This is a genomic window from Marinobacterium rhizophilum DSM 18822 (genome assembly GCF_000378045.1).
GTDB classification, from domain to species: domain Bacteria; phylum Pseudomonadota; class Gammaproteobacteria; order Pseudomonadales; family Balneatricaceae; genus Marinobacterium_A; species Marinobacterium_A rhizophilum.
The window spans coordinates 1-56,907 of sequence record NZ_KB899109.1 but is presented as its reverse complement, the minus strand read 5'-3'; the positions used below and the strand labels follow the sequence as shown (position 1 = coordinate 56,907).

Below are 56,907 nucleotides of genomic sequence, written 5' to 3'. Positions count from 1 at the left end.
GATCAGCGACATCCGCAACTTTATCGAAAAATGGCTGCCTCACTTCAAGAGCAACAACCGCAGCTATATCACCATTGGCATCGGCTGTACCGGCGGACAGCACCGCTCGGTCTTTATCGCAGAGCAACTCGCTGGCCATTTCCGGCGGTCTGTGGATAATGTGCATGTCCGTCATCGCGAACTGAATTAAACGCCGGACCCATGGATTTATTGATCGAGGATACGCCCCGGCATGATCGAAAAGCACATCACAATTATAAATAAGCTGGGACTTCACGCCCGCGCAGCTGCCAAACTGATCAGCACCACCGGAAAGTTTTCCAGCCAGATCCGCATCAACAAGGACGGGCGCGAAGTCGATGGCAAAAGCATCATGTCCGTCATGATGCTTGCCGCCAGCAAGGGTACCGAATTGCTGATTCGTGCCGAAGGCGAGGACGAACAGGCCGCCATGGACGCCATAACCGCGCTGATTGAAGACTATTTCGGCGAAGGCGAATAAAAAACCCGTTTTTGCCCCCTGCCCAACCCTTGACCCCGCTGATACCCGCTGGCCGATTCCGGTATACTGACCTCCCCGGCGCACCTGCCAAGCCAGAGCCGCCGAACCCGATATCAGGGGCAACCCAATTCAGTTCCCCCTGCCTCAGCAGCCGTTGGTCAGCACAAGGATTTCATGAGCAGTAAAGAGCCACTCTCTCCGATCGAACGACTGAACGCCGCCATGGACAGCGGTGAGCTACGTCAGGTGCGTCATACGCTGAACAACAGCATGCGCCCGGTGGAGATCGCACACCTGCTGGACAAGTCCCCGCCAAAGGAACGCCAGCTGCTCTGGGGACTGGTCAACAAGGATCTGGAAGGCGACGTTCTGCAGCACCTGGGCTATGACGTCCAGGCCGAGATTCTAAGCCGCATGGAAGCCCGGGAAGTCCTCGAGATCACCGAAGGCCTGGATATAGACGACATGGCCGACCTGCTGCAGCAGCTGCCTGAGCGCATCATGCGCGAACTGCTGCAGACCATGGACATCCAGAACCGCACCCGGGTAGAACAGGTCCTGTCCTATGACGAGGACACCGCCGGCGGCCTGATGAACACGGATACCGTGACGATCCGGCCGGACATCACGGTGGAAACGGCGCTGCGTTATATTCGCCGCCACAAGGAAATACCGGAGATGACGGACAGCCTGTTCGTGGTCAGCCGCCGGGACGTCTACATTGGCATTCTGCCCCTGACCAAACTGCTGGTATCAGACCCGGACATCATGGTGCGCGAAATCATGAGCACCGACATCGAGCCCATCGAGGCGACGATGACGGACAGCGAGGTCGCACAGCTGTTTGAGCAGCACGACCTGGTATCAGCTCCGGTGGTAGACGAGGATGGCAAACTGCTCGGGCGTATTACCATCGATGACGTGGTCGATGTCATCCGTGAAGATGCCGACCACTCTCTGATGAGCATGGCGGGCCTGGGAGAAGACGCCGACACCTTCGCACCCCTAATGAGAACGACGCGTAACCGGGCCATCTGGCTGGGCGTCAACCTGCTCACCGCCTTCATTGCCTCGGCGGTCATCGGCATGTTTGAAGAGACCATCGAAAAGGTCGTCGCACTCGCCGTGCTGATGCCCATTGTCGCTTCCATGGGCGGCATCGCCGGCAGCCAGACGCTGACGCTTGTCATTCGCGGCCAGGCACTCGGGCACCTGGAACGCTCCAACGTCGGCTGGCTGCTCAACCGCGAGCTGGCCGCAGGCGCACTGAACGGACTGCTCTGGGCGTCCGTGGTCGCCGCCGTGGCGATCATCTGGTTTCAGGATATCCATATTGGTGGCATTATCGCGGCGGCCATCGTTATCAACCTGATTGCCGGCGCCCTGGCCGGCACACTGTTGCCCATCGGCCTCAAGGCTGCCGGCATAGACCCGGCTCTGGCCGGTAGCGTTCTGCTCACCACCATTACCGACGTCGTTGGCTTCCTCGCCTTCCTCGGACTGGCCACCTATTTTTACAGTTAAAGAACCGAACTATGAATAACGAAGACGATTTCGAAAACATTGACCCCGCCGACCAGGAAGAAGAGTGGGTCAGTAAAAGCCAGATCAAGCGTGAGATGAATGCGCTGCAGGACCTCGGCAAAAAGCTGGTTGCCCTGAACAAGGATCAGCTGGCCAAGGTGCCAATGGACGAGACCCTGCGCGAAGCGATCGACGAGTGCCGCCGATTGAAAAAAGGCGAGGCCATCCGCCGCCAGTTGCAGTACATTGGCCGCCTGATGCGCCAGGCCGACAGCGAAGCCATCAGCCAGACCCTCGACAGTTTCGAGGCCGGCAAACAGGCCCACGACGCCCACTTTCACCGCCTGGAGCGCTGGCGCGATCGCCTGATCAACGGCACGCCGGACGACCTGACCGACTACGTCGCCGCCTTCCCCCACGCCGATATCCAGCACCTGCGCCAACTGATACGCAACGCACAGCGCGAGGCACAGCAACAGAAGCCACCGGCAAGTTCGCGCAAACTGTTCAAATACCTGCGCGAACTGGCAGAAGAGCCGAGCTGACCCCGGAGCCTGCATTGCTCCATACCTGCGTAAACGAAAAAGCCGGAGCTGCGGGCAGCAGTTCCGGCTTTAGTGCAAATGCCCGCTAAAGTGCTTATTCGATAGCCGCCCTGCGCCGATGCTCGCCGACTCGCATGTTCTGGCGTATGCGCTGCAATTCCTGCACGTCGATCTCACTCGCGCACCAGCCTTCACCAAACCCGAGCTGGGCGACAACCTTGCCCCAAGGATCGACGATCATGGAATGGCCCCAGGTCTCGCGGCCATTGCCGTGCAGCCCACCCTGATTAGCCCCCAGCACATAGCACTGGAACTCCACCGCCCGGGCGCGCAACAGCAACTCCCAGTGCGCGGCGCCGGTAACAGCGGTAAAAGCCGAAGGTACGCTAACAAGCTCTGCGCCGGCATCGCGCAAGCGCTGATAATGATCGGCAAAACGCAGGTCATAGCAGATACTCAGCCCAAGGCGCCCACAGGGCGTATCGACCAGCACGATCTGAGTGCCGGGTTCGATATAATCGGATTCGCGATAACACCCCTTCGTATCCGCCACATCGACATCAAACAGATGACGCTTGTCATAGCGCGCCCGCTGCCGACCCTGATCATCAAACACCAGACTGGCTGAACGCACCCGTCCCGCCGCGACTTCGCTGCCATTATCCAGCAGCATCAGCGGCACGGAACCTGCCACCAGCCAGACACCCGCGTCTGCGGCAAGTGCACCCAGGCGCTGCTGCAATTCCCCCCGCCCCTGCCCTTGCGCCAACGTGCGCAGGCCGGACGAGTCAAACAGGGCAAAATTTTCCGGCAACAGCACCAGCTGCGCACCGTCGGCCGCAGCTCCGCGCACCAGGCGCTCCGCCGTCCCCAGGTTGGCCGAAAAATCCGGCCCGGACACCATCTGTACCACTGCGCAACGCGACATTTCCACCTCTCACGTTTTGTGCCGTTCCGCCGCCGCCCCGGGGCCTGCCCAAAGGGCACGCCGGGCAAGCTTACTGCGGCGCCTCTGAACGCATAATCGACACCTCCGGATCATCCCATCCGCCGGACACGCGATAGCGAATCGAGGTGACCTTTTCCAGCTTGTCGCCGATCAGCTTGTCGATCAGAAACACCGCGCCAGCGACCTGGGGAGCTCCCAGCAAAACCGCGGCAAGCGGAATATTGCTGGTGAGCGGCAGAATCACCTCCATTTCCTGCTCGACCGTCTCGGCCTGCAGGTCAAGGCTGCCGGTCATGGTCATGTTGGCCGAAGGGCCTTGCAGCCTTAGCGGCTCAAGCGTTCGTGCCATGCCGCGCTCAAAGGCATAACGTCCCGACAGGCTATCGAAGGCCAGGCCACTTTTTAACAGGTCGGAGAAGTCCAGTTTGAGCCGCCGCGCCAGGCTGTTGAGATTCAGAATACCGAAAATACGCAGGATATTGCTCGCGCCGCCGCTTTCGATGATGCGCCCGTCCTTGAGCCTGAATGCCAGCTCACCCTGCGCGCTGGCCAGTGAAATATCCCAGGGCCGGCTCAACCACCCCAGCTGCAGGTAGGCATCGGTATGTTCGGAACTGAGCGCCCGACCACTGCCCAGGGCCTCGAGCACGGCGCCTATATCGCCCCCGTTAATCTTGAGCGTCAGCTCCGTACTGCTGGCGGGCAATTCGCGCCAACTCCCCTCGCCGAGCACATCCAGGCTGCCGATGCGTCCCTCGATTGCCTCAACAGCCAGCCACTCACCTTGCGGGCGCAGCGAAAACTGCCAGCGTCCGAGATCCCGCGCCCCCAGGCTCAAGCTACTGACGCTGACATCCACCGCAGGGACCCCACCAAGGTCAATCGGCTCAGGCGCACCAACCGTGTCGCGACTTTGCTGCGCTGGCGCAGTGTCGGGCTCAGGCAAGTGCAGCGTATCGATCTGCAGCCGGTAGGGTTGCCCCGGCTGTACAGGCCAGCTCAGGGTGGCATCCAGTGCTGCGGTCTCCAGCGTCAGCTGCCAGGGCGCCGTCGCCAAATGCACCTTGGCCTGGGCGAACTTCATGCCGCGCACATCCAGTTGCCCCACCTGGACGTTCACCGCACGCAGCACCAGGGTGCTGCCGGCCCCTGCTGCGCCGGCTCCCGCCCGGCTTTCGGTACCACTGCCAGAGCCGCCCTCAGCGCCGCCGAGCCAGCCCTGCGCTTGCAGAAACGCCTCCAGCTGGTCGGTATTCACAGACTCGATGCGCCCGTCGACCCAGAGCCCGGCCAGCAACGGCAACTCCGGTCGTGCGCCGCCGAACATGATGCGGCCGCGTCCCGCCACCGACGGTGCGATACCGAATATTGCCCTGAGTCGCTCATCATAATTCAGCCGCAGCGTCCCCTCATTCAGCCCCAGCACCACGGACAATGCGCGGGGTTCGGTCGCCGGTTTGCCCAAAAACCCGGGCCAGGGCACGGCCACACCGGCCAGGTCACTGGTAATCACCAGCCTGTTACAGTCCTCGGCACCGCTGCACAAATCCAGCCGGGCGTTATAGCCGGTCCTGCCCGTGAGATCTCGCAGAATATCCAGCTCGCTCCAGTCTGCCAGCTGCGCCATGGGCAGTTCACCGGCAAGACTGATCCGGGTACGCCAGGGTACCGTGCCCGGCGTGCTGATCTGAGCCCGCACCGGCTGACCCAGCATCTTGCCATCCAGCCGTTCACTGCGCAGCCCTTTTGCCGTGCTGTAATGCAGATCACCGCGCAGATCAGAAAATGCCAGTCGCAGTGATTCGGACGCCAGCGTGCCGCTGGCCAGGCGCGTTGCAACGGCAACACTGGGCTGACGCTTGCCGTCGAGCGGAATCGCCAGCCGCAGCGCACTCTGTACCTTGCCGCTCAGTGTCCACTGCGCCAGCTCATCACCGACAAGCGGGCGCAACGGGGATTCCATCAGCAGACGATGAATATCGCCGGCATCGCCGCTGAGCTGCCCGTCGATCTGCAGAGGTGCATCCGGCCCCTGCAGATAGACACGCGCATGCTCAACCCGCGAGTCCATCAGCTGACCGTCTTCGACCTCCACCAACAGGGCGCGATCACGCAGCATCACAAAGACCTGGCCATCCTTCACTGCGGGCCAACCCGACTGGTAGGCCATATCAGCCTGTTCCACGTCAAAGAACATCTGCACGGTGGGCGCTACGCGTGCTTCCAGCCTGCGGGTACCTCCATGCAACAGAAACCCGCCCTGGCGTACCCGGCCGGCGCGAATCGCACCGGCCAGCCAGTCGTAAAGGCCGCGCCCCACCGCCTCCGGCGGCACATAGTTGGCCGTTTGCAGCGCGTCACTGTCGGTCATGCCGATCATCAGGGTCAGCTCGGTCTGCTCTTCACTGGCATAGGGCAGTCGCATGCTGAAACGCCCTGCCGCCGATACCGACTCATTGGTCAGATGCAGCAGCTCGCTGCCGATGACAACGGCGTCCGGCTCCAGTGACCAGCGCACGACGCCACCGGCCTGGTCGTAGTGCCAGCCCTTGTCATAGAGATCGGGAAAGAACAGCTCGAAATCGGTGGTGGCCAGGTGAATACGCCCACCGCGCAGGTTCGCCTCCAGTCGGCCGCTGACACCACTGACTCGCGGAGCCCCCCAGGCCGCCTCGCTCGACAGGCGGTCGAGATCGGCCTGGAGCTCAAAAGCGCTCCAGTCATCATTTTCAGGCCAGTTTGCGCGAAAGCGTGTCAGCTGCCCCGTTGGCGCCAAGGGCTGCAATGCGTGCTTCAACCCCTGGGGCAGAAATGGCTGGCGCTGCAGCCAGTGCGCCAACGGTGCCATGTCGATCCCGGAACCGGCAATCTGGCCGGGCTTCAGCTCACCCTTGTTCCACACCGCCTCTAGCAGTATTTGCGGCACCACAAGCCCCGCTCCGGCACTGTTCAGTGCCAGCTGGTTCAGCTGTAACTGATAGCGGTCACCGCTGCGCAGTAACGCAAAGTCTGTAAGGGCGTCAGTAATATCGGGCAGATCGGGCGATGCGGCGGAGAACTCCGCCACCGCGAGGGAACCCTGCAGACGATCCAGCTGACCGTCTGAAATGCGCCCCCAAAACTCGGTGCTGGCGCGCAGCCGGTCGATCTTAAAGGGCAGCAGCTCCAGATTCAGTAGATCAGGGCCCAGGTCATCCAGCGACAGGTAAAAATCATACTGTGCCTGCAACAGGTCTTGGGCAGCACCGCGGGTTTCGATGGCAAAGCGCACGGCCCCCGCATCGCCGGCCGCCGGCAGCAACAGGGTACCGCCCAGCTGATGTTCCTGCAGGCTGTTTTGCAACGTCAGTTGCGGCACGCTGAGCACCCGAGGCACGCCCAGCTCCGGCACGAGGGTAAGCTGTACATCAGAAATGGACACCGCCGGCTGGATCATGGCCAGCCCGAGCATCCGGTTCCAGGCATCGGCCTTGAGGCCGCTCCCGCCTTCGCCCGCTCCGGGACGATGCATCCAGCGCCCGTCCCGCTCGCGCCAGGTCAGCTGCAGCCCGCTCAGCTCTACCTGACGAAACACCGGGACCCTGTTGACCAGGGTCGCCGGCAGGTCTAACTCGACACTGAGATGATGAATCCGGGCGCGCAGTTCGGGTCCCGAGTCCGTGCTGGCAAAAACACGCACCCCGCTCACCGAAAGCACCGGCCAACTGCCGCGCCACTGGGCATGCACAGCTTCAATATCCAGCGGCACGCCGAGCTGCTCACTGAGCATCGCGGTCAACTCTTCTCGATATTCGCTAACCGCAGGCAGGAACTGGCGCAAAAGCGTCACCAGCAGGGCGATGAGCAGCAGCAAGCCGGCGCAGAACCAGCCCAGTCCACCCAGCACCCGCCCCAGCCTGATGTTCATGCCGGGCTCCGGTTAGCGCAACACGACGTCGAACTGCTCAGGGCTGTAGAGCGTTTCGACCTGAAACCGAATGGTTTTGCCAATAAAGGCCTCAAGCTCAGCCAGGTGCTCGGACGCATCATCCAACAGATAGTCCACCACCGACTGGGCACCCAGCACCAGGTAGGAGTCGGTATCGTAGGCGCGGTGCTGGCGCAAAATCTCACGGAAAATTTCGTAGCAAACGGTCTCCGGCGTCTTTATTGTGCCGCGCCCCTCGCACTGGGAACAGGCATCGCACAAAACTTGCTCGAGGCTTTCCCGGGTACGCTTGCGGGTCATCTCCACCAGGCCGAGCTCCGATACACCGGTAACCTTGCACTTGGCATGATCCTTTTCCAGGACACGTTCCAGTGTACGCAGCACCTGGCGCTGATGATCGGGGTCTTCCATATCGATAAAGTCGATGATGATGATGCCGCCGAGGTTACGCAGACGCAGCTGGCGTCCGATGGCCGTGGCCGCCTCGAGGTTGGTCTTGAAGATCGTTTCTTCCAGGTTGCGATGACCGACAAAGGCACCGGTATTGATATCCACCGTGGTCATGGCCTCGGTCTGGTCAAAAATCAGGTAGCCACCGGATTTAAGCTCGACCTTGCGCCCAAGCCCACGCTTGATCTCCTCTTCCACATTGAACAGGTCAAAGATCGGCCGCTCGCCCGGGTAATATTCCAGCTTCTGCTGAATCTCCGGCACCAGCGCCTGCACAAACTCCTGCGCCTTCTGAAAGGTTTCGCGCGAGTCAATACGGATACGCTCAACACCGGCATGCGCCATGTCACGCAGCGCCCGCATGTTCAGCGGCAGGTCTTCGTAGACAATTTCCGGCAGACCGGCACCCTCGATCTTGCACTGAATGGCGCCCCACAACCGGTACAGGAACAGCAGGTCGGCGCGCAATTCGGTTTCGTTGGCACCTTCGGCGACCGTACGCAGAATGAATCCGCCGCGGTTTTCCTCACCCGCCTCTTCGGCCAGAGACTCAATCAGGCTGCGCAGACGGTCACGCTCATCACTGTCCTCGATACGCTGAGAGACACCGATGTGCTCATTGCCGGGCATATACACCAGGTAACGCGACGGAATGGAAAGGTGCGTAGTCAGGCGTGCGCCCTTGGTACCTATCGGGTCCTTGGTGACCTGCACCAGCAGCCCCTGACCTTCACGCAGCACCTGCGCGATGGAGGTAGTACTGCGCTCCTCCGCCGTGGCGGATTGCCCCAGCACTTCCTCAACATGTATGAAGGCGGCACGTTCGAGACCGATATCAACAAACGCCGCCTGCATGCCCGGCAATACGCGGACCACCTTGCCGTTATAAATGTTGCCCACGAGACCGCGGCGCTTGGCCCGCTCGATATAAATTTCCTGGGGTACACCGTTTTCGATCACCGCTACGCGGGTCTCCATCGGCGTAAAGTTGATCAGAATTTCTTCGCCCATCGCTTACCGCCTGCTCCTTCGACTCTCATTTAAGCTGACCGCCAAACCGATCTCCAGATCCGTTTAAATGCACGGCCGGGCCTTTGTGGCCCTTGTCGCGCACAGCCGCTAAAAGCTGCGCGAGCATATTAGTGTTATTCAGCACTGTACCAGAGCGGCACACCAAACTGTGTCAGCAACTGCGCCGTCTCGGCCAGGGGCAACCCCACCACGGACGAGTAACTGCCGCTAATCGAAGTAACAAAAACGGCGCCCAACCCCTGAATGGCGTAGGCACCGGCCTTATCCACGGGCTCACCGCTGGCCCAGTAGCGCCGGCAAAGCGCTTCGTCCAGCACGCGGAACTCCACCTCGGTGGTTACGACCCTTGCTTCGGCCCTCTGCGCATCCACCACCGCCACACCGGTCATGACCTGGTGCCGACGACCCGATAACAGCATCAGCATGCGTATCGCATCGTCTTCGTCACGGGGCTTGCCGAGGATTTCATCGCCGTAGATCACCGCCGTATCGGACCCAAGCGCAGGATATCGTGCTGCACCCTGTTCAAATCCCGCGCGCGCCTTTTCAAGCGCCAGCCGGCGCACGTAACTCTGGGCAGCTTCCCCCGGCAGACGCTGCTCGGGCAGATCCGGCGCGCAGGCCTCAAAGGCCACACCGATCTGAGTCAGCAGTTCACGCCTGCGGGGCGACGCAGAAGCCAGTATCAGGGTTGTCATCGTAAAGTCGAGTTCCTTTGAATGTCGTCCGGTGCGCGGTCATACCGGCCTGCCGTAATCAGGGCGCAGTGCCTACATCGCGAGATACTCACCGCAAATGGCACACAAAAAGGCACGAAAACCGCATCGAAAGCCGATCGGGGCAACACGGCTGCGCAACAGCAGTGCGGCGCCCGGCCCCGTGCGGTCAGGTTACCCGGAAGGTACGCCGAATGCTACGCAGCAGAACAAAGACGCATGGCCATAGCAACGCGCTCACCAGGGAAGGCAGCATGAACATCAGACTGTCGCGAACATTACCGGCAATGGATTGCATCCAGTGGAAGGTCAGCTGATTGATACCCACCAGCACCAGCACCATCAGGGCCTGCTTCCATAACGGAAACATGCGCAAACGCTGATGAATCAGCAATGTCAGAAAGGCAATCAGCGTCAGAGCCAGGGCATTGAGCCCCAGCGCACTGCCCTTGAGCAGATCCAGCGTCAGACCGAGCATCCAGGCCGTGCCGATACTGACCCGGTGCGGCAGCGCCAGCACCCAGTAAATCAGGATCATGGGAACCCACTCCGGGCGCACCCACTCGAACTGGACTGGCAGCGGCAGCTGGCTCAGGGTAAGCCCCACGAGGAAAGTTCCGATAATGATCAGGAACCCGCCCGGACGCACCTCACTCATTAACCACCTCGGCCACCGGGGGCGCAGCCGGCAGCTCACTTGCCCCGCGCACCAGCAACAGGTGACGGCTCTTGTCGAGTCTCGCGGTGGGCTTGGCAGTCACCAGCGAAAAGGGCCGGCCAGGATCGCGCACGACACCGGTAACAACAGCCACCGGGTAGCCACGGGGAAAACGCCCGCCCAGACCCGAGCTGATCAGAAGGTCGCCTTCACGCACATCGGCGGTGTCGGGCACATGCTCAAGTTCGATCTCGTCGTACACACCCTTGCCGAGCGCAATGGCACGCAAGCCGTTACGATTGATCTCCACCGGAATGGCGTGACGGGCATCGGTAATCATCATGACGCGACTGGTATAGTGGCTGGCCTCGACCACCTGGCCGATCACGCCGCCGGCATCCAGCACGGCCTGGCCGATATAGGCACTGTCCTCGGCACCGCGGTTGACGATCACCTGATGCAGGAAGGGGTCGGGATTGACGCCGATCAGCTCCGCCAGCATGACTTCGTCTTCGACCCGAGCCTTGCCATCGAGCAATTCACGCAGACGCAGGTTTTCAGCCGTCAGGGCAGCAATCTGCTGTACCTTGCGCTCCAGCAGCAGAGCCTCGGACTTGAGACGCTCGTTTTCCTTGAGCAGGGTCGTACGATCCACCAGCACGCCGGACAGATCATCCGCCACGCGCCCTGGCACGTCGACGAGCCATTGCAGAGGCGTAACCAGAAGCGAAAGGTAACCGCGCGTATCGCGCATCTTTGACCAGTTGAGATCGGCGATGATGAGCAACAGCGCCATCAGCACCAGCACAACAAAGAGCGCGCGGGGCGAACCGCCCTTGAAGATCAGTTTAATGGGACACCTCGCAGCTGGCGCCACCGTGTCCCGGTCGGGTTGAACAGGCTGGCAGCCTGTCGGACTTGGCCGATCGTAGCGAGGAAAGACCGATTTGCGGCAGTTTTTGAGCTCTCTTGAGGCGAATAGTGGTTCTATTTAACAATAAAGAGTGCATAAAGTGGCCAAACTCGGCTTTTCCGCAGTAGATCAGTGCTAAGTCTGACAGCCTGCCAGACAAACCATCAAACCACTATTCGTAGGAGAGTAACTCAAAGGCACGATTGTCGAGCATTTCCAGCGCCTTGCCACCACCACGGGCCACACAGGTCAGCGGATCCTCGGCAATAATCACGGGCAGGCCAGACTCTTCACTGATCAGTCGGTCGATATTACGCAGCAGCGCACCGCCACCGGTAATCACGATACCGAACTCGGCGATGTCGGCCGCCAGCTCCGGCGGGCACTGCTCAAGGGCGCTTTTAACCGCCTGCACGATCGCCGCCAGCGGCTCCTGCAGGGCTTCGAGAATTTCGTTGCTGTTGAGGGTGAATCGACGCGGAATGCCCTCTGCCAGGTTGCGGCCACGCACGTCAATCTCAAGCACCTCGGAGGTGGGGTACGCCGTACCGACTTCCTGCTTGATGCGCTCAGCCGTTGCATCACCGATGAGGGATCCGTAGTTGCGGCGCACATAGGTCACGATGGCCTCATCGAAACGGTCACCGCCAACCCGCACGGACTCGGCATAAACGATGCCGTTAAGCGAAATCACAGCGATTTCCGTGGTGCCGCCGCCGATATCCACCACCATGGAGCCCCGGGCTTCGTCCACCGGCAGACCGGCGCCGATGGCTGCGGCCATGGGTTCTTCGATCAGGTAGACTTCACGGGCACCGGCACCCAGTGCCGATTCCTTGATGGCGCGACGCTCGACCTGGGTCGACTTGCAGGGTACACAGACCAGCACGCGGGGGCTCGGCGTCAGGAAGTTGCCCTCGTGCACCTTGGCGATAAAGTACTGCAGCATTTTTTCGGTGACGTGAAAGTCGGCGATAACGCCGTCTTTCATCGGTCGAATCGCGGTGATGTTTCCGGGAGTCTTCCCGAGCATGCGCTTGGCATCCATCCCCACTGCGGCAACTGACTTGTGATTACCGTTATGCCGAATGGCGACAACAGAAGGTTCATTCAGCACTATATCTTTATCACGAACGTAAATAAGCGTGTTCGCCGTGCCCAGGTCTATGGACAGATCGCTGGAAAAAAGACCTCGGATTTTCTTGAACATGGGAGTGGGGTACCTAAACAGATGCCGCGCGACGCGCTGATTCTGAAAACACGTAACTCTAGCAATGGCAGGGATTTAGAGCAAGGAACAAATATGTTAACTTAGCCCTCTTCCCCAGCACCGCCGAGTGCCGAAAACCTTAAAAAAATCATTGAGAAATGCAACATGGCTCTAGAGCGTTCCGACGTGGAAAAAATCGCCCACCTGGCGCGGCTGCAACTCCGTGAAGACGAAGTTGAGGGCTACACCCAGACGCTATCCGACATTCTCGCGCTGGTCGATCAGCTGCAGGCCGCCGATACCGCCGATGTGGAGCCCATGGCCCACCCGCTGGATGCGGTCCAGCGCCTGCGTGCCGACGTCGTCAGCGAAGACAATCAGCGCGAACTGCTGCAGAGCGTCGCGCCAGCGGTGGAAAACGGCCTGTTCCTGGTCCCCAAGGTTATCGAGTAACTACCGCCACGTTCCGAATTTGTGAAGGATACCCAACCCATGTTTGACAAGACACTGGCCGAACTGGCCGGCGGACTGGCCGCAGGCGACTTCAGCAGCCTCGAGCTGACCGAATCCTGCCTGAACCGCATCAAGACCCAGGACGCAGCCTACAACAGCTTTATTACCGTTACCGAAGAGCTGGCCCTGAACCAGGCACGGGCGGCAGACAGCCTGCGCGCCTCCGGCAAGGCCGGCATCTTCACCGGCCTGCCCATGGCCCACAAGGATATCTTCTGCACCCAGGGCGTTCGTACCAGCTGCGCCTCGCGCATGCTCGACAATTTCATCGCACCCTATGACGCCACCCTGATACGTAAGTTCAACGAAGCGGGTGCGGTCACACTGGGCAAAACCAACATGGACGAATTCGCCATGGGCTCGTCCAACGAGTCGAGCTTCTATGGCCCGGCCCGCAACCCCTGGGATACCGAGCGTGTACCGGGAGGATCCTCCGGCGGTTCGGCCGCTGCCATCGCTGCCCGCCTGGTACCCGCCGCCACCGGCACCGACACCGGCGGCTCCATCCGCCAGCCCGCTGCACTGTGCGGCATCACCGGCCTCAAGCCCACCTATGGCCGGGTATCGCGCTACGGCATGATCGCGTTCGCCTCGTCACTGGACCAGGCAGGCCCCATGGCCCGCACCGCCGAAGATGCCGCCCTGATGCTGAATGTCATGGCCGGTTTTGATCCCCTGGACTCGACCTGTGTAGAGCGTGAAGTACCGGACTACAGCGCCAGCCTGAATGACAGCCTCGAAGGCCTGCGCATTGGCCTGCCCAAAGAGTACTTCGCAGACAACCTGAACCCGGCCATTGCCGAACAGGTACAGAACGCGATTCGTGAATTCGAAAAGCTCGGCGCCACGGTGAAGGAGATCAGCCTGCCCAATACCGCGCTGGCAGTACCCGCGTACTACATCATCGCGCCGGCCGAGGCGTCCACCAACCTGTCCCGCTTTGACGGTGTGCGCTACGGCTACCGCTGCGACAATCCGGTGGACCTGGAAGACCTGTACAAGCGTACCCGCGGCGAAGGCTTTGGGGACGAGGTCAAGCGCCGCATCATGGTGGGCACCTATGCCCTGTCCGCCGGCTACTACGACGCCTACTACCGCAAGGCGCAGCAGGCACGCCGCCTGATCCAGCAGGACTTCGTCAAGGCACTGGCCGAGGTCGATGTCATCATGGGCCCGACCACTCCGCAGCCTGCCTTCCGGATTGGCGAAAAGTCGTCGGATCCGGTGCAAATGTACATGGAAGATATCTACACACTGGCACTGAACCTGGCCGGTCTGCCCGGCATGTCCGTGCCCTGCGGCCAGGCCCAGGGTCTGCCGGTCGGACTGCAGATTATCGGCAACTACTTTGCCGAGGCGAAATTGCTTAATGTCGCGCACCGCTTCCAGCAGGCGACCGACTGGCACACACAGGCACCTGCGAGCATCAAGGGGTAAGGCACGATGGAATGGGAAACAGTAATCGGGCTGGAAATTCATGTTCAGCTCGCCACCAAGACCAAGATTTTTTCCGGCTCCAGCACCGCCTTTGGTGCCGAGCCCAACACCCAGGCCTGCGCCGTCGACCTGGCGCTGCCGGGCACTCTGCCGGTGTTCAATGAAAACGCCCTGCGCATGGCGGTGATGTTTGGCCTGGCCATCGACGCCGAGATCGGCAAGCGCTCGGTATTTGAGCGCAAGAACTACTTCTACCCCGACCTGCCCAAGGGCTACCAGACCACTCAGCTGGCCGAGCCTGTCGTGGGCCGCGGACATGTGGACATAGAGCGCGCCGATGGCAGTACCCACCGTGTACGCATCCACCACGCCCACCTGGAAGAAGACGCCGGCAAGTCGCTGCACGAAGACTTCCACGGCATGACCGGCATCGACCTTAACCGCGCCGGCACACCGCTGATCGAGATCGTCACCGAACCCGACATGCGCAGCGCCGACGAGGCCGTTGCCTTTGCCCGCACCCTGCACTCGCTGGTAACGTCGCTTGGCATCTGTGATGGCAACATGGCCGAAGGCTCTCTGCGTTTTGACGTCAACGTCTCCGTACGCCCCAAAGGCACCGAGACCCTGGGCACCCGCACCGAGACCAAGAACCTCAACTCCTTCCGCTTCATGGAAGAAGCCATTGAGCTCGAAGTCGAACGGCAGATCGATGTGCTGGAAAGCGGCGGCGAGATCCGCCAGGAAACCCGTCTTTACAACGGCGACACCAAGGTTGCCCGCGCCATGCGCAGCAAGGAAGAGGCGAACGACTACCGCTACTTCCCCTGCCCGGACCTGCTGCCAATCGTGATCGATGACGCCTATGTAGAGGCGGTGCGGGCCACCCTGCCGATCCTGCCGGCACAGTGGAAAGCGACGTTCGTTGAGCAATACGGCCTGTCGGACTACGACGCCAGCGTACTGTCATCCAACAACGTGCAGGCGGCCTATTTTGACCAGGTCGCCAAAGCCTGTGGCGATGGCAAGCTGGCGGCTAACTGGGTCATGGGCGAGCTTGCCAAACACCTGAACCAGCACGACACCGACATCCAGGCCTCGCCGGTCAGTGCCGAGCAGCTCGGCGGCCTGCTGGAGCGTATCAAGGACAACACCCTCTCGGGCAACATCGCCAAGAAGGTGTTTGAAATCATGTGGCAGGATGGCGGCAGTGCCGATGAGATCATCGAAGCCAAAGGTCTGAAGCAGGTCACCGACAGCGGCGCGATCGAACAGATCGTCGACCAGGTGATTGCCAATAACACCAAGCAGGTTGAGCAGTACCAGGCAGCCGAGCCCGACAAGCGCGGCAAGATGCTGGGCTTCTTTATGGGACAGGTGATGAAGGCCAGCGGCGGCAAAGCCAATCCGGGCGCCGTGACCGGCATCCTGAAACAGAAACTGGATGCGCTCTGCGACTGAGCCGAAGCTGTTTACCGTAGGGTGGCATTCGCTTCGCGAATTCCACCCTACAGCACGAGCATTGCCCAGCAATGGCAGACATCCAAAGCTTTGACTGTATCGCCGCACCCGACGCCCGAATCCTGATCCTGGGCTCGATCCCGGGTGTGAAGTCATTGCAGGAGGCGCAGTATTACGCGCACCCGCGCAACGGCTTCTGGCCGATCATGGCACAGCTGCTGGGTTTCGATCCGGCCCGACCCTACACCGAACGCCTGGAACACCTGAAACGGGCGGGCATTGCCCTCTGGGACGTGGTACACCGCTGCCACCGCCCCGGAAGCCTGGACCAGCACATCGCGGGTGACAGCGTCGAGGCCAATGATTTCGCAACGTTCTTTCGGGAACACCCGCAGGTACGGGCCGTATTCTTCAACGGCACCGCCGCCGAGACCCTGTTCAAACGCCACGTGATCCGTGGCGGCACCCCGCTGCCCGATAATCTCGCGATGAACCGCCTGCCCTCCACCAGCCCGGCCAATGCCGGACTGCCGCTGGAGCAAAAGCTCGAGCAGTGGCGTGTCATTCTGCACTGACGCAAGACACTGGTAACCAGCGCCTTGCTTAAGCCTGTGCAGCGGCGCCAGACCCAAGGCTGTCGACAGCCACATGCACAAGCTTTACGCCAGGATACAAAAAGAGGCTCTTAGGCCTTTTTGAGGAAGGCTGCCACCAGCACGATCTGCACGCCGTTGACCTTGCCCTCGATGTGCTTGGGGTTGGAGGTGAGGCGAATATCACGCACTGCAGTGCCGCGCTTGGCGGTAAAACCGGCGCCCTTCACATCCAGGTCCTTGATCAACGTGACCGAATCACCTTCCTGCAGACGGGTACCGTTGCTGTCCAGGGTCGGCTCGCGGTCGTCGTCTTCATCGGGAATCGCCGCCTGGGCCCAGCTTTCAAGCTCCGGCTCCAGGTAGAGCATGTCCAGCAGGTCCTGCGCCCAGGGCTCAACCGACAAGCGCTTAAGCTGACGCCAGGCCAGAACCTGAATTGCAGGCACCTGGCTCCACATGCTTTCACCCAGGCAGCGCCAGTGGTGAACATCCTGCGGGTTATCAATCTGCGCGCTGCAGGTATCACAGAGCACAGCCTGGCTATCCGCACCGGCGGGGGCGTAGGAAACGTCACTCACCGTCAGGTTCTGCTCACTGCCACACAGCTCGCATTTACCGCCGCTGCGCTCCAAAAGTTGCTGTTCAATAGTCATGCATTTTGTCCGGGTATAAAATTTTCCGGCGCACTATACCACGTGAAGCGCCGCCGCGTTATGCCAAGTCCCGATTAACCGGGTTGTGCACCGCGCAGCAACACGCGCACACTCACGCAGGCACCGGTTATTTGCGCAATCCCCATTCTCAGGCGCTATCGCGTGCCTGCAACCGAAAACCAAGATCCACTACCGGCTGCTGCAGCACCTCACCGGCGAGACGACGCATCATCATCTGCGCTGCGGTTTTGCCGATGTCGTACAGCGGCGTCTGGATCGAGGTCAGGGACGGGTTGATACAGGCCGACCCTTCGAGGTCGTTGAAGCCGGCGATGGCCAGCTGCTGCGGAACGCGTATATGCCGACGCTGGCACTCATAGATGGCGCCATACGCCAGGTCATCGTTGCAACAGAAGACAGCATCGAGATCCGGGTTACGCAGCAGCAAATCCGCCAGCAACTGCCCGCCCAGACACACCGTCGAGGGCTCGGATGTCGTCAGGACACGCTTGTCGTCGGCCCGTCCGGCCCCCATCAGCACATCGATGAAGCCCTGAATACGGCGCTGGGAACGATAGTCCATCTGGGCGCCAAGCACGCCGATACGCCGGTACCCCCGCTCAAGCATATAGCGCGCCATGGCCGCACCTGCCTCACTGTGGGAAATGCCGACATTCATGTCCAAAGGCGCCGAACCACCCACTTCCATGATCTGCACTACCGGAATCGCGGCAGCCTCAAGCTGGCGCCGGGTACTCTCGGCCATGTCCAGTCCGGTTACGATCATGCCATCGGGATGATGGGTCAGAAACTTGGAAATAAGACTGGATTCCTGCTGTACCGAGTAATAAGTATTACCCATCAGCATCTCGTAACCCGCCGGCGCACAAACATCATAAATACCGCGGATGACATTGTTGAACACCGCATTGGATACCGACGGAATCACCACGGCAATGGTATAACTGCGATTACCTGCCAGGGATCGCGCAGCCCGGTTGGGAACATAGCCCAGCGCATCGACGGCCTGCGCTACCCGCTCGCGCACCTGCTCCGAGACGCGCTGCGGCTCATTCAGCGCCCGCGATACTGTCATCGCACTGACACCCGACATCCGCGCCACATCACTCAGGGTTACGCGCCCCTTGCTACGACTGCCGGGCTGATTTTGCCTGGTGGTCATCATTACCGCTCCAGCACTCAAGAAGGCGCCATTCTAGCAGCATTTATCCAGCGAAAACACGGCGTAATGTTAGCGCTAAAATTTATATTGACCCGCTCTCACCGTCAGTGATAGTCTAATTTACCTCGCAAGTATCCGCATAAGTGCGGTTTTTTTAAGTCTTGCCATGTTAGCGCTAAAATCATTTTCACAACATGAATAAAAGAATATGAATCTAGTAATCATGGGCGTATGCGGCAGCGGAAAAAGCACCATCGGCAAACTGCTGGCCGATGAACTGGGCGCTCGCTTTATCGAAGGTGACAGCTTCCACAGCCCGGAAAGCGTAAAACGCATGTCCACCGGCATCCCCCTCACCGACGCCGACCGGCAGCCCTGGCTCGAACGCCTGCGTGACGAGCTGAGCGCCACCAGTGCTCAGGGCACGCGCGCCGTGCTGTCCTGCTCGGCACTGAAAAAAAGCTACCGCCAGACGCTGGCCAGCAGCGGCCCGCTCACGTTTGTCTACCTGCAGGCCGACCGCGCCGAAATCGAGCGACGTATGTCATTGCGCCAGGACCATTTCATGGTGGCAACCCTGGTGGCCAGCCAGTTCGAGACGCTGCAGGAACCCGGCGCAGATGAAACCTGCATCCGTGTGTCGGTACTGCAGAGCGTGCCGCAAATCGTGCAGGAAATTCTCGAAAAACTACCTGAATGATAACCCCAACCCTGTCATGGGCTACGCTTTCGCGAGTCGATGAACGGGCTTTCAACCTGAAAACCACTAATAAAGGTGAAGCATGAAAATAACAACACCACTCCTGACGTCCTCCAAACGCCTGCTGACCAGCGCCATTATCAGCGCGGGCCTACTGATGGGCAGCGCCCAGGCGGCCGAGTTCAACTGGACCTTCCAGACGTCGGAAAATACCGGTGAGCCGCAGTTTGAAATCAAGAAAAAGTGGGCTGAAAACGTCAAGACCATGTCCAGCGGTCGAATCGAAATCGAGATCCTGCCGGTAAACGCCGTGGTGCAGGCCAACCAGACTCTGGATGCCGTCAGCTCCGGCATTCTGCAGGGCCACATGACCGATCCGAGCTATTTTTCGGGCCGCGATCCGGCCTTCGGCATGCTGGGCAACCTGGTCGGCGCCTGGGGTGATCCACTGGAATTCCTCGAGTACATGAAATACAACGGCGGTGAAGAGATTTACAACGAGCTGGTTGAGCCCTACGGCGTGCATCTGATCGGCGCCGCAGCCACCGGCCTCGAAGCCTTCGTATCCAAGAAACCGATCCACACGGTGGCGGACATGAAGGGCCTGAAGCTGCGTGCGCCTGAAGGCATGGTGTACAACATCTTCGAGAAAGCCGGCGCAACCCCGGTGAACCTGCCGGGCTCCGAAGTCTATACCGCACTGGAAAAGGGTGTTATCGACGCGGCTGACTACACCGTATTCTCCACCAACCACGACCAGGGCCTGCACAGCTTCGCCAAATACCCCAACTACCCGGGATTCCATTCGCTGCCCATGGTATCGGTGTCGCTGAACAAGGACATCTGGGATGGCCTGCCGGCGGACCTGAAAGCCATTCTGGAAACCGCGGTGGATTCGATGGCCTACGAAATGGTCGCCACGCTCAAGGCACGCGATCTGGTCGCGGTGAAGAAGGCCCGCGATGATGCCTCCATTACCGTGATCGACATGGCACCGGAAGAACGCGCGAAGTTTCGCAACATCGCCAAGGAAGAGTGGAAAGTCTGGGCGACCAAAAGCGAGCTGAACCAGAAAATCTACGACTCCGTGGTTGCCTTCCTGTCTGACCGCAACCTGATGTAATCCCGCGGGCCTTAAAGCCCGTTTCGTTTTCAATCCGAATGACGGGCTGCCCTGCAGCCCGTGCGGAGGCTTCATGTCTACCCTTTCCAACACCCCGACACCCGCCGAGGACAGCCCCGCCCACGACTCCATGGTCGGTGGCGAGCGCAATGGCCTGGACCGGGTCATCTCGCGCTTCGGCGCCGCGGCAGCCTGGCTGGTCTTTCTCGCCATGGGCATCAGCGTATTCGAAGTTATCATGCGCTATGCCTTTGACTCCCCTACCTCCTGGGTACACGAAAGCGTGATCTTTCTGGTCGCCATGAGTTTTGCGCTGGGCGGCCCCGCCACCCTGGCCAAAAACCGCCATATCCGCGTACGGGTCCTGTACGACAGCGTCAAGCCGGGGTTTCGCATCTGGTTTGACCGTTTTAATGACCTGGTGACCCTGGGCTTTTGCATCGCCATGTCCTATGCGGCCTTCCACATGTTCTGGCGCGCATCTCACAACCCCATGGGCGAATGGCAGCTGGAGCGCTCGGGCACATCCTGGAACCCGCCGATGCCAGCCCTGACCAAGGGCATTATCCTGTTTGCCCTGGCCCTGATGACGCTGCAGGCACTGCTGCACCTGATCCAGTCCTGCCAGCGTGCGCCCGGTAACAAGGAGCTCCGCTAATGGATATCGCTAACGCCACCTTCCTGATGGTCGGGCTGATTTTCGCCCTGCTGGTGACCGGCCTGCCATTGGCCTTTATTACCGGCCTGATTGCCATGGCCTTTACCTTTGGCTGGTTCGGCAGCAATGCGCTGCCACTGGTCACCAGCCGGGTCTATGGTTTTGTCACCGAATACTCGCTGGTGGCCGTGCCGATGTTTGTCCTTATGGCATCGTTGCTGGACCGCTCCGGCATTGCCAAGGACCTGTTTAACGCCATGCGCCTCTTCGCCGGCCGGCTACCCGGCGGCGTCGCAGTACAGACCATCGTCGTGGCCTTTTTCCTGGCGGCGCTGTCCGGCATTATCGGCGGCGAAATCGTGCTACTGGGTATTCTCGCCCTGCCGCAGATGCTGCGCCTGGGCTACGACAAGCATCTGTCCATTGGTGTCGTCTGCGCCGGCGGTGCCCTGGGTACCATGATGCCGCCCTCAATCGTCCTGATCATCTACGGCATGATCGCCAGCGTGTCGATTGCCGATCTCTTTACCGCCGCGATTACACCGGCGGTTATTCTCATGGCGTCCTATATCGCCTATGTACTGGTGCGCTGCATACGCAACCCCAGCATGGGCCCGCCACTGCGCCCGGAAGACAACACGACCGGCTTCAACAACAAACGCGACGCCCTGAAAGCGATTATTGTCCCGGGCATGATTGCAGGCCTGGTACTGGGCACCATCTACGGCGGTATCGCCTCGGTCACCGAAGCGGCGGCCATGGGCGTGTTCGGCGTACTGCTGGCCATCGTGCTGCGCGGCGAGTTTTCCCTCAAGGTGATGCACATCAGCCTTGGGCAGACAATGATCACCTGCGGCATGATTATCTGGATCGGTATCGGCGCTGCCGCTCTGGTCGGGGTCTATAACCTGATGGGGGGCAACCGTTTCGTCTCGGGCATGATTCAGGGGCTGGATGTAGCGCCGATCATCATCATTCTGGTGATGATGGCGATCCTGCTGGTGCTGGGACTGTTCCTCGACTGGATCGGCATCGCTATGCTGGCCCTGCCGATCTTTGTACCCATCGTGGTTCAGCTGGGCTTTGATCCCGTATGGTTTGGCATCCTGTTCGCCGTAAACATGCAGGTGTCTTTCCTGTCGCCGCCCTTCGGTCCGGCCGCCTTCTACCTAAAAGGCGTGGCGCCGCCCGAAGTCAGCCTGAAGGATATCTTCATTGCCGTGCTGCCGTTTATCGCACTGCAGCTCTGTGTACTGGCCCTGTTGCTGGCCTGGCCACAAACCGCACTCTGGATGCTCAACTAGGTTAAAAATAGCCACGCATCCATGCCAAACGCCGGGAATATCCCCGGCGTTTGGCATTTTATTCAGCTGCAATCGGCAGAAACAACCAAGGCGGCTACTCAGCCTGGGTCTGCACTATCCTGACCATCAGTCCCCCTGCAACAGGGTACGGGCCTCGGCCAGTGCTTCAGGCGTATTGATGTTCATGAACTCCGCAGCATTATCACAGCGACACTCGACGTACCCCGCCTGCTCCAGCCAGCCACGTACCGCCCGGCGACCCGTGGCACGAAAACGATCCAGCGACGCGGCCGCCGCCACCGGCACGACCAGATGCAGCGTCTGCAGATAGTCACCATCATTCACCACAATGATCTGATCCGGCGCAGCGAGACTGTGATCAATCATTTTTTTGAAGCTGGCGGGCGAAACCAACGGCGTATCACAGGGTGTAACAAGCAGATGGCTGCACTCCAGCCCCTGCAGCGCCCGACTGATGCCACTGAGCGGACCGAGGCTATCGCCCTCGTCCAGCAAAAGACCATCGGCTGCACCTGTGTAGTCCACCGCCTGATCCGGGCGGCAACTGATCCAGACATGCTGCGCGCAGCCGCGCAGCCGCGCTGCAAGGTGGTCGATCATTGGACGCCCGGCAAGACTGAGCAGCCCCTTGTCCCTGCCCCCCATTCGTCGGCCTTCACCACCGGCCAGAATCAGCGCATCCAGTTTCACACCCCACCCCTGTCATCAGATAAAAAATGCCAGGCAACAGCCTTTGAAGAGACTGGTACCCGCGCAGATTCGCGACCTTATACCAGCAACCCGCATGACTCAAGCAGCCCGGACGGTTCGGCGACTCAACCGTCATCAGACACCGCGTACGGAGTGGCCAAACAGACGCTGTCGGACCCGCTTCAACTGCCGCGCTTCATAGGCCGAATGCGTCGCATCACCGCTGAAGGATGCTTCCCAGGCGTTGCAGTCGAGTAACTGAATCTCGTAGGGGTAAATACTGCGTCGGCCATCCGGCAGCTTTACGATGAGCCGCTCGACAAATTTGAACATGCGAAAGGCGCGGTCGCTGAAGGGGTTGTCGCCGGACAGATCCGGCGACGGCAGCATGGCCCCGGCTGGCTGCTCGACGATAAAGGGCGGTGCGCTGACACCATACAAGCGATGAATCTCATCCAGCTCGGCGAGCGAATTGCGGCTGCGTTCCGGCAGCTGGTTGGCAAACATGATGATGTTGCGACTGCGCAAAAACTGAATCAGCAGCACAGCCGAAAATATATCATGCGTGACCAGCCTCACTCCCAGACGATCAAACACATCTATCGCCATGTTGCCGGGCTTGTGCAGCAACTTGGTCATGATGCGCTCGAACGGCTTTTCCTCCTTGATACGAAAATTCACCAGCGGAATCTTGCAATGCTCATCGCCGATCCATTGCTGACCGGCCTGCTCAAACAAAAAAGGCAAAAACCGCGCCCGTACACTCTGCAAGGCGGCCTGGTGCACCGCGGTATCCTGGCTGAACAACGCATGGGTCGCACAATGCAGCACCTTGAGCAGCACACAGGGCCAGTTGGGCCATTCGCCGGTCGGAGGGCGTGCGGCGGCCGACAGCAGATCCTCGATTGGCATGCTGCGAAAGGGTTCCGGTACGGCATCAATCCCTTGCCAGGGCAATACCGTTTCATCCAGATAACGCAAGGCGCGGGCATGAATCAACTCCATGGCGCGACAATCGGCAGGGTCCGTGGGATCGAAGCCATAGGCCTGCAGGAAACGGGTAACGGATCTGTCATCAGCCATGGGTAGCTGCTGCAAATCCACCACAGAGCGCCCACCAATCAGGGTCTCGAGCGTGGACCAGGGAATATCAAGCTCTGCCGCATTGCTGAGTCGGGGAACCATAGCGGGCCCTTCTTCGCGTCTTGCCATTGCGTCTGTCCGTTTACAGCTGATAACTCACCTTGCGGCTGATAGCCAATGCTGTCAAGCATGCAGCAACACCACAAAAAGCAAACTTTACGTTAAGGTAAAGCTAAAGTATAAATAGGTATATTCCCTTACTTCTGGAACCCGCCGTGGATCTTTCACTGACCGAAGAACAACACCTGATTCAGGCAACGGCCCGCCGTTTTGCCGAAACTGAACTGGCGCCCGTCGCCGCCGAGCTAGACCGTAGCGCCAACCACGCGCTGCTTCAACAGCATTGCGCCAAGCTCGCAGAGCTGGGCTTCATGGGCCTTAACATCGACAGCCAGTACGGCGGCACCGAAGCCGGTGTGGTGGCATTCAGCCTGGCCATTACGGAAATCGCCAGGGCCTGCGCCGCCACGGCCGTCACCATGTCGGTCACCAACATGGTAGCGGAGGTGATTCAGGCCGTCGGTAACGAAACACAGAAAGCAGATTATCTGGCCAGGCTATGCAGTGGAGAATATCTCAGCGGCAGCTTTTGCCTGACTGAAGCCGGCGCAGGCTCCGACCCCGCCTCCATGCGCACTCGCGCCGAAAAAACGCCCAGTGGCTGGCGACTCACCGGCACCAAGCAGTGGATAACCAGTGCGGAGTTTGCCGGCATTTTTGTCGTCTGGGCCGTCACGGACCCACTTGCGCCAAAGGGCAAAGGCATCAGCTGCTTTCTAGTGGAAGCCGCCATACCGGGTATCAGCGTCGGGCCGGCCGAACACAAGATGGGACAGTGCGGCTCCCCGACCAATGAAGTGCACTTTGACCAGGTCGATATCCCGGACAGTGCACTACTGGGAAAACTCAACGACGGCTTTCGCATCGCCGTATCCGAACTCGCCGGCGGGCGCATCGGCATTGGCTCTCTGGCACTCGGTGTTGGCCTGGCCGCAATGGACTACGCCACCCGCTATGCCACCGAGCGCAAGCAGTTCGGCCACGCCATCGCTGACTTTCAGGGCCTGCAATGGATCATCGCCGACCGTGCGACAGAACTCGAAGCCGCACGACTGCTACTGATGAGTGCGGCCGACCGGAAGGACAAGGGACTGAGTTTCACCCGGGAAGCCTCCATGGCCAAGCTGTTTGCCAGCGAAAAAGCCAACCAGGCCTGCTACAGCGCGCTGCAACTGCTCGGCGGCTACGGTTACATGCGCGAGTATCCGCTTGAACGCCTGACCCGGGATGCCCGCATTACCACCATCTACGAGGGCACCAGCGAAGTGCAGCGCATCGTGATCGCCCGGGATATTCTCAAGCAGTACCAGTAATTCAAACAAAACGGGGGAGCCCCAGCTTCCCCACACTCGCGCCGCACGCCCCAACCTGAAACCCAACCTGAAAGGTAACAGCCGACCACGCAGCAATACCGCCGACATACCCAGTCCGGCCAGCGGCCCGGCTTTCTATTTCGCCAAGACCTGAAAGAGCCTGAGCTGGCGCAATCTTCCCGGTTTCGCGGATTATATACTTCTGCCTTATCTTCAACGCCGTGCAGGCCAGATCGATCTGGATATCTGGCACGGAGCACCCCAACAGTCCTGCTGCTCACTGCTCAGAAACGAAAAAAGCCTGACGCTTTTCAGCACCAGGCTTTCATCTTTAATAGGGTAGCGGGGACAGAATTGTAATCTGTGACCTTCGCTGCCGTTATGAACAGCGAGCCCGCCACTATGCCCTGTGCCGTTAGACGACTCAAAAACGAAAAAGGCCCGAAATCTTTCGACTTCAGGCCTCTTCCGCAGAGCCGGTAACTTTCGACTACCAATTCTTGAATATGGTAGCGGATACTGGTTATGAATCCATGACCTTCGCTGCCCGTATAAAGAGCGAGCCCGACGCTTTACGCTCTTGCTGCTCGCTGCTCAGAAACGAAAAAAAGCCTGACGCTTTTCAGTATCAGGCTTTCTTCTTAAATAGGGTAGCGGGGACAGAATTATAATCTGTGACCTTCGCTGCAGTTGTGAAGAGCGAGCCCGACGCTTTACGCTCTTGCTGCTCACTGCCCACTGCCCACTGCTCAGAAACGAAAAAAGCCTGGCGCTTTTCAGCACCAGGCTTTCATCTTTAATAGCGTAGCGGGGACAGAATTGTAATCTGTGACCTTCGCTGCCGTTATGAACAGCGAGCCCGCCACTATGCCCCGTGCCGTTAGACGACTCAAAAACGAAAAAGGCCCGAAATCTTTCGACTTCGGACCTTTTCCGCAGAACCGGTAACTTTCGATTACCAATTCTTGAATATGGTAGCGGATACTGGTTATGAATCCATGACCTTCGCTGCCCTTATGAAGAGCGAGCCCGACGCTTTATTCCCATGCCCATGCTACTAAGAAACGAAGAAGGCCCGAAATCTTTCGACTTCGGGCCTTTCCGCAGAACCGGTAACTTTCGATTACCAATTCTTGAATGTGGTAGCGGGGACAGGATTTGAACCTATGACCTTCGGGTTATGAGCCCGACGAGCTACCAGACTGCTCCACCCCGCATCAACGTGGAGCGAATATTACGCGCACTTTTCAGATTGCACAACCCCTTGAGCGCAAATACTTTTTATAAAACGCCGAAAGCCAAATGCGCGCACCAATCAACCGCGTATCAACGGTATACTTAAGCCTCGCAAGCCAGGCGGAACGACGGACTTTCAGGTGCCCAAACGCTACTACATCGGCCTCCCCCAGTGGAATCACCCCGACTGGGGCGCCAGCGCCCTGAGCGGCCCGCATGCGCAGTCTACGCTACAGCGCTATGCCTCCCACTTTTCATCGGTAGAAGGCAACTCAACCTTCTATGCATTGCCAAACGCCTACACGGTACAACGCTGGCGACAGGACACACCGGAGCATTTCCGGTTCTGCCTCAAGTTGCCACAACAGATCACCCACCGCCTGCAACTGCGTCATTGTCAGGCGGAACTGCACCACTTCATCGACTGCATCAGCCCGCTGCAGGACAAGCTTGGTCAGTTGTTCATTCAATTGCCGGCGCGCTTTGGTCCCGACTCACTGGATACCCTGGCGCAGTTTATCGCCCAGCTGCCGAACGCATTCAGCTATACGCTGGAAGTACGTCACCCCGAGTTCTTTGCCAAGGGCGATGGTGAGCGCGCACTCAACCGACTGCTCATGGAGCGGGGCATCAACCGCACTTTGTTCGATACCCGCGCCCTTTTTGCGCTGCCGGCGCAGGATCCAGCGACCCAGGATGCATGGCAGAAAAAGCCACGCGTGCCGCTGCATGTCATCGCCACCGGGCAGGCTCCGATGGTACGCTTCATCAGCCCGCTGAATTATCGCAGCGCAGACCCTTGGCTGGCCCCCTGGGTGGGCAAAGTTGCAAGCTGGCTGAATGAAGGGCGGCAGCCCTATCTGTTCTTTCATACACCGGATAACCGCGAATCACCCTTGCTGGCACAGCACTTTGCCCGGGAGTTGGTCACAGTGTGCCCCGCCGCTCAGGGACTGACGCCCTGGAACGAAACCGTGCGACAACAGGAGACGCTGTTCTGATGAATGCTCTGCTTTATATCATGGATCCCATGTGCAGCTGGTGCTGGGCTTTCGCCCCCGAACTGCAGACCGTGCGTGCCCGCTTTGCGAATATGCCGGTCAGCTTCATCATGGGCGGCCTTGCACCCGACAGTACAGAGCCCATGCCAGACGCCCTGGCGCAGCAGATTCAGTCGACCTGGCGACAGATAGAAGCCCGCACGGGCACCGCCTTCAACCACGACTTCTGGACCCTGAACAGCCCAAGGCGCGCAACGTACGATGCCTGTCGTGCCGTGATCGCCGCAACACGCATCCGCCCGGACGCCCAGGAACCCATGATCGATGCGATACAGCGGGCTTATTACCTGCAGGCCAAGAACCCGTCCGACAGGCAGGTGCTGATCGAGCTGGCGCAACAGATTGGCCTGGATGACGCACTGTTCAGCCAGTATCTGGGGGATGAAATGACCCAGGGCATGCTGCAACAGCACCTGGCTATCAAGGGGAGTCTGGGGGTACAGGGATTTCCGACACTGCTGCTGCAAAAAGGCGAGGAGTTGCACTGGCTCAGTACAGGTTACCGTCAGGCCGACGGCATTATTGCGCAGCTGGAGAAATTAACGGGGGAGCATTGAGCTCCCCCCAGGCGGTTAGCTACGGGAGACTGAAACGTCTTCCGCCTGCAACCCTTTGTCGCTTTCGCGTACATTGAAACGCACCTGCTGACCTTCTGTCAGCGAACGATGCCCGCGACCACGAATGTTGCGAAAATGCACAAATACATCATCGCCATTCTCACGGGTGATAAAACCAAACCCCTTGGATACATTAAACCACTTTACCTGACCGACTTCCCGGGCATCATTTTCGTCATCATACTCCTCTTCACCCATATCCATTTCGGCAGGTTGCGCCTGGGACTTGACTCCCCAGCCTGACGCAATTGAAGCCGCCAGAACAACCACAAACACTACCGCCAGTACCGGAACACTCAGCGCTACTTCTACCTTGGCAACAGCTGCCAACAAAATAGGAATCAAAACTGCAGCTAAAGCACTGACAACAAGAACGCGTATCAGTTGATTACCACTCATGTAATTATCTCTTGTATTGATTCATTTACATCAAAAAAAGCCCACCAGCACCAATGGAACAGTGGACGATCGCAACATATAGCGAATTTTGCGTATTTTTTCAACAGCTTAAGTCTTTTAATAAGCTATTCTCTGTAGAATTGCGGTTGTTTAGACTACAACTTTCAATCATGCACCGGACCCACTGCACATGAGCGACACTCAACGACTGGACGATCTGGAGTCCCGAATCGCCTTTCAGGAACACACCCTGGACACCCTGAACGCCATCGTGGCGCGCCAGGATATTGAGATTCAGCGCCTGACCAGCATGGTCAAGGCCCTCAACGGCCAGATCAAGCAACTGGCCCCGGGCGCCGGCGACGAACTGGCCGACGAGCCACCACCACCGCATTACTGATATGGGCCTGCTGGAGCTGATTAGCCGCCCGCTGCTGTCCTGGAGCATCTCCGCCACTGTGCTGGGCACCGAACACCTGCATGGCGGCCGGCAGATACGCTATGTCCTGGAAAGTGACCGCTGGAGCCATGTGCAGCTGCTGCTCGACCAGGCCCGCCGCGCAGGCGTGCATCTTAAACCCGAACAAATACTGTTTAGCCGCAGCAATGGCCAGCGGGTACTGCAACAGCACCTGGGCGAACTCTGCCAGCACTGCCTGCAGGACCCCCAATACAAGGTTGAACTGATCCCGGTGTCCATCTTTCATGGTCGCCTGCCCATTCGCGAAACCTCGTGGCTCAATCTGCTGTACGCCGAAGCCTGGGACCAGGGCGGCCGCATTGGCCGTCTGATGCAACTCCTGGTCAATGGCCGCCAGACCCTGATTCAGATTGACCCGCCCTTGAAGCTGCAGGACCTGGCCCGCTCTGCGCCGAATGCCACCGCCCTGACCCGCAGGGCAAGCCTGTTGCTGCTGCAGCACTTTCAGACCCGGCGCCGCGCTGTGGTAGGGCCCGACCTGTCCCACCGCCGCACCCTGATGTCGATGATCTTGCAGCACCCCAGCGTAGAACAGGCGATTGCTACGCGTGCGCGGGAAAAGCGCGAGAACCTTCACGCAGCGCGTCGCTATGCCAGGCGCGAACTGCACAAAATCGCCGCCAATTTCAGCCCGGTTACCGCCCGCCTGCTGCATCCGCTGCTCAACGCCACCTGGCGCCGTCTCTACGACGACGTCGAAATACTGGGACTCGACCGGTTGCGCGAGCGTGCTCTGGATCACCAGCTTGTCTACCTGCCTTGCCATCGCAGCCATATGGACTATCTGCTGATGTCCTGGGCGCTGTACCGTCACGGCCTGATGCTGCCCCACGTCGCCGCAGGCGACAATCTGGACATGCCGATCATAGGTCCGATCCTCAAGCGCGGCGGCGCCATTTTCATGCGCCGCAGCTTTCAGAGCGATCCGCTCTACCGCACCCTCTACCAGCAATACCTGGCCTCGATGGCCCGCCACGGCCACGCACTGGAATATTTCATTGAAGGGGGCCGCAGCCGCACCGGCCGGCTACTGCCGGCGCGTACCGGACTGCTGAACATGACACTGGAAGCCTGGTGCGCCAACCCGGAGCGGCCCGTCGCCCTGGTACCCATCTGGATTGGCTATGATCGGGTCGTCGAAGCGCACAGCTATCAGCGCGAACTGGGCGGCGACAGCCGCGACCGCCACCTCGGGCCCCTCGACAGCCTGAAAACTGCCTGGCAAGTGCTGCGCCAGCGCTTTGGCCGGGTGTCCCTGAGTATCGGCGAGCCCATTGCCCTGGCGGAAGTGGTCGACCCTCACCGGCCGATCCGCCCCCAGGCCAACGCCATCGGCCAGCAACTGCTGGAACGGATGAATCGCGCCGCAGCCCTGACCGAAACCGGCGTCATCGCCACCGTAATGCTGGGCCAGCCCCAGCTGCAGCTTGAAGCCAACAGCCTGGCCACACAGTGCGGGCAACTGCTGCAGCTGGCCCAGGCCCTGCCCAATGCGCCGGCGAGCGTGCCGCCTGAGCCCCCAGACAACTGGATCACGCGCGCCAAGACGCGCAGGCAGCTTGAACAGACGCACAACCAGGTGCAGCTGCAGCCGGCTCAGGCGCGGGAAATGACGTTTTATCGCAACAACATGATGCATCTTTTTGTCCTGCCGGGGCTTTGCCTGCTGCTGGTCCGGCGCAGCACGAATCCCCTGCCACAGCTGATTACCCGCATGCTGCGGGTACTCTACCCTTACCTGCAGGCTGAACTGTTCCTGCCGTGGCCAGAGCAGAACTTCAGCGCCATTGCGGCAAAGCTGCGCCAGATTTTGCTTGATCAGGGCCTGCTGACACGCGATGGCAAACAGCTACGCGCCAGCGACGGTGACACCGCCCTGTGCCTGATGCGCAACGCCGAGCCCGTTTTGCTGCGCTACTACCTGCTGTGCAGATTACTGCAGCGCTACAGGGCACTGAATCAGGACGTGCTGATTGAAAAGGCTCTGCAGCTGGCGGCAAATCTGCAGCGGGAATTCGGCTTTGATTCGCCAGAGTATGCCGACCAACGGGTCTTGAATGGATTTGTGGAGCAGCTGCTTGATCGCGGCATTCTGCAACGCAGCGACAGACGGATTCAGGCACGGGTTTCGCTGGATGCGCTGATGAAACAGGCGCGCAGCATACTGACACAGCGCCTGCTGAGCTTCGTCGATCAGCAGCTGAACGACTGAGCCGAACCGGCCGCCCGCTCAGGCCTGGGAAAGCTTTTTCAGCGCATAGATATCGTAACGGCTCGACTTGCCCGCCAACTGAACACTGGGCGCGGGGCCCGGGATCACCGGCGCCTTGCGCGGACGCTTGACCACGACCCGGTTGGCCGCTGCACCGAGCGCAGCCTCCAGCAGCAGGCCCGCATCGGCATCATCACCCACCAGATCGCGAAACAGGCGCATTTCCTTTTTGACCAGTGCGCTCTTGTCCGAGTGCGGGAACATCGGGTCCACATACACCACCTGGGGCCGGTCGTCGCGCCCGGCCTGCTCGGCCAGCCAGGCAATGCTGTCGGCCTCGATCAGCTGCATGTGCTCGACAATGCCGGCGACCTCGAAATCCTGCTGCGCCCTGGCCAGGCCATCGGCCAGCAGCAGCTGAATCACCGGCACCCGCTCAATCATCTGCACCTCGCACCCCAGACTCGCCAGCACAAAGCTGTCCCGCCCAAGACCCGCCGTCACATCGGCCACCCTGGGCCGAACGCCCTGCCGCATGCCCACGGCCTTGGCGATCAGCTGACCCGCACCGCCACCGTGCAGCCGCCGATGGGCTACGGCACCGCCGACGAAATCCACCCATACCGGGCCTGGCGCCTTGCGCCCCGTGGGTTGCAACTGCAGACCGGTGGCGGTCACGCGCAACAGCGATGCGTAATCACAGCGACCAAGGTCTGCGCGAAAAAGCACTTCCAGCCCCAGCTGTTCGGCCAGCGACTGCGCGCGCGCAAGATGTTCGGGGGTGTCGTACTCAACGGCCAGGCGGGCGGATTCTGTCATGAAAATATCTGTCTACGGGCAGCCAGGTTGAGAAACAAAACTGCAAATGAAAAAGTGAGGCGTTAAATCAGTACATCAACCCAGGCCGGCTCCGGCTGACCCGACGCACTGTGAGACTGGATCACGCCATAGGCCAGCAGAGCGCGCCGACTGCGGTAATCCAGCGCAGCGAAGCTGGCATTGGCCTGGGCATCAGACTGGCGCCGCGCACCCGGGCCTGGATTCACCGGGCGCGGCTCCCACTCTCCCTCACGCACGGCTTCGTGCACCCCGGCACCGGGGTCAGAGGCTGTGCGCTTGTGAGCCGCGCGCGGTGACGGCAGGCGACTGAATCTGGGGGCTATTTGTAGTGTTTGCATACATCAAGCCTGTCGGGATACTGATGATTTCAGTATCGCCAATCGGGCGCCAGAAATACATGCACAAGAGCAGTATCCCTGCGCCATGAGGCCTTCCTAGCCTGCGAAATACACGCCCAGCAACGCAACGCCCAGCAGCAGCCGGTAAATAACGAACGGCAGCATGCCAATACGGTTCAGCCAGCTCAGAAACAGCCAGATACAGGCCCAGGCACTGAGCGCCGCCAGCACCGCCCCCAGGCCGACCAGCTCCCAGTTCGCGGCAGTGCCGGATTGCAGCAGATCCAGCCCCTTAAAGACACCGGCCCCCACGATCACCGGGATGGAGAGCAGGAAGGAAAAGCGCGCCGCCGCATCACGATTGAAACCCAGCATCAGGCCCGCCGTCATGGTAATGCCGGAACGGGAGGTTCCCGGAATCAGTGCCATGGCCTGGGCCAGGCCAATCCAGAGCGCATCCCGCGGCCCCAAATGGACCAGTTCGCGCATCTCGCTGCGTCGGCGGTCCGCCCACCCCAGTAAGGCGCCGAAGATGAGTGTTGTGCCGGCGATCACCAGAATGGAACGGGCAAGGTGCTCAATCATGCCACTGAGAAAAAATCCAGCCAGCACCGCGGGTACCGTTGCCACCAGCAGGTACCAGGACAGCGCCGAATCCGCCGAGCGCGTTCCGGCCAGGGACCGGCACCAGGCAACCAGCAAGCGGGCCAGGTCATGGCGAAAATAAAACATCACCGCCACCAGAGTGCCGACATGCACGCCGACGTCAAACGCCAGCCCCTGGTCCGGCCAGCCAAATAGCTGTGATGGCAGAATGAGATGGGCCGAACTGGAGATCGGCAAAAACTCGGTCAATCCCTGAATAACGGCCAGCACAATGGCCTGAAAAACATCGATGATCACTGCTGTTCCTTTTTCTTCCAACCACCTTCACGAATATATACCGGCAACCCGTCCTCGGGTGCCAGCCCACGCCCACGCGCCAGGTCGCTCGCCGCAATGGGCAGCATCGCACTGGCACGTGGATACACTTCCAGCACTGGCGCCGTAATGGCCGCCTGCACAGCGGCAGACATGTCTGCCCGGTAATTGAAACCGGGGCCGACGCCCAGCCAGCGCGCCTCTTCCAGCAGACGCACGTCGCCCGCAGCGCAGACCTGCTCATCGAGTAGGGCTTCGGGCAGGCCGTTTTCCAGCCGGTATGCGCACCAGTAAATTTCATTCATGCGCGCGTCCAGCGCCGCGATCACCCGGTCATGGCCCAGCGCCCGGCCCTGTTCCAGCGCCATGGCAGCCAGCGTCGAAATCGGTAACACCGGCACATCCGCAGCAAACGCCAGTCCCTGGGCGATGCCCGTGGCGATGCGAATGCCGGTAAAGGAGCCAGGGCCACGCCCAAATGCCACCGCATCCAGATCGCCGACACTCAGCCCCGCCTCGCGCAGCAGCGCTTCGGCCATGGGCAGCAGCAGCTGTATATGCTTGCGCGGCACGACGCGAAAATCTTCCATCACCTCACCGTCCTGCCAAAGGGCAACGGAACAGGCGTCGGTGGAGGTATCCAGTGCGAGAATCTTGCTCATTACTACCTTCTAAAGCACATAACAGGAGGCGGCAGCCGGGATCGACACATCGACGCCAACGCCCCTGACGTAAAGACAGCCGGCATTCTACCCCCGGCGCTATTTCATTGCATTACCGCCTGTCGATCAGCGCGGGGACGACAGCAAACCATCACCCCAGCGCGGTAACAGGTTCTGCTCCACCCCCAGCTGATTGAGAATGCGCGCCACAATAAAGTCGACCATGTCTTCCACTGACTGCGGGCGGTGATAAAAGCCCGGGCTCGCCGGCACCACCACCACCCCCATGCGCGTCAGCTTGAGCATGTGCTCCAGGTGGATTTCCGAGTAAGGTGCCTCACGCGGCACCAGAATCAGCTGGCGCCGCTCCTTGAGAGCAACATCGGCGGCGCGCTCAATCAGGTTGTTGCTGGCGCCGGTGGCAATGGCCGACAGGCAGCCGGTACTGCAGGGGCACACCACCATGGATGCAGGCGCACCGGAGCCGGAAGCTACCGGCGCCATCCACTGCTCGCGCCCGAACACGCGAATCTGACCGCAAGCTGCGCCATAAAGGGCACTGAGGTAAGTCTCCTGCTCTTCCGGCCGGCCGGGCAGTGCAAGATCGGTTTCGGTGGCAATCACCACCTGGGCGGCTTTGGAAATCATCACCATGACCTGAATGTCCGCCGCCACCAGACACTGCAAAAGACGCAGGCCGTACTGAGCCCCGGAAGCGCCAGTTATGGCCAATGTGACCCGACGCGGCTCGACATGGCTCATGTCCGCTCCTCCCGCGCGTGCAGCGCCTGCACGAGCCGCTGATGAATGCCGTCGAAGCCGCCATTGCTCATGATCAGGATATGGCTACCGGCACGGGCCGCACTCACCAGATCCTCGATGAGCACCGCGGTATTGCGTGCCAGCACCGCGGGCACGGGCGACTGAGCCACCACCTCATCCAGCGACCAGTCCAGCCCTTCGGGCTGATACCAGTACACTTGACTGGCAGCCTCGACCGAAGGCGCGAGCGCGTCCCGGTGCGCGCCCAGTCGCATGGTATTGGAGCGCGGCTCCACCACCGCAATGATGGGTGCATCCCCCACCTGGGCGCGCAACCCCGCCAGCGTGGTTGCGATAGCCGTGGGATGGTGTGCAAAATCGTCGTACACCGAGACGCCGGCGACCTCGCCCACCAGCTCCATGCGTCTTTTGACGCCACCAAAGCGACACAGCGCCTCGATGCCATGCAAAGGCCGCACGCCAACATGGCGCGCCGCCACCAGTGCCGCCAGCGCATTACTGACGTTGTGGCGCCCGGTGTGGGACCAGTCCACGATGCCCTGACACTGGCCTTCGAACCAGACCTCGAACCGGCTGCCATCCTCGCTCAGCAACCGCGCCTGCCAGGCCGCACTGGCCTCCTCGCCCACACCTGTACGCACCAGTTCAGACCAGCATCCTATTGCTAACACCGCATCCAGTGCCGGTTGATCCTCAGGCACCACCAGCTGACCATTCCCTGGCACGATACGCACGAGGTGGTGAAACTGCCGCTGAATCGCCGCCAGGTCCGGGAAGATATCGGCGTGATCGTATTCCAGGTTGTTCAGGATCAGCGTGCGCGGATGGTAATGCACAAACTTTGACCGCTTGTCGAAGAAGGCCGTGTCGTATTCATCCGCTTCGATTACGAAAAAGGGTGAGGCCCCAAGCCGTGCCGATACCGGGAAATCCTGCGGCACGCCACCAATCAGAAAGCCCGGCGCCATGCCGGTGTGTTCAAGCACCCAGGCCAGCATGGTGGCCGTGGTGGTCTTGCCATGCGTGCCGGCCACCGCCAGCACCCAGCGCTCGTGCAGCAGGTTTTCCGACAGCCACTGCGGCCCCGACTGGTAGCGCAGCCCGCGATTGAGCACATATTCAACACAGGGATTGCCGCGGGACATGGCATTGCCGACGATCACCATGTCCGGCGCAGGCTCCAGCTGCGCGGGATCAAAACCCGGGGTCAGCTCGATACCCTGCTGTTCCAGCTGGGTGCTCATGGGCGGGTACACATTGGCATCGGAGCCCGTTACACGGTGCCCCAGCTCCTTGGCCAGGATGGCCAGCGACCCCATAAAGGTGCCGCAAATGCCCAGTATATGGATATGCACGCAACAGAATCCTGTTCTACATCGGTTTGGGGCATGATACCCGTTTTCACCGCAAGACCGCACCATTGCGAACCTCGCAGGCTGCGATTTCCCGGCAGGAACCTGCACGGTAACCGGACATTCTCGGGCACTGCGATGAAGCCTGGCTGAACACATTCCAAGCTTCGCGAATTCGCTGCAACTGCACGATTATTCTACAATTCATGGGTGTCAAACCATGCATTCGGCTGTCAATTGGCTTACAATTGCGCCCCGAAACTCCCCTACCAGAACCCAAAAGGTTTAAGCAGAACAATGCAGCTCCTGAGCCAGTTCCTGAAACACCAGAAGACTGACGAACAATTGGTCGATTTGATCGCCACGCTAATGGTCGCATGCAAGGAAATTGCACTGCAGCTGCGTGAAGGTGAACTGGCCGGCGTTTTGGGCACCACCAGTAACACCAATGTGCAAGGCGAAACCCAGAAAAAGCTCGACGTTATCGCCAACGACGTGCTGAAAAAGCTTCTGCTGGACAACCCCCTGGTGGCGGGTCTGGCCTCTGAAGAGGAAGACGACCCTGTTCCCGGAAACCCCGATGGCCGCTTCCTGGTGACCTTCGACCCGCTCGACGGCTCATCCAACATCGACATCAATGTGTCCGTGGGTACCATTTTCTCGGTACTGGAACGCACCCCCGGCGAAGACCCGGCCCTGCACGCCACCTACCTGCAGAATGGCCGACGCCAGGTCGCCGCGGGCTACGTGCTCTACGGCCCCTCAGCGGTACTGGCGCTGACCACCGGGCGGGGCGTGAACTTCTTTACCCTGGCCCACACCGGTGACTTCATCCTCACCCGTGAAAACATCAAGATCCCGACCCAGACCCGCGAATTCGCCATCAACATGTCGAATCAGCGTCACTGGGAACCGGCCATGAAGAGCTATGTCGGTGACCTGCTGCTGGGCAGCGACGGCCCCCGCGGCAAGAACTACAACATGCGCTGGATCGCCTCCATGGTGGCCGAAGTACACCGCGTTCTGACCCGCGGCGGCATTTTCAGCTACCCCTGGGATGCCCGTGAACCGGCCAAGCCCGGCAAGCTGCGCCTGATGTACGAAGGCAACCCGATGAGTTTCCTGATTGAACAGGCCGACGGCATCGCCAGCACCTGTTACGCTCCGATCATGGACGTCCAGCCCGCGGAGATACATGAGCGTGTCTCCGTCGCCCTGGGTTCGCGTGAGGAAGTGGAAATCCTGCTGAGCTACCACAACACCGAAAAGTAAGTGACCCCGGATGCAAACGGCCAGGCGGCCATAAGTCGTATACAACTGAAGGGCCGCCTGTGACTATAATCCGTCACTGAATCCAGACCCGACCTTTAAACTGAAAACAGGAAGACACGCATGAGCTTCGCTAAAGTGCCTGCCGGTAAAGACCTGCCGAACGACTTGTATGTGATCATCGAAATTCCGGCGGAAAGCTCCCCGGTCAAATACGAGATCGACAAAGACGCCGATGCCATCTTTGTTGACCGCTTCATGGCCGCCCCCATGTTTTACCCGGCCAACTACGGCTACGTGAACAACACCCTGGCCGACGACGGCGATGCACTGGACGTGCTGGTGCTGACGCCGCACCCGGTGGTTACCGGTTCCGTGATTCGCTGCCGCCCGGTTGGCGTCCTGAACATGACCGACGAAGCCGGCGAAGATGCCAAGCTGATCGCCGTGCCGCATGAAAAGCTGAGCCAGGCATACAACGACGTCAAGGACGTTGAAGACCTGCCCAAGCTGCTGCTGGACCAGATTTCCCACTTCTTCGAGAACTACAAAACCCTCGAAAAAGGCAAATGGGTCAAGGTTGAAGGCTGGGCGAATGCCGATGCCGCTCGCGCTGCCATCGTACAGGCCGCTGCCGCCTACGAAGCCGCCAAGTAAGCTCTCGCTTGGCTATGCCGGGTTGCGCCTTCTGGCGCCGCCCGGCAACGTTGTTACTTCGCGTTACTTTCACCCGCTACACATCAGGCCTCAGGGCCCTCATATCATCCAGCATCCCCGCACAGGACTTTCAACTGCTCGAATCCGATAAGCCATGACCTGCCGGCGAATGCCTGGCCGATCAAAGCGCGCCGATATTCAACTCGCCGGTTTCCACCACATTGACATAGGGCAGATAATTGCCCAGATCCAGCCGCGCGCTCAGCTCATAGGTGACGCTCTCTCGCCTTGTCTGCAGCAGATCAGTCAACAGCCTGAAGCCACCCAGCAGATCCGCCGTGGCGGTCACGCTGAAATCGACCTCGCCATAGGCCGGAACCTTCGGCAGGTCGTTCGCCACACCGTTCAGCAGCTTGCGGCCCTCCAGCGATACCCGGTACGTGATACCCTGCAGGCTGATGGCCTCACGGTTGGGATTGATGATATGCAGCCCGATCAGAAAACGCGGCGCCATGCCCTCGGAGGGCAGCGCCCTGAACGATGTCACGGACACCTCGGGCTTTTCAAAATCAGGCTGCACGGTCGCACAGCCGGCCAGCATCAGTACGCACAACACCAGCAGTGCCCGTTTCAGGGTCAGCATCGTTTGAATCTCCAGCTTGTTTCTTACAGTAACTACCCAAGGGCAGCGCGTGCTGCACAGTATCGCAGCTCCCACCTGAACGCTACCGGTCGCCGGCGCAAACGCCTCAGGCGAGCCAGCCCGAACACCCCGTCAGGACGTCCAGTCAAGGATGACCTTGCCACTCTGGCCAGACTGCATGGCAGCGAAACCTGCCTCGAAGTCGTCCACCTTGAAGTGATGGGTAATGACCGGCGCCAGGTTAAGTCCGCTTTGCAGCATGGCCACCATCTTGTACCAGGTTTCAAACATCTCGCGACCATAGATGCCCTTGATTTCCAGCCCCTTGAAAATCACCTGGTTCCAGTCAATCGCGGTATTGCCGGGCGGGATACCCAGCAGTGCAATCTTGCCGCCATGATTCATGTGGGCCAGCATGTCCGTAAAGGCCGCGGGTACGCCGGACATCTCCAGCCCCACGTCAAAGCCTTCCACCATATGCAGGTCCTGCATCACATTACTCAGCGACTGACGCTGTACATTGACAGCCCGCGTGGCGCCCATTTGCGTGGCCAGCCCCAGCCGATAATCGTTCACATCGGTGATCACCACGGTACGCGCGCCGACATGGCGTGCGATAGCAACGGCCATAATGCCGATGGGACCGGCTCCGGTAATCAGCACGTCCTCCCCCACCAGGTTAAAGCTCAATGCCGTATGCGTGGCATTACCAAAAGGATCGAAGATGGCGGCCAGATCGTCGGACACATCGGGCGGGATGCGAAACGCGTTGAAGGCGGGAATCACCAGGTACTCGGCAAAAGCACCCTCGCGGTTTACCCCGACACCCACCGAATTGCGACACAGATGCCGCCGGCCAGCGCGGCAGTTGCGACAGGCCCCGCAGGTAATGTGCCCCTCGCCGGATACCCGATCGCCAATCTCAAAGCCGCGAACTTCCTGCCCAATTTTTACGATCTCCCCCACATATTCATGCCCCACATGCATGGGCACCGGGATCGTTTTCTGCGCCCACTCATCCCAGTTCCAGATATGCATGTCCGTACCGCAGATGGCGGTCTTGCGGATCTTGATCATCACGTCGTTATGCCCGACCTTGGGCATGCGGGTACGAATCAGGCTGAGCCCGAGCCCCGCCTCCTGCTTGGCCAGCGCCTTCATGACAGCGTTCCAAGAGCATGCCCCACCCGGGTAAAGGCTGCCACCGCAGCATCAATCTGGCTGTCGGTATGGGCGGCACTCATCTGGGTACGAATGCGTGCCTGACCTCGGGGCACCACCGGGAAACTGAAGCCAATCACGTAGACGCCCTCCAGCAGCAGCGCATCGGCCATGCGGGTTGCCAAAGCCGCATCGCCCAGCATAACCGGAATAATCGGATGGGCTCCCCCCGCAAGGGTAAACCCCGCCGCCTGCAGGCCTTGGCGAAACCGTGCCGTGTTGCGCTGCAGGCGGACCCGCAGTGCAGCGCCTTCAGCGCTGTCGAGCAGCTGCAGCACCCGCAGGGAGGCGCTGGCGATACTGGGCGCCAGGCTGTTGGAAAACAGATAAGGACGTGACAGCTGACGCAGCAACGCCACAATTTCGCGCCGCCCGGAGGTAAATCCCCCCGAGGCACCGCCAAGCGCCTTGCCCAGCGTACCGGTGATGATGTCCACCCGGCCCTCGACGCCGCAGTGCTCCACCGTCCCCCGGCCGCCAGGGCCTACAAAACCCACCGCATGGGAATCGTCCACCATTACCTGGGCGTTGTACCGCTCGGCGAGGTCGCAGATGCTGCGCAAATCGGCGATCACACCATCCATGGAAAACACGCCGTCGGTGGCAATCAGCTTGAAACGGGCACCCGCGGCGTCGGCGGCCTGCAGCTGCACCTCGAGATCCGCCATGTCATTGTTGCGATAGCGGTAGCGGCGGGCCTTGCACAGGCGCACGCCGTCAATGATGGAGGCATGGTTGAGCGCATCGGAGATGACGGCATCCTCGGCATCGAGCAGGGTTTCAAACAGCCCCCCATTGGCATCGAAGCAGCTCGAATAAAGAATGGTGTCCTCGGTGCGCAGAAAGGTCGACAGCGCCGCCTCCAATTCCTTGTGCAACTGCTGGGTTCCACAGATAAAGCGCACCGAGGCCATGCCAAAGCCCTGGCGCTCCAACCCCTGGACAGCGGCTTCCACCAGCCGCACATCATTGGCCAGCCCAAGGTAGTTGTTGGCGCAAAAGTTAAGCACCTGCTCTCCGCCTTCAAGGCGGATCAGCGGCGATTGCGCACTGTTGATCACCCGCTCTGTCTTGAAAAAACCCTCGTCTGTCAGAGTGTCCAGCCGGTTCTGCAAGTGGGCCAGAAAAGCATTGTCCATGATGTACTCCCGCTCAAGCGAATTCAGGGAAAGGTGCTGCTGCCAAAACCATAGCAGCCCATCGCGTCCTGCACATGGACGGGCACCAATGCGGCTAGCCAAAGACGACGTTTAACTTTACTCTCAAGCACTATCCGTCTGCGGTTGAATAAGGAGTACCCATGGACCTGAATCTGTCGCTCTACCAGACCCGAGTCATCGGCGCGCTGATCGAGAAGGAGATCACCACACCGGATCAGTACCCTCTGTCACTGAATGCATTAACCCTGGCATGCAATCAGAAAAGCAACCGCGACCCGGTGCTGGATCTGGACGAAAGCACAGTGCAGCAAACGCTGGATGAACTCGCCCAGTTGCGCCTGATCAAGGAAGAATCAGGTTTCGGCAGCCGCGTACAAAAATACAAGCACCGCTTCTGCAATACCGAGTTCGGTGAACTGCAGTTTAGCGAACAGGAACTGGGTATCCTGTGCGTCATGTTCCTGCGCGGCCCCCAGACACCCGGCGAGTTGCGCACACGTACCAACCGGCTGTGCAGTTTCGACGATGTGCTGAAAGTTGAGAAAGTACTGTACAGGCTGATGACCCGTGACGACGGGCCCTTTATCGTCAAGCTCGCCAGGGAACCGGGCAAACGGGAGTCGCGCTACGCCCACCTGTTCAGTGGCGATATTGAACCGGGTCAGGCGGCGCCCCCGCCACTGGCAGAACCACGCGCCGCCCGGGAACCCGAAGACCCGGGCCGGATTGAACAGCTGGAACGGGAAGTGACAGAGCTCAAAGCCAAGGTTGCCGAACTCGAGGCAATACTGGAAGACCTGACCACCTGAGCGCGCAACTGGAAATTCATTGCGCCAACCCATTAAAAAGGCCGGGAAGCTTGCCCTTCCCGGCCTTTTTAATCGTACTGTCAGCAATTACCTTTCTTGCGCTGTCCCGGCGGGCAGAAGCTGGCGTTGTTATGGTGATCATCGCGGTAGTGATGCTCCTCCCTGCGCACCTCGCGGTAATTGCGCTCGTCCCGATACTCGGAGCGGTGGTCCTTGGTGTTGACGGCCGTACCGACCGCAGCACCGATACCAGAGCCAACCACCGCGCCGTCGCGACCACCCAGTTCGGCACCCAGAGCCCCACCAACAGCGCCCCCCAGGGCCCCGCCGATGGCGGAGTCAACAGTCAGGTCACCGGCGAATGAGATGGCTGGCAGTAGCGCCAGCAGGGCAACGGCAATAGTCGATTTTTTCACAGCAGTTTCCTCCTCTGCGTCCCGTAGATCCGGGCCACAGCAGTTTTTCAATGTTGGGTATAGCGCCCGTACAGGTTCAGCTCGGCGGGCAACGCTTAACGGATTCAGGTCGCCTTAATGGCGCCAGTGACCTTCATGGCGATACTTCTTGTGACCATGATGATGTTTGTTGTGACCATGGTGATGTTTCTTGTGGCCGTAGTGGCGCTTCTCGTAGTAGTGGCGCTCAACCGGATAGTAATGCTGCTCAACCACCGCGTGACGCTCGACCACCCGGTAATCCCGCTGCGGCTCTCTGCGATAATCCCGCGTATTGATTGCAGTTCCGACGACAGCCCCAAGACCGGAACCCAGCACGGCGCCGTCACGTCCGCCCATTTCAGCACCCAGGGCACCACCAATCGCGCCCCCCAGGGCGCCACCGATCGCGGAATCGGTGGTCAGGTCTCTGGCCATCGCCGTAACCGGCAACAATGATGCAAACAATAAAGCCATTATGAATTTTTTCATGGGATTCTCCTTGCGCTGACAGGCAACACGTCTCTGCCTCTCCTGATAGTGCCTATGAGACACCAGCGAGGATGAACCGCGCATGAAGGATACATTGATGCTGGCCAGCGCCGGATTACTGCGGCACTATCTGGGAACCTGTGACCCGACCCGGGCTCAGAAACGGATATGCACCCACCAGACAAGGAACCTGAATCATGCTGAAACTCTACGGCGTTGCACTCAGCAACTATTACAACATCGTCAAGCAAGCCATGCTGGAAAAAGGCGTGGCGTTTGAAGAAGTCAGCGCCCCCCCGTCACAGGACGCAGGCTATCTGGCCAAAAGTCCGATGGGAAAGATCCCCTGCCTCGAAACGCCGGAAGGCTTCCTGTCAGAGTCACTGGCCATTATTGAATACCTGGAAGAGACTCAGCCGACTCCGCCCCTGTTCCCGACCGGCGCCTATCAGCGCGCCAAGACACGCGAGATTATCAAGTACGCCGAACTCTATATTGATGCGCCAGCACGCCGCTTGCTGGGTCATGTATTGTTTGGCGCCCCGCTCTCCCAGGACGCCCTCGCCGAAGTCCGTCCCGCCATCGAACGTGGACTGGCCGGTCTCAAGCGGATTGCCCGCTACGAACCCTGGGTCGCCGGCCCCGACTTCAGCTATGCCGATATCGTGCTGATGCACTGCGTTAACCTCATGCTGGGCATGGTCGGTGCCGTCTATCAGTGGGACCCACTGGCCGACGAGCCAGAACTGGCCGCCTGGTTGCAAAAAGCCAGCGAACGTGATCACAGCAAGGCGCTGCGCGAGGCGCAGCAGCAGGCGATCGCCAAGTTGAAGGCGGGCTAACCCACCGCCAAATACAAAAAGCCCGAACGGCATGCCGCTCGGGCTTTTTGTATATGGTTTCAAATCCGGCCGTTTTAGTTACGGAACCGCGCGCAGGCCGACCAGTTGTTCATCAGCAGGTAGTAGCTGACCCCGGCCGGAATCAGGCTCGCATACCAGGACACCGACGAGAAGGTCAGCGCAACGGCCGCACCGATGAGGGACGCGATGATTGCGGCATAGTTCACGCCACGGTAGGGACCGCTCTCATCATAGAGCTTGGAGATATCCAGGGTGCGACGGCGGATGATGAAGTAGTCCACCACCAGCACGGCGAAGATCGGGCCCAGGAAGGCCGAGTATGTCTGCACGAACAGTTGCAGCCCCGCCGAGGACTCTTCCTTCACCAACTCCCAGGGGAAGGTGCCAAAGGCCGCCAGCCCCACCAGGATGGTGGCGGTGCGGAATTTCAGCTTGAACACATCCATCAGGATGTAGGTCGGCGGCACCACATTGTTCAGCACGTTGGTCGTGACCTGGGCAAAGGCGATAAACAGCAGGGTGGTGACCAGCAGCAGTTGGTTGTCCACCGCGCTGGCAAACACCTGGATCGGATCGGACACGCCGGTGGCGCCGGACACCATCAGGCCGATCAGGCCCATGAACAGGGTGCAGGGCAGAATGGACATGGCGTAGAGCGTGGTCAGCAGGCCCGGGCCGCTACCCTTTTTAAGTTCACGGGAATAGTCACTAACGTTCAGCATCATGGTGCTGTAAATGCCGAGGAACAGCATGGTGGCGCCCCAGAACGGCATGCCCCAGGTCCCCTCGATATTCACCAGGTTGGTGGTAATCTCGTCACCGTAGCGATTGATCACGCTGTAGAACATGTAGACCAGCGACAGCAAAATGAAGACACTGCCGAAGTTTTCCAGCCACTTGATGCCCTGGAAACCAAACATCGACAGGCCGATCTGCAGCAGCTGGAAGACAACAAAGAAGAACACCAGGTTGTCGAAGCCGAACAGGCTGGCCGATACCGCGTTGATGGCGCCGGCGCCGATCCAGCTCTGAAAGCCGTACCAGACGATGGCGGGCACCGCCCGCACCAGGCCCGGAAAGCGGGTGCCGGCGAAACCGAAGGCGCTGCGTGCCTGCACCATAAAGGGAATGCCGTACTTGTAACCCGCTGCGCCGTTGAAGGCCAGCGCGATACCAATGACGAAACAGCCGATGGCAATGGCCACACAGGCCTGCAGCAGGTTGAGCGTACCCACGATACTGGACCCCATCGCAAAGGTGCCGATGGATACACAGCCGCCGAACCAGGCCAGCAGGTAGGATACCCGCCCCATGATTCGTGTTTGTTGCGGCGCCAGCGACTCTTCGCCGGCGGCCTTGGTCTGGACGGGCTCATCTATCACGGCGGCCCCTGTTAACACTTGCTGATTCTGCATGATGATTCCTCACACAACGGGTCTCAAGCCCGTATTGTTATTATATTGCGACTTGGCGTCCCCACAGGGCTGCACCAGGCCCACGGCGTTACTCCTGCAAATGCGTTTACCCGCGACCCGAGAGATGCTCAAACTGGCCACTAAAGGCCTTGGGCCGCGGAAAAGCCAAGTCACCGTACTTGCTGGTGCCCAGCCCCAGGCTGACCAGGGACTCCGCCAGCTTCATCGCAGCGGTGACCCCCTCAACGACCGGCAGGCCGACCTCCTCACTGATCTTTTCCCTGAGATCCGCCATGCCGCCACAACCCAGTACGATGGCGCCAATGTTGTCCTGATCACGCGCCCGCCGGCATTCCTCGATAATGCGCTCCAGCGCGGCATCGCCACTGTCTTCCAGATCCAGCACCGGGATCTCCGCCGCCCGAACCCGCCGGCAGTGGTGTGCAAATCCATAGGATTGCAGCAAGTGCTCAGCGATGATGCCGGTACGACCCAGGGTCGTCACAATTGAAAAACGGGTACTGATCAGGGTGGCCATGTGAAACGCCGCCTCGGCGATACCGATTACGGGCGCCCGAGTCAGTTCTCTGGCGGCAAGCAGACCCGGATCGCCAAAGCAGGCAATGATGTAGGCATCGGCCCGCTCCCGCTCGCCTGCACGTATTTCCTCCAGCACGCCTACGGCACTGATGGCCTCGTCAAAGTGGCTTTCTATCGACACCGGACCACTGCGCGGATTTGTAGCAATAACCCGGGTATCTGGCGCCGCAATACGCTGCGCTGCCTCACCAATTTTTTCGGTCATGCTCGCCGTTGTATTCGGATTTATCACGTGAATCTGCATATTCACTCTCTCGCTTGGTTGGGACGCTTATATCTTTGTACAAAAAAACAATGAAGCGCACAACATTAAAAACATTATTGTTAACAATTTTGTTTTGAGCAGAATATCCAGTACATTAGCGACACCAAGGCATCAACCGCAGCTGCAAACACCTTCTTAATATTTTTATTTCATACAGTTAACGGCAAAAAATGATGGAGAGGCGTAGCAGAAACCACTGGCAGTAACCCCGAAATAACATGAATAACGTGCATAAAAACCAGCACCATTAGGAAAAAATTTCCCGCCACCAGAACCCCGCACGAATGTGATGGTTGCCGTGACGTGCGGCTACGCCAACCCGGTACGGCGCGTCAATTCAACATCACCTATGCTGTGTTACAGACCCAAACTGGAAATAAACGATCAACGTGCCGTTAACACGGTATGGCATTGACGGGCAGTAATTTGCGCACATAACGATAAGGGGGCGTTTTCCATGTTTCTGAAACAAAAGTCCAGCGGCCATATGGTGGAGGTTCTTGCACTGACAGACCTGTTCAACCCTTTTTCCGCACAGATATCAGGCCGTTACAATCATGGCGAGGAAGCGCAGGACCCCGAAGACTTTGCCAAGGACGATCTCGTATTCCTTTCCGGCGAAGACCTGCCCCGCTGCTGGACGGATTCCCATTATCGTGACGACGAACTCAGGCGTTGAGGTTGCAAATTCCCTTGCCCCAAGTAATGCCAAAGGATACCGTCTGACCGGGACCGTCAGCGAGAACTCGGCTGCGGCTCCTCCTGGGCATGGCCCGAAAAGCAGGTGCCACTCATCATTGTGGTCGACAGAAACCGAACAGGAGATCCCGATGGGTCTGGGTACATTACTTAAAAAGGTATTTGGTGCGCACGACAGCGAACCCGGCAAGAAAGCCGAGAAACTCGGCGAGCCGATTGAATACAAGGGATACCAGATATTTCTCCAACCCCGTTCGCTCGGCGGCCAGTTTGGCGTCGGCGGCCTGATTCGCAAGTCCGTGGATGGCGAAATCCGCGAACATGTACTCATCCGCGCAGATCAGGTGCCGAGCCGGGAGCAGTGCAACGAAATTACCCTGCAAAAAGCCAAAACCGTCATCGACCAGCTGGGCGAAGACCTGTTCAAGGGCTGATCAAGCGTTCGAGAGCCTGTGAACAGGTTTCTCAGCTGCTTTGGCGCGGATGCAGCCAGGAGGGCAGTAATGAATAGGGATCGATCGTGACCTTCTTGTCATAGACCACTCCGGCCTGCTCCAGCCGCTGCTGCAGACGACCTGACTTGAATTCATCGAACACTTCGGTGCAGCCACCAATAAACTCCCCTGCCACAAAAATCTGTGGAATCGTAATGCAGCCCGTATGGGCGTTCAGGGCGGCGCGTATCGCCCCCCCGAGGTTGTCCTGCTGATACTGGGCACTGTCCAGGTCGACCGAACGGTAATCGATACCGCACTTGGCAAACAGCTTGCGCAGCGACCAGCAGAACTCGCACCACTCCAGCGCAAACATCACCACCGGGTGGGCAGGATCCGACAGCGCCTGCGCCACAAAGGTTTCGGCATCGGGGGTGATATTCACCGCCGCACTGGCCGCAGGGGCTGCCGAAGGACGATCAAAGCGATAGCCGGGCGTCGAGCGTGAGACCTCCAGCTCCTCAGCCGTCATCTCCGTTTCGATGTCCGCAAACAGCGGCGTGCTAAGGTAGCGCTCCCCAGTATCGGGCAACATGCACAGCACGTTGGTCCCCGCCGGGCTGCTTCGGCAGATGCGCAGTCCACCCGCCAGCGTCGCGCCGGCCGTGATACCGCAGAAAATCCCTTCTTTTCGCGCCAGCTCCCTGGACAGGCACAGCGCCTCGTCTCCCGGAATCGGCATGATCTGGTCGATGAGCCCTTGCGCAACAGCGTCTTCCGTCAGCTTGGAAATAAAGTCCGGCGTCCAGCCTTGCATCAGATGGGGCCTGAAACTTGGATGGCTGCCCGCCGGTGCGCCATCCGGCGCACGCACCTGTCTCACGCCGCTGCCCAGCAAGGGTGAATTATCCGGCTCACAGACCAGGATACGGGTCTGCGGGCTCTTCTCGCGCAGCACCCGTGCCACCCCCTTCAGGGTTCCCCCCGTGCCAAAACCCGTGACCCAGTAGTCAAGCTGCACGTCGGCGAAATCCTCAAGGATTTCCGGCGCAGTGGTGCGGGAGTGGAAGTCGGCGTTGGCTTCGTTTTCGAACTGGCGACATAGAAACCAGCCATGCGCCTCGGCCAGCTCCACGGCTTTGGCCAGCATGCCACTGCCTTTTTCGGCAGCCGGTGTCAGGATTACCTGGGCCCCCAGAAAGCGCATCATGCGCCTGCGCTCAACACTGAAATTCTCGGCCATGGTCAACACCAGCGGGTAGCCTTTCTGGGCACAGACCATCGCCAGGCCGATACCGGTATTGCCGCTGGTCGCCTCGATCACCGTCTGCCCCGGTTTGAGTAGCCCTCGCTTCTCAGCATCCTCGATAACCCCCAGAGCAAGGCGATCCTTGACCGATCCCATCGGGTTGAAGGCTTCGAGCTTGACGAAAAGATTTACCCCCGCAGGGGCCAACTTGTTGATCCTAACCACCGGAGTGCGGCCAATCGTGCCTAGAATGCTATCAAAACGGGTACCCATTCTCTTTCTCCTGTCAGCGGAAACGCACGCCAGCCCCGGCATAGATACAGATAAGGAAATTGAATTTTTAATCAGTTTATAAGCATAGGATAAAGATCGAAAAGCACAGTACAGGAACACAGATCAGGCATCATTACGCCCCTGTTTTCGTGTCTTGTATCAATGGATCAACACGCTATTGTTTGATACGCATGACAGGCTCCGCACCACGGATTTGATAACGGCGGACCGCATCCGCTTCCCACACCCGGCAAGAGGCTATAGCCAGGGCTCGGCTCACCGTCAGCCAGCCCTTAAGGGCGAGACCCGCTAAAAGAACAGAAACCTTATTTCTTTTTGATATATAGTTATACCTTTAAAGAATATTAGAAAGTTCTTATACTATGCCAATGACCTGAGCAAAGGCGTGCGCTATGAACCTCCCACAGATCAAAAGTTTTTTTGACCAAACCACCAACACCTTTAGCTATGTGATTCGGGATCCGGCCTCTGCGGCCTGCGCCATCATCGACTCGGTGCTTGCTCTGGATTATGCATCGGGCCGAACCAGTACCGCCCCTGCCGATGCCATCATCGCTTTTATTCAGGCAGAGCAGCTGAAAGTCGAATGGATACTCGAAACCCATGTACATGCAGATCATGTCTCGGGGGCATCCTACCTGCATGAAACGCTGGGCGGCCGCACCGGTATTGGTGAAAAAATCACCCAGGTGCAGGACATTTTCGGCAAGGTTTTCAATGCCGGCCAGGATTTTCGCCGCGATGGCAGCCAGTTCGACCGCCTCTTCAGGGACGACGACACCTTTGCCCTGGGCAGCCTGACGGGGCGTGTGATGCACACACCGGGCCACACACCGGCATGCCTCACCTACGTGATCGGCGATGCCGCCTTTGTCGGCGACACCCTGTTCATGCCGGATTACGGTACGGCGCGCTGCGACTTCCCGGGAGGGGACGCCCGCACGCTGTACCGCTCCATCCAGAAGGTACTCGCACTGCCGCCATCGACAAGAGTCTTCATGTGTCACGATTACAAGGCAGACGGGCGCGATACATACGAGTACGAAAGCAGCGTCGCCGAGCAGCGGGCCAACAACATCCACGTTAAAACGGATATCTGTGAGGATGATTTCGTGCGCATGCGCACCGCACGTGACGCCACGCTGAGCATGCCACAGCTGATTCTGCCTTCGGTGCAGATCAATATGCGTGCAGGCCATATGCCTCCACCCGAAGACAATGGCACCCACTACCTGAAGATCCCCCTGAACCTGTTTTGACACTGCCCCCAAACAATCCGCCCAGTGGCGACAATACCCACGACTGCACGGGCCCTGTGAAGCCCCTTGACCCAGGAGCCCGGCCGCGATGAAACAGTATTTCCCCATCCTGACGTGGTTGCCGGCGTATCGGTCGGGTCACCTGGCAGATGACCTGCTGGCGGCGGTCATCGTAACGGTCATGCTGATCCCGCAATCCCTGGCCTACGCCCTGCTGGCCGGACTCCCCCCCGAAGCGGGTCTGTACGCCAGCATTCTGCCACTGGTCGCCTATGCCATTTTCGGCACCAGCAGCACCCTGGCCGTGGGGCCCGTCGCCGTGGTTTCGCTAATGACAGCCACGGCCGTCGGCCAGGTGGCTGTGCAGGGCAGCATCGGCTATCTCAATGCGGCAGTGATGCTGGCGCTGATGAGCGGTGTGATGCTGCTCGCCATGGGCGTACTGCGCCTTGGCTTTCTGGCCAACTTCCTGAGTCATCCGGTCATGACCGGGTTTATCTCGGCGTCGGGGCTGATCATTGCCATCAGCCAGCTCAAGCACTTGCTGGGCATCGATGCATCCGGACATACACTGTGGCAGCTGGTGCAAAGCCTGTGGGCGCATCGCGGCGGCATTCATGGCATCAGCCTGGCACTGGGCACCGGCAGCCTGCTGTTTCTGCTACTGATACGACGCTATCTCAAACCCTGGCTACTGCGCGCGGGCTACTCTCCCCGCATGGCCGATCTTTGTGCCAAGGCGGGCCCCGTACTGGCCGTGGTCATTGCCACGCTGATCGCCGCAGCGCTGGACCTGAACAGCCAGGGCTTGCGCATTCTGGGCCTGGTACCGGCGGGCTTGCCGGCCCTGACACTGCCGAGCCTGTCTCTGCCGCTGCTGGAACAGCTGTGGATGCCGGCTCTGCTGATCAGCACCATCGGTTTCGTGGAATCAGTGTCGGTGGCACAGGCACTGGCCGCCAAACGCCGCCAGCGGATCGATCCGGACCAGGAGCTCATCGGGCTGGGCAGCTGCAATATCGTCTCGTCGGTATCGGGCGGGTTTCCGGTGACCGGCGGGTTTTCACGCTCGGTGGTCAATTTCGATGCCGGCGCCGCCACCCCCGCAGCCGGGGCTTTTACCGCGGTTGGTATCGCACTGGCCACGCTATTCCTGACACCGTTTATTTTCTATCTGCCACTCAGCGTTTTGGGGGCGACCATTATCGTCGCGGTCCTCAGCCTGGTGGATCTGCGGGCCATACCGAAAACCTGGCGCTATTCCCGCCACGATGCCCTGGCACTGATCGCCACCCTCACAGTCACCCTGACAGCCGGCGTGACCACCGGAATACTGACCGGCGTCGTGTTGTCACTGCTGCTCTACCTGCACCGAACCAGCCGCCCCCACAGCGCCATTGTCGGACGGGTACCGCACACCGAACACTTTCGCAACATCGAGCGTCACCTGGTCGAAACGGACCCGGCGCTCTGTATTCTCAGAATCGACGAAGGGCTGTATTTTGCCAATGCCCGTTTCCTGGAGGATCGCGTGTACGCCCAGATGGCTTCGCAGCAGAAGCTCCAGCACCTGGTGCTGATGTGTCCCGCGGTGAATCACATCGATGCGTCGGCGCTGGAAGCCCTGGAAGCCATAAATGCCCGCCTGCGGGACGCCGGTATTCAGCTGCATCTGAGCGAGGTTAAGGGTCCGGTCATGGATGCGCTGCGTAACAGCGACTTTTTGGATCACCTGACTGGGCGCATTTTCCTCAGCACCTACCAGGCCTGGCACGCCCTGAGCACAGGCGCAGCCCACTGCCCCCTGTCGGCATCAGCTCAACACGGATACGGTTAGTCCGCTACCTGTGCATCTGCTGCGGGCTCCTGCTGCTTCTGCTGTTGCTGAATACGCCACAAATGCGCGTAGCTGCCGCCTTTGTCCAGCAGCGCCTGATGATTGCCCTGCTCAACGATGCGTCCTTCCTGCATCACCAGGATATGGTCGGCATCCACGATGGTGGACAAACGGTGGGCAATCACCAGGCTGGTCTGCCCCCTGGATACCTCGCGAATGGCCTGCAGAATACTGCGTTCCGAACGGCTGTCCAGTGATGAGGTTGCCTCATCAAATACCAGAATGGGCGGGCGCTTGAGAATCGTGCGGGCGATGGCCACACGCTGCTTTTCGCCGCCGCTGAGCTTGAGCCCGCGCTCGCCCACCAGGGTGTCATGGCCATCAGGCAAACGGGCAATGAAATCGTCCAGATGGGCCAGCCGAATGGCCTCCTCAACGTCAGCATCACTGGCATCGATGCGGCCATAGCGAATGTTTTCATAGATCGAGGCGTTAAACAGCACCGTATCCTGGGGCACGATACCAATAGCGCGGCGCAGCGATTCCTGACTCACCGAACGAATGTCCTGGCCGTCGATCAGTACGGCACCTGCATCGACGTCGTAAAACCGGAACAACAACTTCACCAGCGTCGACTTGCCGGAGCCGCTGGCCCCCACCACGGCCACTTTCTGGCGCGGCCGCACCCGCAGGCTCACGCCGTGAAGAATTTGCCGATCGGGACCATAACCAAAATCCACATCGCGAAATTCGATCTCTCCCCGGCTGATTTGCAGCGTCCTGGCATCGGGCGCATCCCTGATCGCGGGTGTTCGTCGCATCAGTGCGAACATACGTTCGATATTGGCCAGGGAGCCCTTCATTTCCCGGTAGACAAAGCCGAGAAAGTTCAGCGGCATGAAAAGTTGCATCATGAACGCATTGATCAGCACAAAGTCCCCCAGCGTCATGCTGCCAGCCACCACGTTGCGCCCGGCCAGCAGCATCATGGCGGTCATCGCCAGACCAATGATCAGGGCCTGACCGCCATTGAGCGCAAACAGCGTGAGACGGTTCTTGCGCCGGGCGAGTTCCCACTCCTCGAGATCCCTGTCGTAGCGGCGGGCTTCATAACGTTCGTTGGTGAAATACTTCACTGTTTCATAGTTCAGCAGGCTGTCCACGGCGCGGGAGTTGCTCTGCGAATCGGCCTTGTTGGCGGCCCGCACGTAACCCGTGCGCCAGTCCGTCGCCACCACCGAATAGGCCACATAAACCACCACTGCAATGAGCGTGATCAGCGCAAACCAGGCCGAGTAGTTGACCAGCAGCAAGCCGATAACCAGCGCAATCTCCAGCAGGGTCGGTACGATGTTAAAAACCATGAAACGCATCAGGAAGCTGACCCCCGATACACCACGCTCAATATCCCGCGACAGGCCCCCGGTACTGCGATTAAGGTGAAAATCCAGCTCCAGCGCATGCAGATGATTGAACACCGCCAGGCCAATGCGGCGCATGGCGCGCTCAGTGACACGGCCGAACAGCGTATCGCGGATCTCGCCAAACAGCACATTAACGAAACGTACCGAGCCATACGCCAGCAGCAGTCCCAGCGGCAGCGCCACCATCGTGCCGCTACTGGCATCCATCGCATCGACGATATGCTTGAGAATAAAGGGCATGCCTACGCTGGCAACTTTGGCCGCCACCAGACACCCCAGCGCCAGCAGGATGCGGCTGCGGTATTCGAGCAGATACGGGATCAGCGCCTTGAGGGTTTGCAGATTGATGGTCGAATCATCCGCGTCCGGATTGTAGGAGCGATGCTTCATGGTGCCGGCCTGCTGGAGAATGAAGAACTAATTGAGCCTGCCATGATAACCGCTGCGGGCCGGCAGGTAGACCAGAAATCCGCAGCCCCAGGACCTTCGCAGGATACGGTTAGCCTATTGGGGTTTCCAGCCAACACTCTGGCCAATGACGTTCTCAAGCAGCGCAATTTCCCGCGACATCTCGCGGGACAGGTTGATCATCATCAGGCCAAAGTCCGCCGGATACTGCATATGCAAATCAAAAAACAGCATGCTGCTAATTTCCAGCACCACCACATCCCCACGTGCAACCGCGGTGCCGGAACGTGGGTGCAGACCAATCATGCCATCAAAACCCACCTGCTCGCCGCGCCCAAAATGGCGCGTCAGTACATCCAGGCCCTCGGATTGCTTGTAGAAGCCCAGCTCACCCTGCAAAACCACATAGAACCCGTCTGCGGCATCACCGGCCCGATACAGCAGATCACCACGGTGCAGTTGCAGCAAGCGCCCGTTGGTCAGCAGAAAGCACAGACATTCCTCGGACAGGGCACCAAAGGTGGAGAGTTCGTGCAGGCAGGCTCGACTGAGCCATTCCAGGACGAAGTCAACATCCAGCGTTTTCATCAGCAATATCCTGCACAGTTTCAGTCACTAAAACAGCTGAGTGACACCTTTAAATATAGTGCCTCGAGTGCAGGATATTGCGTAAAGTTGGGGGCGCCTGTTTTCAGGCCCGGCGCCCGTCTAACCCGCCTGGCTGCGTAACCGTGCTGCAGTCAGGGTATTGCGCAGCAGGCAGGCCACGGTCATGGGGCCAATGCCACCCGGCACCGGGGTCAGGGCACCGGCTACCTGGCTGGCGGCAGCAAAATCAACATCACCCACCAGGCGGGCGTTGCCGGCATCGTCCACTACCCGGTTGATACCGACATCCAGGACGGTAGCGCCCGGCTTGATGTAATCAGCCCCGATTATGCCGGGGCGGCCCACGGCCACGACCAGAATATCCGCCTGGCGGCATTCTTCGGCAAGGTTACGGCTGCGCGAATGCACCGTCGTTACCGTGCAGTTGGCGTTGAGCAGCAGCTGCCCCATGGGCTTTCCAACAATGTTGGACCGCCCCACCACCACGGCCTTGAGGCCAGACAGGTCACCAAGGCGGTCCTGCAGCAACAGCAGGCAGCCCAGCGGCGTGCACGGCACCAGAGACGGCTGGCCTGCACTCAGGCGCCCGACATTAATGGGATGGAATCCATCCACATCCTTGCCGGGATCAATTGCCTCGATCACCGCCGACTCGTCCAGTCCCGCCGGCAGCGGCAACTGCACCAGAATACCGTCAACGCGATCATCCGCATTCAACGACTCAATCAGCGCCAGCAACTGTGCCTGGGTCGTATCGGCATCCAGCAAATGTGGAAAAGAGGCAATACCGGCTTCGCCGGCCTGGCGCACCTTGGTACGCACATACACCTGACTGGCGGCATCTGAGCCCACCAGCACCACCGCAAGTCCGGGTTGCCGGCCATGGCTGGCTGCAAAGTCCTGCGCCATGGTTTTGACCTCCTCGCGCACCCGTGCCGCAAAGGCCTTGCCATCAATCAGGGCGGCCGACGACGGGGTTGGATGCTCTGCGCGTTCGCTCATCTGTTGTTCCTTTATTCTATGGAAAGTTACAGGCCGGCAGAGGACCTGCAGCACCCCGACTCTGTTGCCACAGGCGGCCTCAAAGCCTGCCTGCAGGCAAGTGGAGTGTTAATCGCCCACTTAAAACCACATCTGCACGATGCAACGTGCACTTTTTAGTAAGCTTTGAGAGGTGTTAGTCGCTTGCACTGATAACGCCCCAACGTTTTTGCAATCCCCGTCTAAAAAACGACAGTGCGCAGTCCGTTCTCAAACACGCGGCGGCGTACATGATACTTCACGGCGCGGGCCAGCGTCTGGGCTTCCATATCACGACCGACCTGGGTCAGGTGCTGAGGGTCATGGGCATGGTCCACACGCTCCACCATCTGCTCGATAATCGGCCCCTCATCCAGGTCTCCGGTCACATAATGGGCCGTGGCACCAATCAGTTTCACACCGCGCGCGTAGGCTTGATAATAGGGCTTGGCACCCTTGAAGCCTGGCAGGAATGAATGGTGGATATTGATGCAGCGGCCTGTCAGCGCATTAGACATCGTATCACTCAGCACCTGCATGTAACGCGCCAGTACTACCAGCTCGCTGCTGGTTTCATCGATCAGCTGCAGCAGTGCGGCTTCCTGTTCAGCCTTGGTTTCCTTGGTTACCGGCAGGTACACATATCGAATACCTTCACGCTCAGCCATGTAACGCAAATCTTCATGATTGGACACCACCGCTGTAATCTCGATGTTCAGCTCGCCAGTCGCGCGGCGGTAGAGCAGATCACGCAGACAGTGATCATACTTGGAAACCATGATCAGCACTTTCGCAGGCTCGGTTGCGTCGTGGATTTCCCACTCCATATCGAAGCGCAATGCCGTCACCTCAAATGCGGCTTTTAGCTGCCCGACACTGGGTTTCTGGTTACCTTCGAAAACAAACTCGATCGTCGAGAAAAAACGCCCGGTATCGAGATCATCATACTGATGCAGCTCCTTGATAAAGCAGCCGCGATCTGCCATGAAATTGCCAATAGCGGCAACGATGCCGACACGACCGGGGCAGGAGACCCTGAGGATATAAGCGGGTTTGTCTTTCATTACTATTCTCTTTCCATCGCTATACGTTGGCGCACAACTCAAGGCTGACTATCTTACCAGCCTCAGCGGCGTGATAGACATCTAGATTGTGCCGCAGCAACCAAAACCGCAGCCATCACAGCACCCCATGACAAAAACCACCTGGCTTTCCTCTTGAATGTGATAGCGGAGGCAGGCTATGACCGCGGCCGGCGAGGCTATAGCCTTCGCCCCCCTTGTCAGTCTATGACCTTCGCTGCCGTTATGAGAAGCGAGCCCGACGCTTTACACCCATGCTACTCAGAAACGAAAAAGGCCCGAAATCTTTCGACTTCGGACCTTTTCTGCAGAACCGGTAACTTTCGATTACCAATTCTTGAATGTGGTAGCAGTGACAGGCTTATGAATCCATGACCTTCGCTGCCCTTGTGAAGAGCGAGCCCGACGCTTTACGCTCATGCTGCTCACTGCTCAGAAACGAAAAAAGCCTGACACTTTTCAGTATCAGGCTTTCCTCTTAAATATGGTAGCGGGGACAGGATTTGAACCTATGACCTTCGCTGCCCTTATGAAGAGCGAGCCCGACGCTTTACGCCCATGCCCATGCCCATGCCCATGC

At 59.6% G+C, this 56,907-nt stretch carries 55 protein-coding genes and 1 tRNA gene (1 of these 56 only partly in view); 25 read left to right on the top strand and 31 right to left on the bottom strand.

Going from position 1 to position 56,907, the window contains the following annotated elements:
* From rapZ to yjgA, 4 genes are all read left to right on the top strand, one after another.
* Positions 1–190, top strand: the final stretch of a protein-coding gene (rapZ, locus tag F451_RS0119515) for an RNase adapter RapZ (protein WP_026291903.1). 671 nt of this gene lie to the left of the window's left edge; only the last 190 of its 861 coding nucleotides appear in the window; its start codon lies off the left edge, out of view; it ends in the stop codon at positions 188–190.
* A gap of 42 nt (positions 191–232) precedes the next feature.
* Entirely contained in the window at positions 233–502 is a 270-nt protein-coding gene (locus F451_RS0119510; protein WP_020683099.1) for an HPr family phosphocarrier protein, read from the top strand.
* 174 nt (positions 503–676) lie between these two features.
* Positions 677–2,026, top strand: coding sequence for a magnesium transporter (gene mgtE, locus F451_RS0119505; RefSeq protein WP_020683098.1), 1,350 nt, complete (start codon positions 677–679; stop codon positions 2,024–2,026).
* A gap of 11 nt (positions 2,027–2,037) precedes the next feature.
* A complete protein-coding gene (gene yjgA, locus F451_RS0119500; RefSeq protein WP_020683097.1) occupies positions 2,038–2,571 on the top strand; it encodes a ribosome biogenesis factor YjgA in 534 nt (177 codons plus the stop codon).
* Positions 2,572–2,665: 94 nt separating this feature from the next.
* On the opposite strand, the gene F451_RS0119495 is transcribed toward yjgA, so the two are convergent.
* The 7 genes from F451_RS0119495 to F451_RS0119465 all read right to left on the bottom strand — a co-directional run bounded on the left by F451_RS0119495 (position 2,666) and on the right by F451_RS0119465 (position 12,427).
* Positions 2,666–3,499 carry a carbon-nitrogen hydrolase family protein gene (locus F451_RS0119495; protein ID WP_040880211.1) on the bottom strand — a complete coding sequence of 278 codons (834 nt, stop codon included), beginning with the start codon at positions 3,497–3,499 and terminating at the stop codon, positions 2,666–2,668.
* Positions 3,500–3,569: 70 nt separating this feature from the next.
* Positions 3,570–7,427 carry a YhdP family protein gene (locus tag F451_RS0119490; protein ID WP_020683095.1) on the bottom strand — a complete coding sequence of 1,286 codons (3,858 nt, stop codon included), beginning with the start codon at positions 7,425–7,427 and terminating at the stop codon, positions 3,570–3,572.
* A 12-nt stretch (positions 7,428–7,439) separates the two neighbouring features.
* Positions 7,440–8,909 carry a ribonuclease G gene (gene rng, locus F451_RS0119485; RefSeq protein ID WP_020683094.1) on the bottom strand — a complete coding sequence of 490 codons (1,470 nt, stop codon included), beginning with the start codon at positions 8,907–8,909 and terminating at the stop codon, positions 7,440–7,442.
* Between the two features lie 134 nt (positions 8,910–9,043).
* Positions 9,044–9,628, bottom strand: coding sequence for a Maf family protein (locus F451_RS0119480; RefSeq protein WP_020683093.1), 585 nt, complete (start codon positions 9,626–9,628; stop codon positions 9,044–9,046).
* Between the two features lie 187 nt (positions 9,629–9,815).
* On the bottom strand, positions 9,816–10,304 hold the full coding sequence (gene mreD / locus F451_RS0119475; protein ID WP_020683092.1) for a rod shape-determining protein MreD: 489 nt from the start codon (positions 10,302–10,304) through the stop codon (positions 9,816–9,818).
* Positions 10,297–11,112 carry a rod shape-determining protein MreC gene (gene mreC / locus F451_RS0119470; RefSeq protein ID WP_276202612.1) on the bottom strand — a complete coding sequence of 272 codons (816 nt, stop codon included), beginning with the start codon at positions 11,110–11,112 and terminating at the stop codon, positions 10,297–10,299. The genes mreD and mreC overlap by 8 nt, the downstream gene beginning before the upstream one ends.
* A gap of 277 nt (positions 11,113–11,389) precedes the next feature.
* The gene (locus tag F451_RS0119465) at positions 11,390–12,427 is read right to left on the bottom strand and encodes a rod shape-determining protein (RefSeq protein ID WP_020683090.1); all 1,038 of its coding nucleotides are present in this window, start codon (positions 12,425–12,427) and stop codon (positions 11,390–11,392) included.
* A gap of 165 nt (positions 12,428–12,592) precedes the next feature.
* Here F451_RS0119465 and gatC point away from each other — a divergent pair, with 165 nt between their 5' ends.
* The 4 genes from gatC (at position 12,593) to F451_RS0119445 (ending at position 16,413) form a co-directional block, all read left to right on the top strand.
* Entirely contained in the window at positions 12,593–12,880 is a 288-nt protein-coding gene (gene gatC / locus F451_RS0119460; RefSeq protein ID WP_020683089.1) for an Asp-tRNA(Asn)/Glu-tRNA(Gln) amidotransferase subunit GatC, read from the top strand.
* Between the two features lie 39 nt (positions 12,881–12,919).
* Positions 12,920–14,377 (top strand): Asp-tRNA(Asn)/Glu-tRNA(Gln) amidotransferase subunit GatA, encoded by a 1,458-nt coding sequence (gene gatA, locus F451_RS0119455; RefSeq protein ID WP_020683088.1) that lies wholly within the window; start codon positions 12,920–12,922, stop codon positions 14,375–14,377.
* 6 nt (positions 14,378–14,383) lie between these two features.
* Complete coding sequence (gene gatB / locus F451_RS0119450; RefSeq protein ID WP_020683087.1) at positions 14,384–15,838, top strand: Asp-tRNA(Asn)/Glu-tRNA(Gln) amidotransferase subunit GatB; 1,455 nt, start codon at positions 14,384–14,386, stop codon at positions 15,836–15,838.
* Positions 15,839–15,909: 71 nt separating this feature from the next.
* Positions 15,910–16,413: a DNA-deoxyinosine glycosylase gene (locus F451_RS0119445; RefSeq protein ID WP_020683086.1), complete on the top strand. Its 504-nt coding sequence runs from the start codon at positions 15,910–15,912 to the stop codon at positions 16,411–16,413.
* Positions 16,414–16,523: 110 nt separating this feature from the next.
* On the opposite strand, the gene F451_RS0119440 is transcribed toward F451_RS0119445, so the two are convergent.
* A complete protein-coding gene (locus tag F451_RS0119440; RefSeq protein WP_020683085.1) occupies positions 16,524–17,087 on the bottom strand; it encodes a PhnA domain-containing protein in 564 nt (187 codons plus the stop codon).
* A 148-nt stretch (positions 17,088–17,235) separates the two neighbouring features.
* Positions 17,236–18,273, bottom strand: coding sequence for an HTH-type transcriptional regulator GntR (gene gntR, locus F451_RS0119435; protein WP_020683084.1), 1,038 nt, complete (start codon positions 18,271–18,273; stop codon positions 17,236–17,238).
* 205 nt (positions 18,274–18,478) lie between these two features.
* Here gntR and F451_RS0119430 point away from each other — a divergent pair, with 205 nt between their 5' ends.
* The 4 genes from F451_RS0119430 (at position 18,479) to F451_RS0119415 (ending at position 22,055) form a co-directional block, all read left to right on the top strand.
* Complete coding sequence (locus F451_RS0119430; RefSeq protein ID WP_026291902.1) at positions 18,479–18,970, top strand: gluconokinase; 492 nt, start codon at positions 18,479–18,481, stop codon at positions 18,968–18,970.
* Between the two features lie 82 nt (positions 18,971–19,052).
* Positions 19,053–20,093: a TRAP transporter substrate-binding protein gene (locus F451_RS0119425; RefSeq protein ID WP_020683082.1), complete on the top strand. Its 1,041-nt coding sequence runs from the start codon at positions 19,053–19,055 to the stop codon at positions 20,091–20,093.
* A 73-nt stretch (positions 20,094–20,166) separates the two neighbouring features.
* The gene (locus F451_RS0119420; RefSeq protein WP_020683081.1) at positions 20,167–20,751 is read left to right on the top strand and encodes a TRAP transporter small permease subunit; all 585 of its coding nucleotides are present in this window, start codon (positions 20,167–20,169) and stop codon (positions 20,749–20,751) included.
* Positions 20,751–22,055 (top strand): TRAP transporter large permease, encoded by a 1,305-nt coding sequence (locus tag F451_RS0119415; RefSeq protein ID WP_020683080.1) that lies wholly within the window; start codon positions 20,751–20,753, stop codon positions 22,053–22,055. The genes F451_RS0119420 and F451_RS0119415 overlap by 1 nt, the downstream gene beginning before the upstream one ends.
* 126 nt (positions 22,056–22,181) lie before the next feature.
* Here the strand turns inward: F451_RS0119415 and mobA are convergent, their stop codons facing one another.
* Together mobA and F451_RS0119405 are read right to left on the bottom strand one after the other, a co-directional pair.
* Positions 22,182–22,766, bottom strand: coding sequence for a molybdenum cofactor guanylyltransferase (gene mobA, locus F451_RS26095; RefSeq protein WP_020683079.1), 585 nt, complete (start codon positions 22,764–22,766; stop codon positions 22,182–22,184).
* 135 nt (positions 22,767–22,901) lie between these two features.
* Positions 22,902–23,978: a TIGR04552 family protein gene (locus tag F451_RS0119405; protein WP_083928493.1), complete on the bottom strand. Its 1,077-nt coding sequence runs from the start codon at positions 23,976–23,978 to the stop codon at positions 22,902–22,904.
* A 146-nt stretch (positions 23,979–24,124) separates the two neighbouring features.
* Here F451_RS0119405 and F451_RS0119400 point away from each other — a divergent pair, with 146 nt between their 5' ends.
* On the top strand, positions 24,125–25,282 hold the full coding sequence (locus tag F451_RS0119400) for an acyl-CoA dehydrogenase family protein (protein WP_020683077.1): 1,158 nt from the start codon (positions 24,125–24,127) through the stop codon (positions 25,280–25,282).
* Positions 25,283–26,422: 1,140 nt separating this feature from the next.
* Here the strand turns inward: F451_RS0119400 and F451_RS0119390 are convergent.
* Positions 26,423–26,499, bottom strand: a tRNA-Met gene (locus F451_RS0119390).
* Between the two features lie 159 nt (positions 26,500–26,658).
* Here F451_RS0119390 and F451_RS0119385 point away from each other — a divergent pair.
* Together F451_RS0119385 and F451_RS0119380 are read left to right on the top strand one after the other, a co-directional pair.
* Positions 26,659–27,519: a DUF72 domain-containing protein gene (locus F451_RS0119385; protein WP_020683075.1), complete on the top strand. Its 861-nt coding sequence runs from the start codon at positions 26,659–26,661 to the stop codon at positions 27,517–27,519.
* Positions 27,519–28,136, top strand: a complete 618-nt coding sequence (locus F451_RS0119380; RefSeq protein ID WP_020683074.1) for a DsbA family protein — start codon at positions 27,519–27,521, stop codon at positions 28,134–28,136. Before F451_RS0119385 ends, F451_RS0119380 begins: the two co-directional genes overlap by 1 nt.
* Before the next feature lie 15 nt (positions 28,137–28,151).
* On the opposite strand, the gene F451_RS28645 is transcribed toward F451_RS0119380, so the two are convergent.
* Complete coding sequence (locus tag F451_RS28645) at positions 28,152–28,595, bottom strand: cold-shock protein (RefSeq protein ID WP_020683073.1); 444 nt, start codon at positions 28,593–28,595, stop codon at positions 28,152–28,154.
* A 190-nt stretch (positions 28,596–28,785) separates the two neighbouring features.
* Between F451_RS28645 and F451_RS0119370 the strand changes: the two genes are divergently transcribed.
* Positions 28,786–28,995, top strand: coding sequence for a SlyX family protein (locus F451_RS0119370; RefSeq protein ID WP_020683072.1), 210 nt, complete (start codon positions 28,786–28,788; stop codon positions 28,993–28,995).
* Between the two features lies 1 nt (position 28,996).
* Positions 28,997–31,288: a 1-acyl-sn-glycerol-3-phosphate acyltransferase gene (locus F451_RS0119365; protein WP_020683071.1), complete on the top strand. Its 2,292-nt coding sequence runs from the start codon at positions 28,997–28,999 to the stop codon at positions 31,286–31,288.
* An 18-nt stretch (positions 31,289–31,306) separates the two neighbouring features.
* Here the strand turns inward: F451_RS0119365 and F451_RS0119360 are convergent, their stop codons facing one another.
* The 6 genes from F451_RS0119360 to mpl form a co-directional block, all read right to left on the bottom strand.
* Entirely contained in the window at positions 31,307–32,107 is an 801-nt protein-coding gene (locus F451_RS0119360) for a class I SAM-dependent methyltransferase (protein ID WP_020683070.1), read from the bottom strand.
* 62 nt (positions 32,108–32,169) lie between these two features.
* Positions 32,170–32,466, bottom strand: coding sequence for a hypothetical protein (locus F451_RS0119355; protein ID WP_156826561.1), 297 nt, complete (start codon positions 32,464–32,466; stop codon positions 32,170–32,172).
* Between the two features lie 96 nt (positions 32,467–32,562).
* Complete coding sequence (locus F451_RS0119350) at positions 32,563–33,363, bottom strand: undecaprenyl-diphosphate phosphatase (protein ID WP_026291900.1); 801 nt, start codon at positions 33,361–33,363, stop codon at positions 32,563–32,565.
* A gap of 2 nt (positions 33,364–33,365) precedes the next feature.
* Positions 33,366–34,049: a tRNA (adenosine(37)-N6)-threonylcarbamoyltransferase complex dimerization subunit type 1 TsaB gene (gene tsaB, locus F451_RS0119345; protein ID WP_020683067.1), complete on the bottom strand. Its 684-nt coding sequence runs from the start codon at positions 34,047–34,049 to the stop codon at positions 33,366–33,368.
* Positions 34,050–34,175: 126 nt separating this feature from the next.
* Positions 34,176–34,811 carry a flavin prenyltransferase UbiX gene (locus F451_RS0119340; protein ID WP_020683066.1) on the bottom strand — a complete coding sequence of 212 codons (636 nt, stop codon included), beginning with the start codon at positions 34,809–34,811 and terminating at the stop codon, positions 34,176–34,178.
* On the bottom strand, positions 34,808–36,187 hold the full coding sequence (gene mpl / locus F451_RS0119335; RefSeq protein WP_020683065.1) for a UDP-N-acetylmuramate:L-alanyl-gamma-D-glutamyl-meso-diaminopimelate ligase: 1,380 nt from the start codon (positions 36,185–36,187) through the stop codon (positions 34,808–34,810). The genes F451_RS0119340 and mpl overlap by 4 nt, the downstream gene beginning before the upstream one ends.
* A gap of 294 nt (positions 36,188–36,481) precedes the next feature.
* On the opposite strand from mpl, the gene F451_RS0119330 reads away from it, so the two are divergent.
* Together F451_RS0119330 and ppa are read left to right on the top strand one after the other, a co-directional pair.
* Positions 36,482–37,456, top strand: coding sequence for a class 1 fructose-bisphosphatase (locus F451_RS0119330; RefSeq protein ID WP_020683064.1), 975 nt, complete (start codon positions 36,482–36,484; stop codon positions 37,454–37,456).
* Positions 37,457–37,576: 120 nt separating this feature from the next.
* Positions 37,577–38,110: an inorganic diphosphatase gene (gene ppa, locus F451_RS0119325; RefSeq protein ID WP_020683063.1), complete on the top strand. Its 534-nt coding sequence runs from the start codon at positions 37,577–37,579 to the stop codon at positions 38,108–38,110.
* A 181-nt stretch (positions 38,111–38,291) separates the two neighbouring features.
* Here ppa and F451_RS0119320 read toward each other — a convergent pair whose 3' ends face one another.
* The 3 genes from F451_RS0119320 to F451_RS0119310 form a co-directional block, all read right to left on the bottom strand.
* Positions 38,292–38,753, bottom strand: coding sequence for an LEA/WHy family protein (locus F451_RS0119320; protein ID WP_020683062.1), 462 nt, complete (start codon positions 38,751–38,753; stop codon positions 38,292–38,294).
* 132 nt (positions 38,754–38,885) lie between these two features.
* Positions 38,886–39,914, bottom strand: coding sequence for an L-threonine 3-dehydrogenase (gene tdh, locus F451_RS0119315; RefSeq protein WP_020683061.1), 1,029 nt, complete (start codon positions 39,912–39,914; stop codon positions 38,886–38,888).
* On the bottom strand, positions 39,911–41,113 hold the full coding sequence (locus tag F451_RS0119310; RefSeq protein WP_020683060.1) for a glycine C-acetyltransferase: 1,203 nt from the start codon (positions 41,111–41,113) through the stop codon (positions 39,911–39,913). The genes tdh and F451_RS0119310 overlap by 4 nt, the downstream gene beginning before the upstream one ends.
* A gap of 161 nt (positions 41,114–41,274) precedes the next feature.
* On the opposite strand from F451_RS0119310, the gene F451_RS0119305 reads away from it, so the two are divergent.
* A complete protein-coding gene (locus tag F451_RS0119305; RefSeq protein ID WP_020683059.1) occupies positions 41,275–41,943 on the top strand; it encodes a YceH family protein in 669 nt (222 codons plus the stop codon).
* 80 nt (positions 41,944–42,023) lie between these two features.
* Here F451_RS0119305 and F451_RS0119300 read toward each other — a convergent pair whose 3' ends face one another.
* Both F451_RS0119300 and F451_RS26905 read right to left on the bottom strand, forming a co-directional pair.
* Complete coding sequence (locus F451_RS0119300) at positions 42,024–42,359, bottom strand: glycine zipper domain-containing protein (protein ID WP_020683058.1); 336 nt, start codon at positions 42,357–42,359, stop codon at positions 42,024–42,026.
* A 114-nt stretch (positions 42,360–42,473) separates the two neighbouring features.
* Entirely contained in the window at positions 42,474–42,869 is a 396-nt protein-coding gene (locus F451_RS26905) for a hypothetical protein (RefSeq protein WP_020683057.1), read from the bottom strand.
* A 197-nt stretch (positions 42,870–43,066) separates the two neighbouring features.
* Between F451_RS26905 and F451_RS0119290 the strand changes: the two genes are divergently transcribed.
* The gene (locus F451_RS0119290; RefSeq protein WP_020683056.1) at positions 43,067–43,711 is read left to right on the top strand and encodes a glutathione S-transferase family protein; all 645 of its coding nucleotides are present in this window, start codon (positions 43,067–43,069) and stop codon (positions 43,709–43,711) included.
* Positions 43,712–43,785: 74 nt separating this feature from the next.
* Here F451_RS0119290 and F451_RS0119285 read toward each other — a convergent pair whose 3' ends face one another.
* Positions 43,786–45,147 (bottom strand): NCS1 family transporter, encoded by a 1,362-nt coding sequence (locus F451_RS0119285; protein WP_020683055.1) that lies wholly within the window; start codon positions 45,145–45,147, stop codon positions 43,786–43,788.
* A gap of 106 nt (positions 45,148–45,253) precedes the next feature.
* Positions 45,254–45,991: an aspartate/glutamate racemase family protein gene (locus F451_RS0119280; RefSeq protein WP_020683054.1), complete on the bottom strand. Its 738-nt coding sequence runs from the start codon at positions 45,989–45,991 to the stop codon at positions 45,254–45,256.
* 478 nt (positions 45,992–46,469) lie between these two features.
* Here F451_RS0119280 and F451_RS0119275 point away from each other — a divergent pair, with 478 nt between their 5' ends.
* Together F451_RS0119275 and F451_RS0119270 are read left to right on the top strand one after the other, a co-directional pair.
* Positions 46,470–46,691 carry a hypothetical protein gene (locus F451_RS0119275; protein WP_020683053.1) on the top strand — a complete coding sequence of 74 codons (222 nt, stop codon included), beginning with the start codon at positions 46,470–46,472 and terminating at the stop codon, positions 46,689–46,691.
* A 151-nt stretch (positions 46,692–46,842) separates the two neighbouring features.
* Complete coding sequence (locus F451_RS0119270; RefSeq protein ID WP_020683052.1) at positions 46,843–47,145, top strand: HlyU family transcriptional regulator; 303 nt, start codon at positions 46,843–46,845, stop codon at positions 47,143–47,145.
* A gap of 31 nt (positions 47,146–47,176) precedes the next feature.
* Here the strand turns inward: F451_RS0119270 and F451_RS0119265 are convergent, their stop codons facing one another.
* The gene (locus F451_RS0119265) at positions 47,177–48,667 is read right to left on the bottom strand and encodes a pyridoxal-phosphate dependent enzyme (RefSeq protein ID WP_020683051.1); all 1,491 of its coding nucleotides are present in this window, start codon (positions 48,665–48,667) and stop codon (positions 47,177–47,179) included.
* Positions 48,668–49,080: 413 nt separating this feature from the next.
* On the opposite strand from F451_RS0119265, the gene F451_RS0119260 reads away from it, so the two are divergent.
* Together F451_RS0119260 and F451_RS0119255 are read left to right on the top strand one after the other, a co-directional pair.
* Positions 49,081–49,947 carry an MBL fold metallo-hydrolase gene (locus F451_RS0119260; RefSeq protein WP_020683050.1) on the top strand — a complete coding sequence of 289 codons (867 nt, stop codon included), beginning with the start codon at positions 49,081–49,083 and terminating at the stop codon, positions 49,945–49,947.
* An 88-nt stretch (positions 49,948–50,035) separates the two neighbouring features.
* Positions 50,036–51,784, top strand: a complete 1,749-nt coding sequence (locus tag F451_RS0119255) for a SulP family inorganic anion transporter (protein WP_020683049.1) — start codon at positions 50,036–50,038, stop codon at positions 51,782–51,784.
* Here F451_RS0119255 and F451_RS0119250 read toward each other — a convergent pair.
* From F451_RS0119250 to purU, 4 genes are all read right to left on the bottom strand, one after another.
* Positions 51,781–53,598, bottom strand: a complete 1,818-nt coding sequence (locus F451_RS0119250; RefSeq protein ID WP_020683048.1) for an ABCB family ABC transporter ATP-binding protein/permease — start codon at positions 53,596–53,598, stop codon at positions 51,781–51,783. The genes F451_RS0119255 and F451_RS0119250 overlap by 4 nt on opposite strands.
* A 114-nt stretch (positions 53,599–53,712) precedes the next feature.
* Positions 53,713–54,204 carry a cyclic nucleotide-binding domain-containing protein gene (locus F451_RS0119245; protein WP_020683047.1) on the bottom strand — a complete coding sequence of 164 codons (492 nt, stop codon included), beginning with the start codon at positions 54,202–54,204 and terminating at the stop codon, positions 53,713–53,715.
* A gap of 120 nt (positions 54,205–54,324) precedes the next feature.
* Positions 54,325–55,227, bottom strand: a complete 903-nt coding sequence (gene folD / locus F451_RS0119240; RefSeq protein WP_020683046.1) for a bifunctional methylenetetrahydrofolate dehydrogenase/methenyltetrahydrofolate cyclohydrolase FolD — start codon at positions 55,225–55,227, stop codon at positions 54,325–54,327.
* A 221-nt stretch (positions 55,228–55,448) separates the two neighbouring features.
* On the bottom strand, positions 55,449–56,309 hold the full coding sequence (gene purU, locus F451_RS0119235; protein WP_020683045.1) for a formyltetrahydrofolate deformylase: 861 nt from the start codon (positions 56,307–56,309) through the stop codon (positions 55,449–55,451).
* Positions 56,310–56,907 lie beyond the last annotated feature (598 nt).

What these genes read in the sequence shown, in the direction of transcription:
- F451_RS0119510 (WP_020683099.1), top strand. Translation starts at nt 233, where the DNA reads ATGATCGAAAAGCACATCACAATTATAAATAAGCTGGGACTTCACGCC.
- mgtE (WP_020683098.1), top strand. Translation starts at nt 677, where the DNA reads ATGAGCAGTAAAGAGCCACTCTCTCCGATCGAACGACTGAACGCCGCC.
- yjgA (WP_020683097.1), top strand. Translation starts at nt 2,038, where the DNA reads ATGAATAACGAAGACGATTTCGAAAACATTGACCCCGCCGACCAGGAA.
- F451_RS0119495 (WP_040880211.1), bottom strand. Translation starts at nt 3,499, where the DNA reads ATGTCGCGTTGCGCAGTGGTACAGATGGTGTCCGGGCCGGATTTTTCG.
- F451_RS0119490 (WP_020683095.1), bottom strand. Translation starts at nt 7,427, where the DNA reads ATGAACATCAGGCTGGGGCGGGTGCTGGGTGGACTGGGCTGGTTCTGC.
- rng (WP_020683094.1), bottom strand. Translation starts at nt 8,909, where the DNA reads ATGGGCGAAGAAATTCTGATCAACTTTACGCCGATGGAGACCCGCGTA.
- F451_RS0119480 (WP_020683093.1), bottom strand. Translation starts at nt 9,628, where the DNA reads ATGACAACCCTGATACTGGCTTCTGCGTCGCCCCGCAGGCGTGAACTG.
- mreD (WP_020683092.1), bottom strand. Translation starts at nt 10,304, where the DNA reads ATGAGTGAGGTGCGTCCGGGCGGGTTCCTGATCATTATCGGAACTTTC.
- F451_RS0119465 (WP_020683090.1), bottom strand. Translation starts at nt 12,427, where the DNA reads ATGTTCAAGAAAATCCGAGGTCTTTTTTCCAGCGATCTGTCCATAGAC.
- gatC (WP_020683089.1), top strand. Translation starts at nt 12,593, where the DNA reads ATGGCTCTAGAGCGTTCCGACGTGGAAAAAATCGCCCACCTGGCGCGG.
- gatA (WP_020683088.1), top strand. Translation starts at nt 12,920, where the DNA reads ATGTTTGACAAGACACTGGCCGAACTGGCCGGCGGACTGGCCGCAGGC.
- gatB (WP_020683087.1), top strand. Translation starts at nt 14,384, where the DNA reads ATGGAATGGGAAACAGTAATCGGGCTGGAAATTCATGTTCAGCTCGCC.
- F451_RS0119445 (WP_020683086.1), top strand. Translation starts at nt 15,910, where the DNA reads ATGGCAGACATCCAAAGCTTTGACTGTATCGCCGCACCCGACGCCCGA.
- F451_RS0119440 (WP_020683085.1), bottom strand. Translation starts at nt 17,087, where the DNA reads ATGACTATTGAACAGCAACTTTTGGAGCGCAGCGGCGGTAAATGCGAG.
- gntR (WP_020683084.1), bottom strand. Translation starts at nt 18,273, where the DNA reads ATGATGACCACCAGGCAAAATCAGCCCGGCAGTCGTAGCAAGGGGCGC.
- F451_RS0119430 (WP_026291902.1), top strand. Translation starts at nt 18,479, where the DNA reads ATGAATCTAGTAATCATGGGCGTATGCGGCAGCGGAAAAAGCACCATC.
- F451_RS0119425 (WP_020683082.1), top strand. Translation starts at nt 19,053, where the DNA reads ATGAAAATAACAACACCACTCCTGACGTCCTCCAAACGCCTGCTGACC.
- F451_RS0119420 (WP_020683081.1), top strand. Translation starts at nt 20,167, where the DNA reads ATGTCTACCCTTTCCAACACCCCGACACCCGCCGAGGACAGCCCCGCC.
- F451_RS0119415 (WP_020683080.1), top strand. Translation starts at nt 20,751, where the DNA reads ATGGATATCGCTAACGCCACCTTCCTGATGGTCGGGCTGATTTTCGCC.
- F451_RS0119405 (WP_083928493.1), bottom strand. Translation starts at nt 23,978, where the DNA reads ATGGCAAGACGCGAAGAAGGGCCCGCTATGGTTCCCCGACTCAGCAAT.
- F451_RS0119380 (WP_020683074.1), top strand. Translation starts at nt 27,519, where the DNA reads ATGAATGCTCTGCTTTATATCATGGATCCCATGTGCAGCTGGTGCTGG.
- F451_RS28645 (WP_020683073.1), bottom strand. Translation starts at nt 28,595, where the DNA reads ATGAGTGGTAATCAACTGATACGCGTTCTTGTTGTCAGTGCTTTAGCT.
- F451_RS0119370 (WP_020683072.1), top strand. Translation starts at nt 28,786, where the DNA reads ATGAGCGACACTCAACGACTGGACGATCTGGAGTCCCGAATCGCCTTT.
- F451_RS0119365 (WP_020683071.1), top strand. Translation starts at nt 28,997, where the DNA reads ATGGGCCTGCTGGAGCTGATTAGCCGCCCGCTGCTGTCCTGGAGCATC.
- F451_RS0119360 (WP_020683070.1), bottom strand. Translation starts at nt 32,107, where the DNA reads ATGACAGAATCCGCCCGCCTGGCCGTTGAGTACGACACCCCCGAACAT.
- F451_RS0119355 (WP_156826561.1), bottom strand. Translation starts at nt 32,466, where the DNA reads ATGCAAACACTACAAATAGCCCCCAGATTCAGTCGCCTGCCGTCACCG.
- tsaB (WP_020683067.1), bottom strand. Translation starts at nt 34,049, where the DNA reads ATGAGCAAGATTCTCGCACTGGATACCTCCACCGACGCCTGTTCCGTT.
- F451_RS0119340 (WP_020683066.1), bottom strand. Translation starts at nt 34,811, where the DNA reads ATGAGCCATGTCGAGCCGCGTCGGGTCACATTGGCCATAACTGGCGCT.
- F451_RS0119330 (WP_020683064.1), top strand. Translation starts at nt 36,482, where the DNA reads ATGCAGCTCCTGAGCCAGTTCCTGAAACACCAGAAGACTGACGAACAA.
- ppa (WP_020683063.1), top strand. Translation starts at nt 37,577, where the DNA reads ATGAGCTTCGCTAAAGTGCCTGCCGGTAAAGACCTGCCGAACGACTTG.
- F451_RS0119320 (WP_020683062.1), bottom strand. Translation starts at nt 38,753, where the DNA reads ATGCTGACCCTGAAACGGGCACTGCTGGTGTTGTGCGTACTGATGCTG.
- tdh (WP_020683061.1), bottom strand. Translation starts at nt 39,914, where the DNA reads ATGAAGGCGCTGGCCAAGCAGGAGGCGGGGCTCGGGCTCAGCCTGATT.
- F451_RS0119310 (WP_020683060.1), bottom strand. Translation starts at nt 41,113, where the DNA reads ATGGACAATGCTTTTCTGGCCCACTTGCAGAACCGGCTGGACACTCTG.
- F451_RS0119305 (WP_020683059.1), top strand. Translation starts at nt 41,275, where the DNA reads ATGGACCTGAATCTGTCGCTCTACCAGACCCGAGTCATCGGCGCGCTG.
- F451_RS26905 (WP_020683057.1), bottom strand. Translation starts at nt 42,869, where the DNA reads ATGAAAAAATTCATAATGGCTTTATTGTTTGCATCATTGTTGCCGGTT.
- F451_RS0119290 (WP_020683056.1), top strand. Translation starts at nt 43,067, where the DNA reads ATGCTGAAACTCTACGGCGTTGCACTCAGCAACTATTACAACATCGTC.
- F451_RS0119285 (WP_020683055.1), bottom strand. Translation starts at nt 45,147, where the DNA reads ATGCAGAATCAGCAAGTGTTAACAGGGGCCGCCGTGATAGATGAGCCC.
- F451_RS0119280 (WP_020683054.1), bottom strand. Translation starts at nt 45,991, where the DNA reads ATGCAGATTCACGTGATAAATCCGAATACAACGGCGAGCATGACCGAA.
- F451_RS0119275 (WP_020683053.1), top strand. Translation starts at nt 46,470, where the DNA reads ATGTTTCTGAAACAAAAGTCCAGCGGCCATATGGTGGAGGTTCTTGCA.
- F451_RS0119270 (WP_020683052.1), top strand. Translation starts at nt 46,843, where the DNA reads ATGGGTCTGGGTACATTACTTAAAAAGGTATTTGGTGCGCACGACAGC.
- F451_RS0119265 (WP_020683051.1), bottom strand. Translation starts at nt 48,667, where the DNA reads ATGGGTACCCGTTTTGATAGCATTCTAGGCACGATTGGCCGCACTCCG.
- F451_RS0119260 (WP_020683050.1), top strand. Translation starts at nt 49,081, where the DNA reads ATGAACCTCCCACAGATCAAAAGTTTTTTTGACCAAACCACCAACACC.
- F451_RS0119255 (WP_020683049.1), top strand. Translation starts at nt 50,036, where the DNA reads ATGAAACAGTATTTCCCCATCCTGACGTGGTTGCCGGCGTATCGGTCG.
- F451_RS0119250 (WP_020683048.1), bottom strand. Translation starts at nt 53,598, where the DNA reads ATGAAGCATCGCTCCTACAATCCGGACGCGGATGATTCGACCATCAAT.
- F451_RS0119245 (WP_020683047.1), bottom strand. Translation starts at nt 54,204, where the DNA reads ATGAAAACGCTGGATGTTGACTTCGTCCTGGAATGGCTCAGTCGAGCC.
- folD (WP_020683046.1), bottom strand. Translation starts at nt 55,227, where the DNA reads ATGAGCGAACGCGCAGAGCATCCAACCCCGTCGTCGGCCGCCCTGATT.
- purU (WP_020683045.1), bottom strand. Translation starts at nt 56,309, where the DNA reads ATGAAAGACAAACCCGCTTATATCCTCAGGGTCTCCTGCCCCGGTCGT.